This window comes from Sphaerospermopsis sp. LEGE 00249, from assembly GCF_014299995.1.
GTDB lineage: Bacteria > Cyanobacteriota > Cyanobacteriia > Cyanobacteriales > Nostocaceae > Sphaerospermopsis > Sphaerospermopsis kisseleviana.
Genome location: NZ_JACJUZ010000028.1, coordinates 1 through 57671, shown reverse-complemented (window position 1 = coordinate 57671; position 57671 = coordinate 1). Strand labels below are relative to the sequence as shown.

General features: G+C 39.7%; 46 protein-coding genes and 3 pseudogenes (1 of these 49 running past the window's edge). 18 read left to right on the top strand and 31 right to left on the bottom strand.

Features of this window, described 5'->3' with window-relative positions; genetic code table 11:
* The 3 genes from H5968_RS11785 to H5968_RS11775 all read right to left on the bottom strand — a co-directional run.
* On the bottom strand, positions 1–397 hold the 5' portion of the coding sequence (locus H5968_RS11785; protein ID WP_187040105.1) for a DUF4126 domain-containing protein. Its footprint begins 155 nt before the window's first position; only the first 397 of its 552 coding nucleotides appear in the window; it begins with the start codon at positions 395–397; its stop codon lies beyond the left edge, outside the window.
* A gap of 642 nt (positions 398–1039) precedes the next feature.
* Positions 1040–2335: an adenylosuccinate lyase gene (purB, locus tag H5968_RS11780; RefSeq protein WP_187040109.1), complete on the bottom strand. Its 1296-nt coding sequence runs from the start codon at positions 2333–2335 to the stop codon at positions 1040–1042.
* A gap of 22 nt (positions 2336–2357) precedes the next feature.
* Positions 2358–2660 carry a hypothetical protein gene (locus tag H5968_RS11775; RefSeq protein ID WP_187040104.1) on the bottom strand — a complete coding sequence of 101 codons (303 nt, stop codon included), beginning with the start codon at positions 2658–2660 and terminating at the stop codon, positions 2358–2360.
* Positions 2661–2694: 34 nt separating this feature from the next.
* Here H5968_RS11775 and rplJ point away from each other — a divergent pair, with 34 nt between their 5' ends.
* Positions 2695–3240, top strand: a complete 546-nt coding sequence (gene rplJ, locus H5968_RS11770) for a 50S ribosomal protein L10 (RefSeq protein ID WP_096566807.1) — start codon at positions 2695–2697, stop codon at positions 3238–3240.
* 98 nt (positions 3241–3338) lie between these two features.
* Positions 3339–3731 carry a 50S ribosomal protein L7/L12 gene (gene rplL / locus H5968_RS11765; protein ID WP_096566805.1) on the top strand — a complete coding sequence of 131 codons (393 nt, stop codon included), beginning with the start codon at positions 3339–3341 and terminating at the stop codon, positions 3729–3731.
* A 300-nt stretch (positions 3732–4031) separates the two neighbouring features.
* Here the strand turns inward: rplL and H5968_RS11760 are convergent, their stop codons facing one another.
* From H5968_RS11760 to H5968_RS11730, 7 genes and pseudogenes are all read right to left on the bottom strand, one after another.
* A complete protein-coding gene (locus H5968_RS11760; RefSeq protein ID WP_187040103.1) occupies positions 4032–4211 on the bottom strand; it encodes a hypothetical protein in 180 nt (59 codons plus the stop codon).
* Between the two features lie 230 nt (positions 4212–4441).
* On the bottom strand, positions 4442–6367 hold the full coding sequence (locus tag H5968_RS11755; protein ID WP_187040102.1) for a serine/threonine-protein kinase: 1926 nt from the start codon (positions 6365–6367) through the stop codon (positions 4442–4444).
* 526 nt (positions 6368–6893) lie between these two features.
* A pseudogene (locus tag H5968_RS11750) lies at positions 6894–8708 on the bottom strand (YARHG domain-containing protein); the annotation flags it as partial.
* 30 nt (positions 8709–8738) lie between these two features.
* A complete protein-coding gene (locus H5968_RS11745) occupies positions 8739–9359 on the bottom strand; it encodes a 2OG-Fe(II) oxygenase (RefSeq protein ID WP_187040100.1) in 621 nt (206 codons plus the stop codon).
* A 151-nt stretch (positions 9360–9510) separates the two neighbouring features.
* Entirely contained in the window at positions 9511–10380 is an 870-nt protein-coding gene (locus tag H5968_RS11740; protein ID WP_187040108.1) for a fructosamine kinase family protein, read from the bottom strand.
* Between the two features lie 220 nt (positions 10381–10600).
* On the bottom strand, positions 10601–11887 hold the full coding sequence (locus H5968_RS11735; protein WP_187040099.1) for a pitrilysin family protein: 1287 nt from the start codon (positions 11885–11887) through the stop codon (positions 10601–10603).
* A 123-nt stretch (positions 11888–12010) separates the two neighbouring features.
* Positions 12011–12235 (bottom strand): hypothetical protein, encoded by a 225-nt coding sequence (locus H5968_RS11730; protein WP_187040098.1) that lies wholly within the window; start codon positions 12233–12235, stop codon positions 12011–12013.
* A gap of 75 nt (positions 12236–12310) precedes the next feature.
* Between H5968_RS11730 and H5968_RS11725 the strand changes: the two genes are divergently transcribed.
* Both H5968_RS11725 and H5968_RS11720 read left to right on the top strand, forming a co-directional pair.
* A complete protein-coding gene (locus H5968_RS11725; protein WP_187040097.1) occupies positions 12311–12757 on the top strand; it encodes a DUF29 domain-containing protein in 447 nt (148 codons plus the stop codon).
* Between the two features lie 26 nt (positions 12758–12783).
* Positions 12784–13233: a DUF29 domain-containing protein gene (locus H5968_RS11720; protein ID WP_187040096.1), complete on the top strand. Its 450-nt coding sequence runs from the start codon at positions 12784–12786 to the stop codon at positions 13231–13233.
* Between the two features lie 69 nt (positions 13234–13302).
* On the opposite strand, the gene H5968_RS11715 is transcribed toward H5968_RS11720, so the two are convergent.
* Positions 13303–14022 carry a hypothetical protein gene (locus H5968_RS11715; protein ID WP_187040095.1) on the bottom strand — a complete coding sequence of 240 codons (720 nt, stop codon included), beginning with the start codon at positions 14020–14022 and terminating at the stop codon, positions 13303–13305.
* 158 nt (positions 14023–14180) lie between these two features.
* Between H5968_RS11715 and crtD the strand changes: the two genes are divergently transcribed.
* Both crtD and H5968_RS11705 read left to right on the top strand, forming a co-directional pair.
* Positions 14181–15701, top strand: coding sequence for a C-3',4' desaturase CrtD (crtD, locus tag H5968_RS11710; RefSeq protein ID WP_187040094.1), 1521 nt, complete (start codon positions 14181–14183; stop codon positions 15699–15701).
* Between the two features lie 81 nt (positions 15702–15782).
* Complete coding sequence (locus tag H5968_RS11705) at positions 15783–16418, top strand: Uma2 family endonuclease (RefSeq protein WP_187040093.1); 636 nt, start codon at positions 15783–15785, stop codon at positions 16416–16418.
* A 91-nt stretch (positions 16419–16509) separates the two neighbouring features.
* On the opposite strand, the gene H5968_RS11700 is transcribed toward H5968_RS11705, so the two are convergent.
* Complete coding sequence (locus H5968_RS11700; RefSeq protein WP_187040092.1) at positions 16510–18612, bottom strand: chromosome segregation ATPase; 2103 nt, start codon at positions 18610–18612, stop codon at positions 16510–16512.
* Positions 18613–18772: 160 nt separating this feature from the next.
* Complete coding sequence (hslO, locus tag H5968_RS11695) at positions 18773–19678, bottom strand: Hsp33 family molecular chaperone HslO (protein ID WP_096566784.1); 906 nt, start codon at positions 19676–19678, stop codon at positions 18773–18775.
* 188 nt (positions 19679–19866) lie between these two features.
* Here hslO and H5968_RS11690 point away from each other — a divergent pair, with 188 nt between their 5' ends.
* Positions 19867–20253: a hypothetical protein gene (locus H5968_RS11690; protein ID WP_137666257.1), complete on the top strand. Its 387-nt coding sequence runs from the start codon at positions 19867–19869 to the stop codon at positions 20251–20253.
* Positions 20254–20940: 687 nt separating this feature from the next.
* On the opposite strand, the gene H5968_RS11685 is transcribed toward H5968_RS11690, so the two are convergent.
* The 3 genes from H5968_RS11685 to hisD form a co-directional block, all read right to left on the bottom strand.
* The gene (locus tag H5968_RS11685) at positions 20941–21141 is read right to left on the bottom strand and encodes a hypothetical protein (RefSeq protein ID WP_222620654.1); all 201 of its coding nucleotides are present in this window, start codon (positions 21139–21141) and stop codon (positions 20941–20943) included.
* An 80-nt stretch (positions 21142–21221) separates the two neighbouring features.
* Positions 21222–21650 (bottom strand): universal stress protein, encoded by a 429-nt coding sequence (locus tag H5968_RS11680; RefSeq protein WP_137666252.1) that lies wholly within the window; start codon positions 21648–21650, stop codon positions 21222–21224.
* Positions 21651–22210: 560 nt separating this feature from the next.
* On the bottom strand, positions 22211–23512 hold the full coding sequence (gene hisD, locus H5968_RS11675) for a histidinol dehydrogenase (protein WP_187040090.1): 1302 nt from the start codon (positions 23510–23512) through the stop codon (positions 22211–22213).
* A 470-nt stretch (positions 23513–23982) separates the two neighbouring features.
* Here hisD and rpsT point away from each other — a divergent pair, with 470 nt between their 5' ends.
* The 7 genes from rpsT to H5968_RS11640 all read left to right on the top strand — a co-directional run bounded on the left by rpsT (position 23983) and on the right by H5968_RS11640 (position 36781).
* The gene (gene rpsT, locus H5968_RS11670) at positions 23983–24276 is read left to right on the top strand and encodes a 30S ribosomal protein S20 (protein WP_096566773.1); all 294 of its coding nucleotides are present in this window, start codon (positions 23983–23985) and stop codon (positions 24274–24276) included.
* A gap of 82 nt (positions 24277–24358) precedes the next feature.
* Positions 24359–25147, top strand: a complete 789-nt coding sequence (locus H5968_RS11665) for a TatD family hydrolase (protein WP_187040107.1) — start codon at positions 24359–24361, stop codon at positions 25145–25147.
* A gap of 825 nt (positions 25148–25972) precedes the next feature.
* Positions 25973–29335, top strand: coding sequence for a DNA-directed RNA polymerase subunit beta (gene rpoB / locus H5968_RS11660; protein ID WP_187040089.1), 3363 nt, complete (start codon positions 25973–25975; stop codon positions 29333–29335).
* Between the two features lie 101 nt (positions 29336–29436).
* Positions 29437–31314, top strand: coding sequence for a DNA-directed RNA polymerase subunit gamma (locus tag H5968_RS11655; protein ID WP_187040088.1), 1878 nt, complete (start codon positions 29437–29439; stop codon positions 31312–31314).
* An 82-nt stretch (positions 31315–31396) separates the two neighbouring features.
* The gene (locus H5968_RS11650; RefSeq protein ID WP_187040087.1) at positions 31397–35527 is read left to right on the top strand and encodes a DNA-directed RNA polymerase subunit beta'; all 4131 of its coding nucleotides are present in this window, start codon (positions 31397–31399) and stop codon (positions 35525–35527) included.
* A gap of 320 nt (positions 35528–35847) precedes the next feature.
* Entirely contained in the window at positions 35848–36393 is a 546-nt protein-coding gene (locus H5968_RS11645) for a GIY-YIG nuclease family protein (RefSeq protein WP_187040086.1), read from the top strand.
* A 46-nt stretch (positions 36394–36439) separates the two neighbouring features.
* Positions 36440–36781: a Dethiobiotin synthetase gene (locus tag H5968_RS11640; RefSeq protein WP_096566765.1), complete on the top strand. Its 342-nt coding sequence runs from the start codon at positions 36440–36442 to the stop codon at positions 36779–36781.
* Between the two features lie 497 nt (positions 36782–37278).
* On the opposite strand, the gene H5968_RS11635 is transcribed toward H5968_RS11640, so the two are convergent.
* From H5968_RS11635 to H5968_RS11615, 5 genes and pseudogenes are all read right to left on the bottom strand, one after another.
* Entirely contained in the window at positions 37279–37890 is a 612-nt protein-coding gene (locus H5968_RS11635) for a hypothetical protein (protein WP_187040085.1), read from the bottom strand.
* A gap of 160 nt (positions 37891–38050) precedes the next feature.
* Positions 38051–38206, bottom strand: a pseudogene (locus tag H5968_RS11630) (zinc ribbon domain-containing protein); the annotation flags it as partial.
* Between the two features lie 231 nt (positions 38207–38437).
* Positions 38438–40024, bottom strand: coding sequence for a DUF4335 domain-containing protein (locus H5968_RS11625; protein ID WP_187040084.1), 1587 nt, complete (start codon positions 40022–40024; stop codon positions 38438–38440).
* Between the two features lie 80 nt (positions 40025–40104).
* Positions 40105–40713, bottom strand: a complete 609-nt coding sequence (locus tag H5968_RS11620; protein WP_096566762.1) for a DUF3038 domain-containing protein — start codon at positions 40711–40713, stop codon at positions 40105–40107.
* 240 nt (positions 40714–40953) lie between these two features.
* Positions 40954–43407, bottom strand: a complete 2454-nt coding sequence (locus tag H5968_RS11615; protein ID WP_187040083.1) for an endonuclease MutS2 — start codon at positions 43405–43407, stop codon at positions 40954–40956.
* 537 nt (positions 43408–43944) lie between these two features.
* Here H5968_RS11615 and H5968_RS11610 point away from each other — a divergent pair.
* Positions 43945–44619 carry an OB-fold-containig protein gene (locus H5968_RS11610; protein ID WP_096566759.1) on the top strand — a complete coding sequence of 225 codons (675 nt, stop codon included), beginning with the start codon at positions 43945–43947 and terminating at the stop codon, positions 44617–44619.
* A gap of 15 nt (positions 44620–44634) precedes the next feature.
* Entirely contained in the window at positions 44635–46545 is a 1911-nt protein-coding gene (locus H5968_RS11605; RefSeq protein WP_187040082.1) for a flotillin family protein, read from the top strand.
* A 71-nt stretch (positions 46546–46616) separates the two neighbouring features.
* On the opposite strand, the gene H5968_RS11600 is transcribed toward H5968_RS11605, so the two are convergent.
* From H5968_RS11600 to H5968_RS11590, 3 genes and pseudogenes are all read right to left on the bottom strand, one after another.
* On the bottom strand, positions 46617–46913 hold the full coding sequence (locus H5968_RS11600; RefSeq protein WP_187040081.1) for a DUF2288 domain-containing protein: 297 nt from the start codon (positions 46911–46913) through the stop codon (positions 46617–46619).
* 129 nt (positions 46914–47042) lie between these two features.
* Positions 47043–47681: a 1-acyl-sn-glycerol-3-phosphate acyltransferase gene (locus H5968_RS11595; RefSeq protein ID WP_096566754.1), complete on the bottom strand. Its 639-nt coding sequence runs from the start codon at positions 47679–47681 to the stop codon at positions 47043–47045.
* Positions 47682–47841: 160 nt separating this feature from the next.
* A pseudogene (locus H5968_RS11590) lies at positions 47842–48954 on the bottom strand (IS630 family transposase).
* A gap of 221 nt (positions 48955–49175) precedes the next feature.
* Between H5968_RS11590 and H5968_RS11585 the strand changes: the two are divergent.
* A complete protein-coding gene (locus tag H5968_RS11585; RefSeq protein ID WP_096566750.1) occupies positions 49176–49367 on the top strand; it encodes a DUF2795 domain-containing protein in 192 nt (63 codons plus the stop codon).
* Positions 49368–49759: 392 nt separating this feature from the next.
* Here H5968_RS11585 and H5968_RS11580 read toward each other — a convergent pair whose 3' ends face one another.
* From H5968_RS11580 to H5968_RS11555, 6 genes are all read right to left on the bottom strand, one after another.
* Positions 49760–50152 (bottom strand): DUF5615 family PIN-like protein, encoded by a 393-nt coding sequence (locus H5968_RS11580; RefSeq protein WP_137669065.1) that lies wholly within the window; start codon positions 50150–50152, stop codon positions 49760–49762.
* Positions 50149–50523, bottom strand: a complete 375-nt coding sequence (locus tag H5968_RS11575; protein WP_187040080.1) for a DUF433 domain-containing protein — start codon at positions 50521–50523, stop codon at positions 50149–50151. Before H5968_RS11575 ends, H5968_RS11580 begins: the two co-directional genes overlap by 4 nt.
* Positions 50524–50583: 60 nt before the next feature.
* Entirely contained in the window at positions 50584–51462 is an 879-nt protein-coding gene (gene fabD / locus H5968_RS11570) for an ACP S-malonyltransferase (RefSeq protein WP_187040079.1), read from the bottom strand.
* 225 nt (positions 51463–51687) lie between these two features.
* Positions 51688–52689 carry a beta-ketoacyl-ACP synthase III gene (locus H5968_RS11565; RefSeq protein ID WP_187040106.1) on the bottom strand — a complete coding sequence of 334 codons (1002 nt, stop codon included), beginning with the start codon at positions 52687–52689 and terminating at the stop codon, positions 51688–51690.
* Between the two features lie 134 nt (positions 52690–52823).
* The gene (plsX, locus tag H5968_RS11560; protein ID WP_187040078.1) at positions 52824–53849 is read right to left on the bottom strand and encodes a phosphate acyltransferase PlsX; all 1026 of its coding nucleotides are present in this window, start codon (positions 53847–53849) and stop codon (positions 52824–52826) included.
* 545 nt (positions 53850–54394) lie between these two features.
* A complete protein-coding gene (locus H5968_RS11555) occupies positions 54395–55867 on the bottom strand; it encodes a leucyl aminopeptidase (protein WP_187040077.1) in 1473 nt (490 codons plus the stop codon).
* Between the two features lie 146 nt (positions 55868–56013).
* Here H5968_RS11555 and H5968_RS11550 point away from each other — a divergent pair, with 146 nt between their 5' ends.
* Positions 56014–56313 (top strand): hypothetical protein, encoded by a 300-nt coding sequence (locus H5968_RS11550; protein ID WP_187040076.1) that lies wholly within the window; start codon positions 56014–56016, stop codon positions 56311–56313.
* A gap of 408 nt (positions 56314–56721) precedes the next feature.
* Here the strand turns inward: H5968_RS11550 and H5968_RS11545 are convergent, their stop codons facing one another.
* Positions 56722–57531 (bottom strand): alpha/beta fold hydrolase, encoded by an 810-nt coding sequence (locus H5968_RS11545; protein WP_187040075.1) that lies wholly within the window; start codon positions 57529–57531, stop codon positions 56722–56724.
* Between the last annotated feature and the right edge of the window lie 140 nt (positions 57532–57671).

Below are 57671 nucleotides of genomic sequence, written 5' to 3'. Positions count from 1 at the left end.
AAACTGCCCACAATGGTAAACCGCGCAAACGATAAAACCAGCCTAACTGTACTAACTGAAGTACCAAAGCCAACAAACCACCTACCAAGGCAATTAACCAACTTGGTAATTCTGTAGCTGAAGCTACTGCTAACCCCATAATTGCTCCTACTATGGGGGACAAAAATAACTCCACCAGTTGTAATATTCTCTGTCCTCGTAGCTGTTTGGAAGCAAATATTTCAAATAGTGACCAACTGGTTAGTACAAAAATTAAAACATAAGGTGAAATACGTGATAAAATTGGTATCTCAGACCAGAGGTTGCTACCTTGTAACAAGCCAATAATTAACAAAGGTATAGCTAATCTTAGTCCTGCTGCTGCTCCAGCAGAGAGTGTAGCGAGGATTTCAATCATAGGAGTATACCTTCTATAAGTAGATGAGCAAAGAAGAGTTATGAATGTTTAGTTTTTTTGGGAATGGTTTTTGTGCAAAACGGACGTTAATCAGTGTATCCATAAAATATTTTACAATACTGTCTTTATGTTTTATATAGCGTTTCCCAGTCTCATGAGGTACACCCTAATTTATTTACTGTTACCAATTCCCAATTCCCAATTCCCAATTCCCAATTCCCAATTCCCAATTCCCAATTCCCAAAGATAAAAAACTCTGTACCTCACTAACTTGGTGCTATATACAAAGTTGTAATCTATAGTTCAGATGTTTGGGTAGATATATAGGAATTTAAATTGAAAATTTTTGCACATCAATTAGCAGATTCTTTACTAAATCAGTAATTTTATGGATTCAAGTTATTTTAATATACAAGTATCAGGTAAGTAGGGTTTGCTGAAAAAGTCTTTTCGTGAGGGTTAGGAGTTCAGGAGTCAATCGATTTTGGATTGACGATTTTTCCGTTATGAAGGATCAGAACCTGTACCAAATTGTCAAAAATACAGGAGTCAGAAGCAATTAAGATGTGAAAAGTTCATATTTCCACAGGTAGATCCGGGAACAGTTTCTCACTTCTAGTTTTGACTCCTGACTCCTAAATTTTAAATTCCCAGTCTTTGATAAACTTGATCTAAATGTCTCAGATGGTTTTGTGGATCAAAACAAGCATCTATTTCTGCTGCTGACAAGTTTGCAGTTACACGGGGGTCTTTACTAATCAAATTACGGAAATTACCTTCTGGTTTATTCCAAGCAGTATGGGCATTTTGCTGAACTATGCTATAAGCTTCTTCCCGGCTAAGTCCTTTATCTACTAAGGTTAAGAGAACCTTTTGACTAAAGACGACTCCACCATAGCAGTTAAGGTTGCGTTCCATGTTCTGGGGATATACCAGCAAATTTGTCACCAAGTCGGTGATCTCATGTAGCATAAAGTGTGTTAAAATGCAAGCATCTGGTAAAATTACCCGTTCGACGGAACTGTGAGAAATATCTCGTTCATGCCATAAAGCTACGTCTTCTAAAGCTGCTCCTGCATGACTTCTTACCAGTCGCGCCATTCCTGTCAGTCTTTCTGAGCGGATGGGGTTGCGTTTGTGAGGCATGGCACTAGAGCCTTTTTGACCTTTGGAGAAGTATTCTTCAACTTCTAAAACGTCGGTTTTTTGCAAGTTGCGAATTTCTACGGCAAAGCGTTCTATAGATGCCGCCAGTAAAGCTAATTGTTGCACAAAGTCGGCATGAAGATCACGGGAAATAACTTGAGTGGAAGCGGTATCGGGTTTAAGTCCAAGTTTTTGACAAGCGATCGCTTCTACACGAGGTTCAATATTGGCATAAGTTCCCACCGCCCCGGATATTTTACCGACAGCGATATTTTTTTTCAGGACTTGCAAACGTTCTTGATGTCGCAATACTTCCGCTAACCAACCAGCTAATTTAAAACCAAAGGTAATAGGTTCAGCGTGAATACCATGCGATCGCCCAATCATCACAGTATAACGGTGTTCTCTGGCCTTGTTGCGAATTGCCCCAATTAAATCTTCTAATCGTTGTAACAAGATATCCAAACTAGCAACTAATTGTAGTGCTAATGCCGTATCCAGTACATCGGAACTGGTTAAACCGAGGTGAATATAACGTCCAGCATCACCAACATATTCATTGACATTTGTCAAGAAAGCAATCACATCATGGCGAACTTCTGCCTCAATTTCTAGCACCCGCTTGGGGTCAAAATTCGCCTTGGCTTTAATTTCCGCTACCGCTTCTTTGGGAATATAACCTAGTTCTGCTTGAGCTTCACAAACAGCAATTTCTACCTGTAGCCAGGTTTGTAACTTATAGTTTTCATTCCACAAATTGCCCATTTCGGGCAAAGTATAACGCTCAATCACATTCGGGCATATAATACAACTGTCATATTTTACAAGGGAATTGGTGATTGGTGATTGGTGATTGGGGACTGGTGACTGGGGACTGGTGACTGGTGACTGGTGACTGGTGACTAGTGACTGGTGACTGGTGACTGGTGACTGGTGACTGGGGACTGGTGACTGGTGACTGGTGACTGGTGACTGGTGACTGGTGACTGGTGACTGGTGACTGGTGACTGGTGACTGGTGACTGGGGAGATAAGAAGATGAGGACATGGGGAGATGGGGAAGAAATATTGACCTTCTGACTCCTGACTCCTGACTCCTGCCTTTTGCCAATGTTCACTAATTAAGATTTTGCCCTTGGAGGTGAGATAAGCATGGGTAGAACGTTAGAAAACAAGAAAGAAATAGTAGCTGACCTGAAAGGGACTTTAAACGAGTCAACTTTAGCACTCGTAATTGACTACCAAGGTCTAACAGTTGCCGAAATTACAGACTTAAGGCGGCGTTTACGTCCTAGTGGCGCTGTTTGTAAGGTGACTAAAAACACCTTTATGGGCATTGCCATTCAGGAAGATGAGCAATGGAAACCAATGTCAGAACTGCTCAAAGGTTCTTCAGCCTTTGTGTTAGTTAAAGATGATTTATCAGCAATTAAAGCCTACCAGGAATTCCAAAAAGCCACCAAGAAGACAGAACTTCGTGGCGGTGTCATGGAAGGGCGCTTGTTGAAAGAAGCGGATGTCAAGGCCTTAGGAGACTTGCCATCTAAGGAACAACTTATGGCGCAAATTGCTGGAGCTATCAACGCTTTGGCTACCAAGGTGGCTGTGGGTATCAACGAAGTTCCAAGTTCTTTGGCTCGTGCTATTCAAGCTGTCTCTGATAAAGACAAAGACGGCGCTGAAGCTGCTGCTGAATAACAATTTTTCATTAGTTAAATGCTGTTAGTTAAAACCAGTATCTAATAACTAATGACAACTGACAAAAAACAAATCAAAATTCTTTAGGAGTTCTATCAATGTCTACTGCAACCGATCAAATTTTAGAACAGTTAAAATCTTTGACTTTATTAGAAGCTGCGGAATTAGTTAAGCAAATTGAAGAAGCTTTTGGTGTAAGTGCTGCTGCTCCTGCTGGCGGCATGATGATGATGGCTGCTCCTGGTGCTGCTGCTCCTGCTGAAGCTGTTGAAGAGAAGACCGAATTTGATGCTATTCTCGAATCTGTACCCGCTGACAAGAAAATTGCAGTTCTCAAGATTGTCCGTGAAATCACTGGTTTGGGTCTAAAAGAAGCTAAAGACTTAGTGGAAGCTGCTCCTAAACCCGTCAAAGAAGGTGTTAATAAGGAAGCTGCTGAAGACATCAAGAAACGCATTGCTGAAGCTGGTGGTACTGTAACCATCAAGTAATTTGTAATTGTAAATTATTTAGGGTGAGCTATTCTTTTAGCTTGCCCTAACAACTGGTTAAAAATTATTCTATATTTTGTCAAAATTATTAGGCTGTTATTAATGTTATTGCTTGCGTATAGTTAAGGTTTGCTGAAAAAGTTATCTGTGAAGGACCAGTGACAGGTGACAGGTGCTAGGCCACGGTGACAGTTTCAATAGTTGGATAGGAACGATTTTTTCTTGAAGTAGGAATTAAGTGCAAGGTTTTTCAGTTGCCACCTCATAAAAGCTGGCACTGGCTAACGCCACGCTACGCTATCAGCAAACCCTACATAGGGGTTGCTGAGAAAGTCTTTCCGTGAGGGCATAGGAGTCAGGAGTCAGAAGTGGTAGGGGCGAAGCATTAGGGCGACTAATTATCAATTTTTGTCCAAGCCTATTTTCCGAATGCTTCGCCCGTACAGGAGTCAGGAGGAGATTTGAAAATTTCTTTGCCATCTCTTGAAATCCCAAAAAATGTACACTTTTTCCGGTATACCCTTCAAAACCCTTGCACTAATTTCTGTGTTTATCAGCCTCTAACCTTTGATATATCAAGGTTTTAGGTTTATTCAGCAAACCCTACATAACCAACCATCATCAAGTAACATCCTGTAAATCCTCAAATCCTGGACATCCTAATTCTGGCAAAAAATTGAGAGTATTTTAGAGGTAATTGTTAAATTGGTTTAACATTGTTTAGCCGTTGCAGGATCAACAAAATCATGTAAATCTGCTTCCCAAACACTAATATAAATTGAATCGCAATTTTGCCTGATTATTTGCCCTTTAACTCCACCTTTTTTGAAGGTAAAATTGTCTGTCTGACGTTGTTGAATTTGTTGTAGTCCTTGTTGAATTTCTGCGGTTGCTTTTCCTGCTAATAAACCATTTAAAGTTGTTTGCATGATTTGATGATCTACAGTTCCCGCAAAACCGACTTCTGTTTGTCTGAGTCTACCAGTGTCACGGTCAAATAAATAACCCAGGTCTATTTTATCGGGTACTACTTCATAGATAACTGCACGGGTATTAGGCCATAATCCCCTTAAATCCCTTCTGGGTTTGCCTAATGCGGCTTCTACCGTGCTTCTGGATGTACCTGTAGTAAATGTTGGTACACTTGTCCTGATATTGGTGGCATTTAATTGGCCTGTTGACTTAGGTTTATTCTTTTCGGGCTTTTTCTGGGTATCTGAAAATACCTCTGATTTGGGCAATACTTCTGGTTGAGTAGGCGGTTGTTCTGGCTGTTTCCGAGAATCAGATAATACCTCTGCTGAGGGAACTGCTTCTGGCTGTGGTTGCTGTTGTTGTATTTCCGCTTGGGGTGTGGATGTGACTGGAGGAATGGAAGTATTTTCAATTACAGGCTTATCCGCTGGTGGTGGTGTTATTTCTGGAGAAGAATTGCTTTCTGGTATGGGATTAGAAATGATTTCAGGTTGAATAGGGGGAGTTGGTGTAATTACTGGTGTGGGTGAAACTTCCAAAACCGGGGAATTTGTAGGTAAAACAGAGGGAGTTTGTGCTTCTGTTGTTACTGTGGAGTTGGTGGACGCTGAAGTTGAAGGTTGTGGCTGACGGTTAGAAGCTGTTACTAAACCAATTACAATACCAATTGCTACACCACCAAAAATGATAGCGGGTTTCTGCCAGTTATTAGGATTGTTGACTTGTTTGATAACTGGAGTTTTTGCGGGTGAATATGTGGGTTGAGTTGGCTGGTTAAGGATTTTTGTGGCGCTGGTGGTGGGAGAATGGGAGGGTTTGTAATTCTTATAATTATTTTGACCAGATTTTAAAGCATAGAGCATTTTACTGGCTGTGGTATAGCGATCGCCAGGACGTGGTTCAATAGCTTGTGTAAGTATCTGTACCATTACTGGGGATATTCCCTCAGCGTATTTTTGCCACAATATTTGCCCTGTTTGCGGGTGAGTTTCTAATTCTTGGGGGTGTTTACCTGTGAGTAAATAAATGGCAGTTAAGCCTAAACTATAAATATCAGTAGCATAAACTGGACGACCGATCGCTTGCTCACTAGGCATATAACCAGGAGTACCGATAACTATGGATTGTACAGGATTGCTTGAAGGATTGATCACGGTACGGATAGTTTCTTTCACTGCACCGAAATCAATTAACACTGGTTTATTATCCTGGGAGCGAAGGATGATATTATCTGGTTTTATATCTCGATGAATAATACCTTTGCTGTGGACATAATCTAAAACTGACAGCAAACTGACAAGAATTTCTCTAACAACTGTTTCATTTAACTTGCCTTTTGATTGGATAATATTGCTGAGGGTTTGTCCTTCAATCCATTCTTGCACTAAGTAAAATTTGCTATTTTCGGGAAAATAGGCGTAAAGTTTGGGAATTTGATCGCTGGTTTCCCCTAGATTTTCTAATATCGCGGCTTCTCTCTCAAATCTTTGTTGAATGAGTTGAGAAGTTCCAGGATCGTGGTTAATAGGTTTTAGTTCTTTAATGACGAAGCGACGACGGGAAGGAAGGTGGATGTCTTCTGCGAGGGAAGTTTCCCCAAACCCACCAGCACCGAGTACCTGGATAACTTGATAGCGGTTGTTTAACAGTTTTGTTGTCATGAAACGTTAGACGCGAGATCCTTCCCAATGTATATCAGATACTTTGACGATATAACTATAGGATGTTTCCTGAAGTCAGGAGTCAGGAGCGAGAATTTCAAGGAGTTTAGGAATTACCCAACATTGAAATAAAAATCTGATTCTGAATTTTTAAATCTCACGCAAAGGCGCAAAGGCGCAAAGGGACAAAGTAAGATAAGAGTATAAGTCCTATTGATATTGTTAATTTTTACTGCTGTTGAATATATGCTTTAATACCATTTATTTCTAGTTTTTGTAACCTTTGTTTTGCTTCCTCTTGAGTCTTCACAGCACCCAAATAAATAAATTTTTTGTTTGTTGATAAATAAGCGTCAGGAACTATTTGACGTACAGAATTTAAAGTAGTATCACCCTGATTTTCAACCACTATATAATAGTATCCATCTGATAATGGCTGAATTTCTTTATTTACTGGATCGATAATTACAGATTCAGTTTCTAATGGTTTTCCTGTAGGATTTGGATGAGAATTAGATGTTGTTGCGAAGTATCTACGGTTATGATTTTCTTGATATTGATTAATAAATACTGCGTTTTCAATTTCTATTTTTGATAACAAATCAACAGGAAATTCTTGGGGTGAATATTGGGGATTATACCACGATTGCTGATTAAAATATGCTTGTAACTCAGGAGTATTAAACCTGCGTCCGTGAACTGCAAATATTGTGTTTCTCATAATATCTAATTCATAACCACTTTTACCAGATAAATCTGCTGCTGTCACCCGTCTTTGCGAAAGCCAAAAATAATTATTATTGATATTTGTGTTATTTACTGGTGATGTATCAGATATGGAAACCTTAAAAATTTCCTTGAAATATACACGATCAGGTGATGTATTAGCGTCTTTACTCGCAAGCACACAATAAGCATCTGAATTAACTTGTCCATAGGTTTTTAGAAAGTTGATACAATTCGTGCGATCGCTAAACCAATTTGCGTATACTTGATATAAACGCTTTCCTGATAGATTTGGATAATCTGGTATCCAAAACATTCCAGCTTGAGAATAACCTCTAACTTGTAAAGTTCTAACTTGTTGAGTAGCAGTTGGTAAATCTTTAAAGGCAGAATCAGCTACAAAATAAAATGAATTATTGACTACAGATTCATCTGCTAATGGGGGATTAACTTGAGTCTGTGTTGCGTCAGTAGATTGAGGTGAAGTATTTTTAGATGATTCTGTTTTTTGTTCTTCCTGAGTTGGTGATGAAGATTCTACTGAATTTTTATTTGAGGAAGATAGAGTTGTATTTGTGTTATTGGCAGATTCAACAGGTGGAGAAGATTTATTAATCGCCAATCCAATAATAATAGAACCACCTATCAAACTACTAGCGATAATACTAGGTAGAATCATTCCTGTTTGTTTATTATTCTGATTAACTGGTTGATTTGTATTCCCTGGACTAACTGTAACTGTATTTTGCAGTGGAGGAGCAATTATTGTTTGAGTAACTGGTGATTGACTATTAATAACTGACTTTATTTGCAAAGCATCCAACATTTCCTGAGCAGAAGTAAATCTTTCTCTGGGATGATAAGCAATAGATTTATCAATGACTTTTGCTAAATGAGGATTTATATTACTAGCAAAATTTTGCCAAATTATTTTCCCAGTTTGCGGATCTGTTTCCAAGGTTTGAGGCGGTTTACCAGTTAATAAATAAATTGCTGTTAAACCTAAACTATATAAATCACTAGAATAAACTGGTCTTCCTGCTGCTTGTTCACTGGACATAAATCCCGGTGTACCAATAATAATAGAACTGGTAGGATTTCCTTGCGAATTTAACACCGTTCCCATTGATTCACGCACTGCACCAAAATCAATTAAGACTGGTTTATTATCACTTTTACGAATAATAATATTATCCGGTTTAATATCTCTGTGAACTATTTTTTGTGAATGAATATACTTCAAAACAGGCAATATATTAACTAATAATTCCTCAATAGCATTTTCAGTAAATAATCCCTGCTTTTGCATTTTCGCTGTTAAAGTATCTCCTTCTATCCACTCCTGAACTAAGTAAAATTCACCCCCTGTAGAAAAATAAGCATATAAAGCAGGAATTTGATCAGATGCACTACCAAGGGTTTCTAAAATGGCCGCTTCTCGTTGGAATCTTTCTTGTACTATTTGGTAAATTTGTGGATTATTGTGAATCGGTTTTAATTGTTTTACCACACAGAGACGCTGTGATGGCATATTGGTATCTTGAGCGAGAAAGGTTTCACCAAAGCCACCAGATCCCAGGGTGCTAATGACTTGATAGCGGTTGTTTAGCAGCATTGTTTTTATTAATGATTAAGTACGATATCTCTAATACCCATATTTTCGTTTTTTATTTGCAGATTGACTAGCTCTTGATTCTAAGATAAATACTGGTATTTCCTCTAATTCATCCTCTGTTAAATTATACTGTTCACAAACTAAACTGAGGCGATTTCCAGGAGTTGTCACAGCGTTAACAGAATGGGTTAAATCTCCTTGAAAGTAAACCAGGGTATTAGTTTGAGGTTTAACTTGTCCCACTTGGCGTTTAGTTGATTTTAACACCAATTCTCCCCCTTCCATGTTTTCTGGTACTCGCACATAAAGAACACTAACTAGGTTTGGTGGTTCAATGGTTTTACAATAAGAACGCAAAGAACGATCTATATGTGGATCAACGCGAGAACCTTCTTTTAATAGTAAGGGATTGAGATAAAAAGCATTACAATTAGGTTGCAATGCTAAATCTAAATAAGGTTTAAAAAAGGGAAACTTTTCTATAACTTTGGGTAATCCATGACGCTGAAAAACCACAGAAAATCCTTTGGTGTTGATAAAATCACGGTTGAGATTGTTGATAGCAAAGTAAGGACTAGATTGAATTTCACCCCACAAGTCATTGAGGTAATTATTAGGTAAAACGTTGGTTTGTAGTTGATAGTATTTCATGTTTTTAGTTCATAATTTTATTTGATAAATTAACTACACAGATAACCGAATTATAAATTATTATAAATTATAAATTATAAATTATAAATTATGAGTAATTTACAAAATAAACAAGAAGTCGGGTATCTTATTTTTAATTAAAATCTAAATTTTACAAATTCTGCAAAATTCGCTCAATCATCCCGTTTGCTTGGGAAGCATAACCACCACCAAATAAATTAAAATGATTTAAAATGTGATATAAATTATAAAGGGTTTTCCGTTGTTCATAACCCTGATCTAAAGGTAATATTTCTTGATAACCTTGATAAAAAGCTGGTGGAAAACCACCAAATAATTCTGTCATGGCAATATCAACTTCGCGATCGCCAAAATAAGTTGCTGGATCAAAAATTACGGGTTCACCATCAACTGTAAATCCGGCATTTCCTCCCCATAAATCACCATGTACTAAAGCTGGTTCAACATGATGATTTGCTAATAATTCGGGAATAGCTGCTAATAATTTTTCTGCTAAAGGAAATCTTCCTCCCTTTCTTTTTGCTAGTTGAAATTGATAACCTAAACGATGTTCTGTATAAAATTCTATCCAGTCAGATTTCCAAGTGTTAATTTGGGGTGTAGAACCGATAGTATTATTCAGATCCCAACCGCAACCTTTTTTACTAATGGTTTTGTGCATTTCTGCTAGGTTTCGTCCCATTTGTTGCCAAGATTTGTTATTACCACCGTTCATTTCTAGCCATTCTAATACTATATAACTAGAATTATTTGTATTTCCCCAACATACAGGTTTAGGAACACGGATAGTTTTGGTTTCATACATTTGTTGTAAACCCAGCATTTCTGCTGCAAACATTTCTCCCTGAGTAGCTTTGTTGAGTTTCACGAAGTAGGTGATTTTATCATTACTAATGGCATAACCTTGATTAATACAACCACCGCTTACAGATGAATGTTGAGAGGTTTGAAATTTTTGTCCTGTTACTTGACTTATATGGTGATCTATTTCTTGCCAAATCATGGTTTTTTATTGGTTATAGGTTATAGGTTATTAGTTACGCAAAAGGCAACGAAAGTAGGGGTAATACCCTTCGGGAAGCAAGCTACATGAATTACCCCTACGCAAGAATAAGGTTTTTAGTCATATCTTGCGTAAGTCCTATAGGTATTGGTTATTAGTAAGAAGTAAAAGTTATAGAATGGTATATTACCAATTACCAATCACCAATTACCCATGACTAATTTGGTTTGATGACAACTACACCATAAGCTTCGGGTGATAAATATTGTTGTGCAGCTTGTATTAAATGATTTTCGTCTTGGTTTTGGATATATTGGGGATAATTAAATGCTGGTTCTAACTCACCTATTAAAGATTGATAATAACCATATAAACCAGAGCGATCGCTTGGTGTTTCATTGCCAAATATAAACCTATTTGCTACTCGTCTTTGCACACGAGCAATTTCTGATTCTTTAACTAATTCTGTGTGTAGTTTTTCCAAATGTTCAATGATTGCTGTTTCTACTGCTGGTAAATTTTCTACATCACATTTAGCAGAAATAGTAAATAATCCTTGGAGTTTATAATTACTATTACTCACAGCAATTGCAGAAACTATTCCTTTTTCTTCCCGTAAATCATGGACTAATCTAGATGTACGCCCATGTCCTAAAATTCCTGCTATCACATCTAAAGCATAAGTGTCATTTAAATCAATTAATCCAGGTACTCGCCATAATATTATTAACCGGGCTTGTTGCAGACTTTCATCAACAAATTCTCGGCGCACAATTTCTGTAAATGCTGGTTCTTGACTAACGGTTAAATGTTGATTTTTAGATGTGAAGCTTTGTGATTTTTGACTGTTTTTTTCAAATCCCTCAGCGACAATTTCTATTAATTCTTCCACTGGTAAATTACCCACAGCAACCGCAGTTATGGAAGATGGTTGATACCAAGTTTGATGAAATTCTCGCATTTGTTGGGGTGTAACTTGGGAAATTACGGTTTCTGGTCCAAGTACCGGACGACGATAGGGTAAAACATCAAAAGCGGTTTCCATTGTGTGCCGATAAATGCGCCTTCTGGGATTATCTTCCGAACGTCTAATTTCTTCTAAAACTACTAATCTTTCTCTTTCAAAAGCTTCTTGAGGAATGGTAGGATTACACACTACATCTATTTGCAGTGGTGCTAATTCTGCAAAATCTTTAGGGGCAGTAGTGATATAAAAATGTGTATAATCTTGGCTAGTGGCTGCATTTGTTACTGCACCTCTTTCTTCAATGCGACGCTCAAACTCACCACTGCCTAATTTTTCTGTACCTTTAAATACAATGTGTTCTAAAAAGTGAGCCATGCCATTGATAGCATCTGACTCCACAGCAGAGCCAACTTTTACCCATACATTCAGGTTCACTGCTTCTACTGGCATTTGCTCGGCAATAATGGTTAAACCGTTAGGTAGAGGATGCACCTTGGGAGCGTGAAGACGAGGAGATTTTAACAGAGTTGATGTCATTGGTGGTGAGGGCTATGTTACTGCTTATATCTTACAATGCCTTTGATGGTGTTAGCAGTGGTCTGGGTTGGGGGAGTTGTGGGGGATGTTTTTATCTAAATATTCCTATTGATTGTAAACTTGTTAATATAATAATTGAGCAATACCTTGTGCTGCTATTCCAACACCAGTAGCGAAAGCATCTGCAATCTCAATAATCTTTAGTAAATCAAAAGACTTATCTTTTGCATCTTCTAAATCATCTTTTCCTGTTTGGATTTCAATTTTAATTTCATTAACATAAATAAATGAGCGATCGCTTGCCAGGAAAAGGTTACAAAATTTAGAAATGGCAAATGTTTTCGGCAAGTGACAGAAGAGGGATATTTAATTTTCTATATTATTGTATAATAGATTTATATTCGTTTTTAAGAGGATTTGTCTATGAAAACAGAATCTAAGTTAACTCTTTATGAAACTGATTATCAAGAATGGATAGAAACCACATTACAGCATTTACGCGAACAAAATTTTCATCAATTAGATTTAGAACATCTCATTGAAGAAATTGAAGCAATGGGTAAAAGTGATAAACGAGAATTACAAAATAGATTAATCATTTTATTAATGCACTTATTAAAATGGAAATATCAACCAGCAAATCAATCTAGTAGTTGGTTAGCGACTATTGATGAACAACGTCGTCAAATCTTATTTATTTTTGAAGATAGTCCTAGTTTAGAGAAAAATTTTCTAGCTACAATTTCTGATAAATGTTATCAAATGGCTAGAAAATCCGCAAGTAAGGAAACTAAATTACCTCTTGGTGTTTTTCCAGAATCCTGTCCTTTTTGTCACGCTGAAATTTTCGATTTAGATTTTTATCCCTAATTTTTATTTCTTGGAGTATTTACATTATGTTAACTGTAAAAACCCTGCATGAAACTGACTTTAATCTCTGGTTAGAACAAACTGCTATTTTCTTAAAAGAAGGTAAATTAGAACAATTAGATATTGAAAATTTAATTGAAGAAATTGAAGGAATGAGTCGCAAAGAAAAAGATGCTTTAGAAAGTAATCTAATTCGCATATTACAACATTTACTCAGGTGGAAGTATCAACCAGAAAAACGCTCTCCTAGTTGGTCTTATACTATTATTGAACACTCTCGCCGATTAAACAAAGCTTTTAAAAATAGTCCTAGTCTCAAACGTCACTTCGATGCTGTATTTGATGAATGTTACCAAGAAGCTTGTAAAGCTGCTGCTGTGGAAACTCAACTATCTTTGACTACTTTTCCTGAATCATGTCCTTTTACTAAATCGGATGTTTTGGATGTTAATGTTGATGGTTATTTGATTGAATAAACTATCAGAGAATGACTATAATTAGGGCTGGCAAGATGCCCACCCCACAGTAACTAGACTAATACATTATCAATTTTTCGCCATTGGTGGAAAAACAGAAATGTTTTTTGGAGCTTCAGAAGAAGTTAAAAAATTCTCTACTAATAATTTTTGGAAAGTACCTACTGACACTTGCCAGTTAGTAATTATTTGCTGCAAATCTTGAAGTTTATCCGCTGCTGTATTTCCTGATAAAGAATAGTTGAAATTACCAGAAAATAAAATTGCTGCTGCTACTTTATCAGGAAACTGTACATTTGCTTGGTTAATACTTAAATTTAGTATTCCCCGTTTCAAAGGATAACTTAACTGCAAGGCAGCATTCACTTTTGCACCTTCAAATTCTTGCCATGAACCAGGTACTAAAAGTTTACCATTAATGTATTGATATGCTTCTGCATCAGAGTTAAAAACTACGAATCCTCTGGGGTTAATTCCTACTCTTTGATACTCAACTTGGGAGAGTTTTTCTACTAACTGATGAGTAATTTTGGGTATTTGAATTTCTGCCTGTTGTTTTGCACCTATGGACTCAACTACTGTAACATTATTTGGCTGGGCTACAATTCCTACACCACTTTTGTAGAAAATCTGCACGACAACATTGTTAAAAACTGGCTCTGTCGCTAATTCCCAATCTGTGGGAACAATTCCAGTATATTTCAAAAAATCAGGGGTTATGACTGTGGGATTCAAATTTTTAGCAGTGATAGCGATCGCTAATTCTTGAATTTCAAAATTTTTACTCATGTTTAATTTTGTCTATTATTATCGCAGCAGAAATACTGTATCACAAAGTCATAGGTGATAGGTGACAGGTGACAGAAATATATTCCACATCGCCCGATTTAATTACAAATTATGTAAAATTATGAGTAGTAATATTAAGAATTGTAAAATAAGTATTCATGCCTAGTCTATCCCTGAACAAAAATCAATCCCGTGCGATCGTTGTCGGTGCGGGTATAGGTGGACTAACCACCGCAGCATTATTAGCACATAGAGGTTATAGCGTTTTAACCTTAGATCAAGCTTTAGTTCCCGGTGGTTGTGCTTCCACCTTTAAACGTCAGGGTTTTACTTTTGATGTCGGTGCAACTCAAGTTGCAGGGTTAGAACCTGGGGGTATACATCACCGCATTTTCTCAGAATTGAATATAGAATTACCTGAAGCAACTCCTTGTGATCCTGCTTGTGCGGTATTTTTACCAGGAGAAAATACACCTATTAATGTTTGGCGTGATCCTGAAAAATGGCAGGAAGAAAGACAAAAACAGTTTCCTGGAAGTGAAGGTTTCTGGCAATTATTAGCGACTTTATTTAATGCAAGTTGGGAATTTCAAGGACGAGATCCGGTATTACCACCCCGAAGTTTCTGGGATCTTTTACAGTTAACAAAAGCTGTTCGTCCGAGTACATTGATTACTGCACCTTTTACCTTATTTACTGTTGGGGATGCTTTAAGATTATATGGTTTAGGAAATGATAAAAGACTGCGGACATTTTTAGATTTACAACTAAAATTATATTCCCAAGTGAATGCCGAAGAAACCGCTTTACTTTATGCAGCTACAGCATTGAGTGTATCCCAATCTCCCCAAGGATTGTATCATTTACAAGGAAGTATGCAAATATTGAGCGATCGCCTAGTTGAATCTTTAGAAAGAGACAATGGTAAATTATTAATGCGTCACACCGTAGAAAAAATAAATGTAGAAAATGGCAAAGCTAACGGTGTAGTAATTAGAAATCAAAAAACCGGAGAAGTTTTCACAGAAAAAGCAGATCATGTAATTGCTAACGTCACTGTACAAGACTTAGTAAGATTATTAGGAGAAAAAGCACCATCGGGATATAAACATAGAGTAGAAAAATTACCACCTGCTTCCGGTGCTTTTGTCGTTTATATCGGTGTTGATCAAAGTGCCATTCCTGATGATTGTCCGCCCCATTTACAATTTATGTATGATATTAATGGACCAATTGGGGAAAATAACTCCTTATTTGTATCTGTCAGTCATGAAGGAGATGGACGCGCACCAACAGGAAAAGCGACAATTATTGCATCTTCTTTTGTTGATTTTACCCAATGGTGGAACACAGAAAACTATCAAGAATTAAAAGCAAAATTTACCCAAGATGCAATTTCCAAACTTGCTCAATATTTCTATTTAAAACCAGAAACCATCATTTATGTAGAAGCTGCCACACCTAAAACCTTTGCCCATTATACAGGTAGAGAAAAGGGAATTGTGGGCGGAATTGGGCAAAGAATACCGACATTTGGACCCTTTGGTTTTGCCAATCGTACATCTATTAATAATTTGTGGTTAGTGGGTGACTCAACCCATCCAGGAGAAGGTACAGCAGGGGTAAGTTATTCAGCATTGACAGTAGTTAGGCAAATTCAAGCCCAAGAAAAGCGTTAGAGGCTAAATGAAGATAACAAAATTAAAGTAAACAGAAAATTTTGTTATATTCAAATCTATCACCTGTGAGAAAAAGAAACTATGGTAACAACAGCAACACCCGCAGAAACCAGAGTTTTACTAGAAAACATCTCCTGGCAGACATTTAAAACCATGCTAGTGGAAATGGGTTCAGAACGCGCAAATAGAATTTCTTACCATCAGGGAAATATAGAAATTATGACTCCACAAAAACCTCATGAAAACGCAAATCGGTTAATTGAGGTTTTTGTCGGGGTATTGTGTGAAGAATTTGGTTTAGAAGTTGATCGCGTTGGTTCACTCACATTAACTAGAGATGATTTAGAATATGGTGCAGAACCAGACAGTGGTTATTATATCCAGAATGAATTATTAGTCAGAGGAAAAGAGAATATTGATTTAGCCTTTGATCCACCACCAGACTTAGTGCTAGAAGTGGAATATTCACGACCTAAAATAGATAAATTGAAGCTTTATGCTGCAATGGGAATCTCTGAATTTTGGCGTTACAACGGAACTTCATTAAGAATCTACATTCTGACAAATGGGCAATATTCAGAAACTCAAATCAGCCCCACTTTTGCACCTATCCAAATCACAGAAATTCCTCGATTTATTGCGGAAAGTAAAAAAATTGGACAAATGTCCGCAACTCGCGCTTTTCGTAATTGGGTGAAACTGGCACTAAATGATTGACACTCTCCTGCCTAAAGGCGTTCGCACTGTCAACTTCACCAATCACCCATTACCCATTACCCATTACCCATTACCCATTACCCATTACCCATTACAAACCATTACCAGTTGATGATGGAGATGGTTCAGCTTCAGGTGATGGAGTAGGTAATGACTCCAGCGATGATGTAGGTAATGTTGTAGGTGATGTCCGAGGAATGAGGAATTGTCTCCAAGTTCTAATTTGTAGTTGGGCATCTCTGTAAGCAGAACTACCACGAGGAATCAATCTAGCAGTTTCAATACTTCTAGGAATATCAAACTCGCTTTGAGAACGTGCCATTTGTAATATTTGCTGACTCCATTGATCAATAGCCACGTTAACATCCATGCGTAAAATGTTACGGTTGGAAACTCGATCAGCTATGCGGATGGCCTCAGCTAAAGCTTCTGGTGTGCCAGCAATAGCCACTTCTCTGGCTTTTTTCCAGTTTTCTCTCGCCCTAATTTGTTCTTGCCAAGTATCCACTGATGCTTGTGCTTCACTAGCCAGCGCCCTTCCTGATGAAGCGATTTTTTGAGCTTCCCTAATCGCAGTAGTTAAATCACCGCTTTCAGCAATAATTCGTGCTTGATCTAAATAAGGTTGGTCTTGAATACGCTGAATTTTAGCCGTCCAATTGCGGATTTTTTGCCGAGATTCTGGATATAATGCACGACCAGAGCGAATTTGACTAGCTTCTGCGATCGCAGTTTGCAAGGAGTTAATATCCTCTAACAGAGCTATTTGATCAGCACGGTCTAAATAAGGTCTGTCTTCAATAGTTTCTACTTGGGATTGCCAACGATTCATCTCCTGTCTAGCTTCTGAAGCGCGGGGGTTGCTATTGGGAATCATCTGAGCTTCAGAAATGGCTGCTGTTAAATCATTGATCGTCCCTTGACTAGCTAGGGTTCGCGCCTTTTCTAAACGAGTCACATCTTCTATTTCCAATTGCCAACGAGCAATTAATTCTTGTGCTTTAATATACACTTCCCTAGAAGCATCAATTTGTTGAGCTTGGGAAATGGCGCTCTCTAAACCAGCAACCGTACCTATCCAAGCACTTCTTTGGGCTTCACCCAAAACAATAAAATCATCAATTTCTGATTGTAATGAAGCTATTGGCGGAATTTTTCTAGCAATTTCTAATGCTGTATCCGCATCTTGCCTATCCATGCGAGATTGTGCCAATTGCAGTATCTTGCGCCCAAATTCAGGAATTAATTCCTGAGCTTTTTGATATACGTAACTCTCCGACTTAATCGACTCTACCAGCTTGATAGCTGCTAGAATATCATCCACTGAGGCACGTCTTGCTAAACCTTCAGCTTTGTCAAGTTTATCACCATCTTCCCTTGCTGTGACAATGATGCGATTTAGTTCATCGTACTTGGTAGTTGACCAATATTGATTGTTGATGCGGAGCAGTTTAGATGACAGCATAAAAGCTGATTGCCAGCGTCTTTCTCCCAGTTCTTTTAATGTTTCGTCATAGATTTCTTCTGCCTTAGACCAGGTAGACTGCCATTTAGTAATTTGCTCTTCTACAATATTACGAGCTTCTAAGTCTTCAGGAATTTGTCGAGCCGTGGCGATCGCTTCTTCTAAATTCCCGGATTGGAAACTTTCCTCAGCCAGCTTTAAAATATCCCTTGACCATTCCTCCAACAAACCATTAATCTGTCCCCTGAGTGGGTGATTTTCTGGTAAGTCTCTCACCAGTGCGATCGCTTGCAGTAAGTCGTTCACATTCTGCTTAGAAGCAGCCAGGGAAGCACAGTGTAAACGTACAGACGCACTAGCTAAAGGCCAAAAGATTTTTGGGCAATTTGGCGCTGATGGCAATTTTAGCAGCATCGACATTGATATAAACCCGATACTGCTAGGAATCAATGTTAATAAAATTGACCACATCACCCAGCTTTTCATCCAGCTTGGCAATTTTACCCATTTTTTATTAGTATCAAAAGATTCCTCTGAATAGTTTTCTATAGGTAATCCTTCTGAATTGTTATCTTGTTGCTGCGTCACTGATTTAAAGTTAGAACCAGTAGGAGGGACACCAGATGATTGAGTTGTCCCGACTTCTGGAGTTCGGGACAATCTTGTATTAGGATCTGGTTTTCTGGCTCTGGTTGGAGAACAACTGTCTGAAATATCCCGATCTGTCATCTCTCACACCAAAGTAATTGAATAGCAGTTCTGATGAAACTGATTATTCCATTTTTGCCATAGTAACTTTCTTTCTCATCATTAAAAAGCTATTTTTTTCATTTTTTATCTTCCTCCACAAATACCATTTATATGTTTGGGCTTTAGTAGTATTTCACACTTATTCTGAAACAGAAGTTTCCCTTTGTAAATCAACTATTAATTGTGCTAGATTATCACCATTTGCTTGATAAACATTGCCACAAAAATCACAAGTAGCTTCCGCACCATCGTCTTTGAGAATCATATCTTGCAGTTCTGCTGCTCCTAGCATTTTCAAAGCTCCCAACACCCGATCAAAAGAGCAACCACAGTGGAAGCGCAACATTTGACTTTCTGGAAAAATCTTCAGATCCATATCTCCCAGCAAATCATGAAAAATCTCTGTTAACGTCTTCCCAGCTTGCATCAACGGTGTAAACCCTGATAAAGCAGATACTCGTGATTCCAGGGTTGTGACTAAAGCTTCATCTCTAGCGGCTTTAGGCAAAACTTGGATTAATATCCCTCCTGCCGCAGTCACTCCTTCTGCTCCTACAAACACACCCACAACCAAAGCCGAAGGAGTTTGTTCTGAATTTACCAGGTAATGAGCCACATCATCACCAATTTCTCCCGAAACAAGTTCTACTGTACTAGAGTAAGGATATCCATAGCCGATATCTCGAACTACATAGAGATAACCACTACCTACAGCACCCCCCACATCTAACTTACCTTTAGCATTGGGAGGCAATTCTACAGATGGATTTCCTACATAGCCCCTGACTGTCCCATCTAACCCGGCATCTACCAATATACCACCCAAAGGACCATCACCCCTGACCCGGACATTGACCCTAGAGCCTGGACGCTTCATACTAGAAGCCATCAGTAAACCTGCTGACATTGTTCTTCCCAGTGCTGCTGTAGCTACATAGGAAAGCTTATGGCGTACTCGTGCCTCCTCTGTTAAGCGTGTGGTAATCACTCCCACCGCTCGAATACCCCCATCCGCTGCTGTAGCCCGTATTAATTTATCTGCCATGAAAACTTTTACAATTTTTAACAAGATGACTTTATATATTGTAAGTTTTTCAGGGAACAGGGAACAGGGAACAGGTGACAGGTGACAGTAAGAAGGCAAGAGGCAAAAGGCAAAAGGCAAAAGGCAAAAGGCAACAGTTTATTTTTTCTTCCCAATTACCAATTACCAATTACCAATTACCAATCACCATGCTAGGCACTTTTCAACAAAGCCAACTGCGAATTGAAATCGAAGCATCCGCTGATGCTATTCACGATAGTCTATTAATTCCTGCACAACTGGAAAAATGGCTACCAGGACAAAGTTTTTCTCCAGGAATGCCAGAAAAGTTAACTTCGGGTTTTGATTTTACTACTTCCACTGGACCTGTGAAAATTCATCATCATGTAGATGTAGCGAAAAATAATTGTTTGCGCTTGTTACTGAGTGGGGGTATTGATGGTTTTCATGAGTGGTACTGGGGGGAAGGTTGGGTCCAGTCTCGTTTGGAAGGTGTGTCAATTTTACCTTTGAATTTGGGTCAGACTGTATCTTTACTGAGTTTACGGGAGTTTTTGCGGGGTAAAAAGGGGTAATTCTCACGCAAAGGCGCAAAGGCGCAAAGAGTTAAAGGAGAAGTTTTTTGTGCGGTGAGTCAAACGCTATCTGACTCACTCCGTTAGCAATTACAATTTTGATTATCGGATATAATTAAAAGCGAATAATTTCTTTTTGATGAACTTATTCAAAATACATATCTATTCCATGCGATGCGATCGCTCTTGGTTTTTAGATAAGTTTCAGTTATTTAAAACTAAAAATAGTTTAGTATTTTATAACTTTCAAAATTTCTTCCTTTATATTTTTTTAATAATTAATTGAGAATTATTTTTATTTACTAACGGTATTGCAATACTTTTAGCGATCTGCTATGATTTAGGAGAATTTGTAATTTGCTTTATTGTAACTATTTTTAATACGGCGTTTACAGCAGCAGATTGAAAGTCTTTACCCAGTAACTATTTCAGAACTCTCATAACTGAACATCTGAAAAAAATCTGAGCAAATCATCAAGGTTTCCTGACAAGAGAATTGAGAATTTTTGATGTTGTTATTTGCTGGTTATAATTTTGGGTATTGACAAAAAAAATATTTTGTGATATCTGAGCTGTTTAAGGAGGATGAAAAGATTTATTTTATGTAGCTTGAATATCATCTACTTGATATCATTTTAATTATTTATTAGCCCAGAGGCTAATTTCTGGGCTAGTGAAATTCATATTTTATTCAAGTAAAGCCTTTCTTTGAGTATATTCTTCCTCATTAATTAAACCACGTTCCAGAGCAATTTTGAGACTATACAATTTCTCAAAATTATTGACTCTTTTATTTAATTTCACTTGAGCAATTTCAAATTCCTCTTCATCCATAACTTTTAGGAGTATACCCCTGAAAAATCCTGCACTGATTTCCTGATTTTCCACCTGAAACCCTTGATTTATCAAGGTTTTGAGTTTATTCAGCAAGCCCTAATTATGAATTATGAATTATGAATAACTACAAATTACTTCCCCGGTTTCACCACCAACACTGAACAATGCGCTTCTTCCATTACCTGAGTGCTAACAGAACCCTGAACAATTCTATTCATCCCCGTTAACCCGCGACTACCAATAACCACCAGATCAGCTTTGTAAATATTGGCCAGTCTAATAATTTCCTCCGCAGGTTCACCAGTTACTAATTCTAACTCGCTTTGAACTGGTAATTTTTCCTGGTAGGATTGCAACTGCTTTTCTATCTGGAAATAAGACAACTTTGGTGAGTCTGGATGAGGACGATCAGCGGGTAATTCTATTTCTGCCTCTGGTGCGGGAAATACATGACAAAGAACAACTTTGGTGTTTGCGGACAGCACCAAATCACCTAAAGTTTCAATTACTCGTTCCGCAATTTCCGAACCATCCAGAGCTACTAAAATAGTTTTTAACACCGCTTTTGTCTCCTCAAAAGTAGACCCCTTAAATTATCACATTAAGAATTTTCTTGGTTTGAACACCAACAATTTTCTTAATTTGACACTCTGCGGTCTAAAGACACGCAGATTCTTTAAGACTTGCTCAAAAGGGATAGTCAATTATCCCCCTACGCGCTCAAAACAACTACCAGTACGACAGGTATTGCAATTGCGCTTACTTTTATGTTTTTTTGCTTTCCGAGTCCATCAAATTTTGGCGGTATTACACTCCATATTTGCCTTTGCTTGTTTACCCAGGCTGCGGTCAAATGCCGAGACGAGATAAATCAGGGGTTTCTCCTGATCAAAATACTTCTTCGTGTAGATGGTTGTTCCTACTCGCAGTCCAATCGTATCATATTCGCGGCGAATAAATTCGCCGTTGGCACTTCCTCCACTGTAAGACAGCCAAGTGGCTTCCGTGCCTTTGAGCGATTTTCTTGTGAACTTTAGTTTGCTAAAATTACAAACTTTCTATTTTTAATTATGGAGTAGCTGCTGTCAACCGCACTCAGTAAAAAAATAAGCGTTCTCAATTACTCTTCTTCCTGTACTCGCCTTCGTACTGAATCAGCATGGGAAGGCAAACCTTCCGCTTTCGCTAAAGTCTCAATTGCGCCGGCGACTTTCTCTAGTGCGGTTGGTGAGTATTGGATAATACTAGAGTGTTTAAGAAAAGTTTCTACACCCAAGGCAGAAGCATAACGAGCAGCACCGGAAGTAGGTAAGGTATGGTTTGGACCTGCTAAATAGTCACCTACAGCTTCTGGCGTGGAATTACCCAGGAAAATAGCCCCGGCATGACGAATGTGAGAAATTAAAGTCCAAGGATCTTCAACTTCCAATTCTAGATGTTCAGGTGCAAATTCATTGGAAAATTCTGCCGCTGCTTCTAAAGATTCGACAACAACAATTAACCCATAGTGAGCGATCGCTTTTTCTGTGTCTATTCTTCTGGGATGATCTACCAGTTGTCTATCTACTGCTGCCTGGACTTTTTTCGCTAAACCCACATCTGTGGTTAACAAAATCGCCGCCGCCATTGGATCATGTTCTGCCTGAGCTAACATATCCGCAGCAACATGGGCAGGATTAGCTGTTTCATCGGCAATAATTAGCACTTCGCTCGGTCCTGCTAAGGAATCAATGCCTACAGTGCCGTAAACTAGCTTTTTAGCCAAGGTGACATAAATGTTACCTGGTCCGCTAATGACATTCACTTTAGGAATTGTTTCCGTACCGTAGGCTAAAGCAGCGATCGCTTGAGCGCCACCAATCCGATAAATTTCTTCTACTCCAGCTTCTTGGGCAGCCACCAAGACTGCTGGATTGATTGCTTTACCTGCTCCTGGTGGTGTTACCATCACTATACGCGGTACACCTGCTACTTTAGCTGGTATCGCATTCATTAGCACCGTACTGGGGTAAGAAGCCCTACCTCCAGGGACGTATAAACCTGCCCGATCTACAGGAGTATAGCGTTTACCCAGTACCACTTCATCATCGCCAAAGTGTACCCAGCTTTTTGGTACTCGCTGACGGTGAAACACTTCAATTTGGCGACAAGCCCGCTGAATCGCTGCCAACAAATCCTTTGATACCTGTTGGTAAGCTGCATCCAGTTCTGAACCTGTCACCCTCAGTTCTTCTGGTTGCAAGGTTTGATGGTCAAATTCGGCAGTGTAGTGCAGTACAGCTTTGTCGCCTTGGCGCTTGACTGCTTGCAACACTTCACGTACCGTTGCTTCTTTGTGAAGCACCTGTTCATCGTGAGTACGATCGCAGATACGTTGTAGTTCGGATATAACGTCTGCCTGCTGAGTAATAATTCGCAGCATGGAGTAGTAAGGACAATGCCAAAATTAGAATTTTCCTGTTTGATCATTAGTCTGGCTTTTTACCCTGAGGATATCAAGCTTTTCCTAACTCTCTTCTCTAGCTTAACCTGCATTCTTTTGATACTCCCAGGATGGCTACAGATATTTTACTTGCATAATAAGAATTTAATGATTTTATACTCACTAAAAAGCAGGTTAGATGCTGGGAGTAGTTGCGTTGGCAATTTAATTTATTTATAGGTAACTTATTCTAACCTATTTCCCCGTCCTGAATATACATCCAGGTCTATTATTTTCCTACTCACCAGTCAGGAGTCAGGAGGCAGGAGGCAGGAGGCAGGAGGCAGGCCTGCCCTAACATCCCACCGGAAAATTTTTCTGTGAAATTATAACATTGGCAAATTTTGTGCTATATTAGTAAATCTAGTAGTGTGTGTACATATTAATTAATAGTTTTTTTGGAACTGACTGTGGCGAATACAAAATCAGCACTTAAACGCGCCCAAATCGCAGAACGCAACCGACTGCGTAATAAAGCATATAAATCAGCAGTAAAGACGCTGATGAAGAAATATTTGGCTGCGGTGGAAGCCTATGCAGCTAATCCTACTCCTGAATCAAAACAGGTAGTAGATACTCGGATGTCAGAGGCTTACAGCAAAATTGACAAAGCTGTCAAGCGTGGTGTGCTGCATCCCAACAACGGAGCTAGAAAAAAATCAAGGTTAGCACAAAAACTCAAACCACTGACACAAACAGCATAGAAGTCATCAGTCATTAGTCATTAGTCATGAACTAAGAGATTAATGACTTAACCAAACCCCATCAATGGTTTCTGACTCCATCATGCAATTAATAGACACCCACGTACATCTGAACTTTGACCTTTTTCAACCAGATTTAGCAGCAGTGCGATCGCGTTGGCAACAAGCCGGAGTAGTGCATTTAGTCCATTCCTGTGTTCACCCAGAAGAGTTTGCCAGCATTCAAGCATTGGCACAGGAATTTCCTGAAATCAGCTTTGCAGTGGGTTTACATCCTTTAGATGCACATAAATGGCAGGATCAGACAGCAGAGAAAATCAAAACTCTAGCCAGTGCTGATCCTCAAGTAGTAGCGATTGGGGAAATGGGGCTGGATTTTTACAAGGCCAATAACCAGGAACAACAGTATAAGGTATTTGAGGCACAATTAGCGATCGCCGCAGAACTGAACTTACCAGTGATCATCCATTGTCGGGATGCCGCACCACAGGTCAGAGAAATATTGCAAAAATGGCGGGAAACACAAGGGGAAAAAGTACGGGGAGTAATGCACTGTTGGGGAGGAACACCAGAAGAAACTCAATGGTTTCTGGATTTGGGCTTTTACATCAGTTTCAGTGGCACTGTTACCTTTAAAAGCGCGAAAACAATCCAAGCATCAGCGGCCATGGTGAGTAGCGATCGCCTACTCATAGAAACAGACTGTCCATTTCTAGCACCGACACCCAAAAGAGGCGAAAAACGCAACGAACCAGCTTATGTAGGTTATGTAGCCGAACAAATAGCCAAAATTAGGGGAGAAACAGTAGAGGCGATCGCCCATCAAACCACTGAAAATGCTTGTAGGTTATTCGGACTGTCAATAACATAAAATTAGCTATCAGTCAGTCGCCAAAATTCAGAAAAACTGAAACCTGATAAAAAAACCAAAATTCAGACTTTCGGAGGACAAAACTGTGCTAATATTATTCCCTCAAAAACATTTTACTTGCGTCATAATGATAAAGGAAGGGAATTTTTAACTAGGTGCGAAAATTACTGTTAAATGCTAGGTATAAAATATATCTAGTTAATTGTATAGCAGTGAATGTTGATCAACACAAAATTCAAGGACATCTAAAAATATCTCTACAATGCAGATGCTCTCAATAAATAACAAACCCTGGAAGCCTAGTTTGATATGGAATTTTACACAGCAGCGGATTTTTGTGTATTGAAATATAGAAAATTATTAAATTTTTAGACTTAAAAGCCTTGTGACAAAAAAACAGCAAAAGAAATCCATCCTGATTCCCAGCCAACACTCGCGGATTCTTCATTGTTTTTGGGTTCTTACTGTGAGTATAGATGAGGTCCCTAAAAGATACAACAGTATGGATGCGGAATTAATGAACAGGCTGTGTGAAAGAACTGGAGAGAGAAAAACCAAGAAAAATCAGCAAGATTATAGACCATCTAATCTTGTTTCAAGATTTAGCACACAGACTTTTTCCATCTTTACTGATACTCAGAAGCGCTTAACCACTTGTCAAAAACACCAATTACAGATTTAATGACTGCAAAACAGTAAAGAGTTGGCAGCGTCAGGAGAAGTTACTCAACAACTTGCTCCCCACAAAGTGAGAGTCGGAACACCACAGCAGGTTTCCCTGCTCGATCCAAGCGAAAGTTTAACCAGGTTGACAAAGGTAGAGGCATGACAAACGAAACATACATGGAACCAGCCTTTCTGTTGCCAGACTTGATTGAAATCCAGCGTTCAAGCTTTCGCTGGTTTTTAGAAGAAGGGCTAATAGAAGAGTTGAACTCATTTAGTCCGATTACAGACTACACAGGAAAACTAGAACTGCACTTTATCGGACAGAACTATAAACTCAAAGAGCCTAAGTATAGCGTTGAAGAATCCAAACGTCGGGACAGCACCTATGCAGTACAAATGTATGTCCCTACCAGACTGTTAAACAAAGAAACAGGTGATATTAAAGAACAAGAAGTATTTATAGGTGATTTGCCCTTAATGACAGATCGGGGAACGTTTATTATTAACGGAGCCGAACGGGTTATAGTCAACCAAATCGTGCGATCGCCAGGAGTTTATTACAAATCAGAAATTGACAAAAACGGGAGAAGAACCTATTCTGCCAGTTTAATCCCCAACCGGGGGGCATGGCTAAAATTTGAAACAGACCGTAACGATTTAGTGTGGGTACGCATCGACAAAACCCGCAAACTATCAGCACAGGTACTGCTCAAAGCATTAGGATTATCAGACAACGAAATCTTTGATGCCCTACGCCACCCAGAATACTTCCAAAAAACCATAGAAAAAGAAGGGCAGTTTTCCGAAGAAGAAGCCCTGATGGAGTTATACCGCAAACTACGTCCTGGTGAACCACCAACAGTCTTAGGAGGACAACAACTCTTAGACTCCCGCTTCTTCGACCCCAAACGTTACGACTTAGGCAGAGTTGGTAGATACAAACTCAACAAAAAACTTCGCCTTTCCGTACCCGACACCATGCGCGTCCTCACCCCTGGGGATATCCTAGCCGCAGTCGATTACCTGATCAACCTAGAATACGACATCGGTAGTATTGACGACATTGATCACCTCGGAAATCGCCGAGTGAGAAGCGTAGGTGAACTCCTGCAAAACCAAGTCAGAGTAGGATTGAACCGTTTAGAACGCATCATTCGGGAACGGATGACCGTATCAGATGCCGAAGTTTTAACACCAGCATCTCTAGTTAACCCCAAACCCTTAGTAGCAGCAATCAAAGAATTTTTTGGTTCTAGCCAACTGAGTCAGTTCATGGATCAAACCAACCCCCTAGCGGAACTGACCCATAAACGCCGACTCAGTGCTTTAGGTCCTGGTGGTTTAACCAGAGAAAGAGCCGGCTTTGCTGTACGGGATATTCACCCTAGCCACTATGGACGTATCTGCCCCATCGAAACCCCAGAAGGACCAAACGCAGGATTAATTGGTTCATTGGCTACCCATGCCCGTGTTAACCAATATGGATTTTTAGAAACACCATTTAGACCTGTAGAGAATGGACGAGTGTGCTATGAAAAAGCCGCCGTCTACATGACAGCAGACGAAGAAGACGATCTACGGGTAGCGCCAGGAGACATTCCCGTTGATGAAAACGGACACATTATTGGACCCCAAGTACCAGTACGCTATCGCCAAGAATTTTCCACCACCACACCAGAACAGGTAGACTACGTAGCCGTTTCCCCAGTGCAGATTGTTTCCGTAGCAACCAGCATGATTCCTTTCTTGGAACACGACGACGCGAACCGGGCATTGATGGGTTCTAATATGCAACGGCAAGCAGTACCTTTACTGAAACCAGAGCGTCCTTTGGTGGGAACAGGTTTAGAAGCTCAAGCTGCTAGAGACTCTGGAATGGTAATTGTTTCTCGCACCGATGGCGATGTAGTGTATGCAGATGCTAACGAAATTCGCGTCAGAGTCCGAGAGAGAACAGGTGACAGGTTACAGGTAACAGGTGACAGCGAAGAAACTTCTTCTTCCCCAGTTTCTAAACCCCAGGAAATTAAATATGTCCTGTCTAAATATCAACGTTCTAACCAAGATACCTGTTTAAACCAAAAACCCCTGGTTCGTATAGGGGAAAAGGTGGTAGCTGGTCAGGTATTGGCTGATGGTTCTTCTACAGAAGGGGGAGAACTGGCACTAGGACAAAACATTGTTGTTGCTTATATGCCTTGGGAGGGCTATAACTACGAAGACGCAATTTTGATTTCTGAACGGTTGGTACAGGATGATGTTTACACCTCTATTCACATTGAAAAATATGAAATTGAGGCCAGACAAACTAAACTTGGACCAGAGGAAATTACTAGAGAAATTCCCAACGTGGGGGAAGATGCCCTCAGGCAATTAGATGAACAGGGAATTATTAGAATTGGCGCTTGGGTAGAATCTGGTGACATTCTAGTGGGAAAAGTGACTCCTAAAGGTGAATCGGACCAACCACCAGAAGAAAAACTGCTGCGGGCGATATTTGGTGAAAAAGCCCGTGATGTGCGGGATAACTCCCTGAGAGTTCCCAATGGAGAAAAGGGGCGGGTGGTAGATGTGCGTTTATTCACCAGAGAACAGGGTGATGAGTTGCCACCAGGGGCAAATATGGTAGTGCGGGTGTATGTGGCACAAAAACGCAAAATCCAAGTTGGCGACAAAATGGCAGGAAGACATGGGAATAAGGGGATTATTTCCCGCATCCTGCCAGCAGAAGATATGCCTTACTTGCCCGATGGTTCACCAGTGGATATTGTGCTAAACCCTTTGGGTGTTCCCAGCCGGATGAATGTGGGGCAGGTGTTTGAATGTTTGTTAGGTTGGGCTGGTCAAAATTTGGGAGTGCGGTTTAAGATTACTCCTTTTGATGAAATGTATGGGGAAGAGTCTTCCCGCCGCATTGTGCATGGCAAGTTGCAAGAAGCCAGAGATGAAACAGGGAAAACTTGGGTATATAACCCTGATGACTCTGGGAAAATTATGGTTTATGACGGACGCACTGGCGAACCTTTTGACCGTCCTGTAACCGTCGGTGTGGCTTATATGCTGAAATTGGTGCATTTGGTAGATGATAAAATTCACGCCCGGTCTACTGGTCCTTATTCTCTCGTTACTCAACAGCCTTTGGGTGGAAAAGCTCAACAAGGTGGGCAAAGATTTGGAGAAATGGAGGTATGGGCTTTGGAGGCATTTGGCGCTGCTTATACTTTGCAGGAATTGTTAACAGTGAAATCTGATGATATGCAAGGTAGAAATGAAGCACTTAACGCCATTGTTAAGGGTAAAGCTATTCCTCGTCCAGGTACTCCTGAATCTTTCAAAGTGTTAATGCGAGAATTGCAATCTTTGGGTTTGGATATTGCTGTGCATAAGGTAGAAACCCAAGCTGATGGTAGTTCTTTGGATGTGGAAGTTGATTTAATGGCGGATCAAGGTTCTCGCCGTACTCCTCCCCGTCCTACCTATGAGTCACTTTCCCGTGAGTCCTTGGAAGAAGACGAGTAACAATTGACACTCATCAAGTGTTGGCGATGAATTGGATAATTAACAATTGAAATTTATCAGTTGTTAATTATCAATTATCAATTATCAATTATCAATTAATTATGAGATCGATTCAATCTAATCAATTTGACTACGTAAAAATCGGTATAGCTTCACCAGAACGTATCCGTATTTGGGGTGAACGCACTTTACCTAATGGTCAGGTAGTGGGTGAGGTAACAAAACCAGAAACTATTAATTACCGGACTCTGAAGCCGGAAATGGATGGTTTGTTTTGTGAACGAATTTTTGGACCAGCAAAAGACTGGGAATGTCATTGTGGTAAATATAAACGAGTGCGTCACAGAGGAATTGTTTGTGAACGCTGTGGCGTGGAGGTAACAGAATCACGGGTGCGACGGCACAGAATGGGTTTTATTAAACTAGCCGCCCCCGTTGCCCATGTGTGGTATCTCAAAGGTATTCCTAGTTATATCGCCATTTTACTGGATATGCCATTGCGGGATGTAGAGCAAATTGTTTATTTCAATTCTTATGTGGTGTTAGCTCCTGGTAATGCAGATACTCTCACCTACAAACAATTGTTGACCGAAGATCAGTGGCTGGAAATTGAAGATGCAATTTATAGCGAAGATTCCCAACTAGTAGGGGTAGAAGTAGGTATTGGAGCAGAAGCACTGCTGCGATTGTTGGCTGATATTAACTTAGAACAGGAAGCAGAAAATCTGCGAGAAGAAATTAATAACGCTAAGGGGCAAAAGCGGGCGAAATTAATTAAACGATTGCGGGTAATTGATAATTTTATTGCCACTGGTTCTAAACCAGAATGGATGGTAATGTCAGCTATTCCCGTCATTCCCCCAGATTTGCGCCCAATGGTACAATTGGATGGAGGAAGATTTGCAACCAGTGATTTAAACGATTTATATCGGCGAGTGATTAATCGGAATAATCGCTTGGCGAGGTTACAGGAAATTCTGGCACCGGAGATTATTGTCCGTAATGAAAAACGGATGTTGCAAGAAGCAGTAGACGCATTAATTGATAATGGTCGCCGGGGGCGGACAGTAGTAGGAGCAAATAACCGTCCCCTCAAATCTTTATCCGACATCATCGAAGGTAAACAAGGACGCTTCCGGCAAAACTTGTTAGGTAAACGAGTAGACTATTCTGGACGTTCTGTAATTGTAGTAGGTCCCAAATTGCAGATTCACCAGTGTGGACTACCCAGAGAAATGGCCATTGAACTGTTCCAGCCCTTTGTGATTAATCGGTTGATTCGTTCAGGGATGGTCAACAACATCAAAGCAGCGAAAAAGCTGATTTCTCGCAATGACCCCAGTGTGTGGGATGTATTAGAAGAGGTGATTGAAGGGCATCCGGTTATGTTAAACCGAGCGCCCACACTGCACAGATTAGGGATTCAAGCTTTTGAACCAATTTTAGTAGAAGGTAGAGCCATTCAACTCCACCCCTTAGTATGTCCAGCATTTAACGCCGACTTTGATGGCGACCAAATGGCGGTTCACGTGCCTTTGTCCTTAGAAAGTCAAGCAGAAGCCCGGTTATTAATGTTGGCATCCAATAACATTCTTTCCCCAGCAACCGGTAAACCTATAGTCACCCCTAGTCAAGATATGGTGTTAGGAGCATATTACCTGACAGCAGAAAATCCCAACGCTACCAAAGGTAAAAACAGCTTCTTTGCTTCCTTAGATGATGTGATTATGGCCTATCAGCAGGATCAGGTAGACCTACATTCCTATATTTACGTGCGGTTTGATGGAGAGATGGAAACTGGACAGCCGGATCATGAACCGCAGGAAGTTGTAGAAAATGAAGATGGCAGCCGGACTTTGTTGTATAAGTTCCGTCGTGTGCGTGAGGATGCCGAAGGAAATTTAATTTCTCAATATATTTACACTACTCCTGGGAGGGTGATTTATAACAAAGCGATTCAGGAAGCGTTAGCAAGCTAATCAATTAACAATTGACAATTGATAATTGTCAACTGTCAACTGTCAACTGTCCACTGTCAACTGTCAATTATCAATTATTAAGATGACTGAAAAAATGATTTTTCGTAACCTTGTTGTTAATAAAGGTCAACTGAGAAACTTAATTGCATGGTCATTTACCCATTACGGGACGGCTCGGACTGCGGTAATGGCAGATAAACTTAAAGACCTGGGCTTTCGTTATGCTACCAAAGCTGGAGTTTCCATTAGTGTTGATGATTTGATGGTTCCCCCTTCTAAAAAATCCCTCCTGGAAGCAGCAGAAGCGGAAATTCTCAGCACCGAAGAACGGTTTAAACGAGGAGAAATTACAGAAGTTGAACGTTTCCAAAAAGTGATTGATACCTGGAATGGAACCTCCGAAAGTCTCAAAGATGAAGTAGTGACACACTTCAAAAAAACCAACCCCCTCAACTCCGTATATATGATGGCATTCTCAGGAGCCAGAGGGAATATCTCTCAAGTACGGCAATTAGTAGGAATGCGGGGACTAATGGCTGACCCCCAAGGGGAAATTATTGATTTACCCATTAAAACCAACTTCCGAGAAGGATTAACTGTTACAGAATATATTATTTCTAGTTATGGAGCCAGAAAAGGATTAGTTGATACAGCATTAAGAACCGCCGACTCTGGATATCTCACCCGGCGTTTAGTGGATGTTTCCCAGGATGTGATTATTCGAGAATTTGACTGTGGCACTACCAGGGGTATTCCTTTGCGGGATATGACAGAAGGAGCTAAAGTATTAATTCCCATTGGTACAAGATTAATGGGGCGGGTAGTGGCTCAAGATGTGGTTCATCCGACTACGGGAGAAATACTGGCACCCCGGAATACTCCGATTTCTGATGACTTAGCAGCAGAGATCCAAAAAGCAGGAGTGAAAGAGGTCATAGTGCGATCGCCCCTCACCTGTGAAGCCGCTCGTTCCGTGTGTCAACATTGTTATGGTTGGAGTTTGGCACACGCCAAGATGGTGGACTTAGGGGAAGCGGTGGGAATTATCGCGGCTCAAAGTATTGGTGAACCAGGTACGCAATTAACCATGCGGACTTTCCACACTGGGGGAGTATTTACCGGAGAAGTTGCCCAACAAGTGCGAGCGAAAGTTGAAGGTACAGTAAAATTTTCTCGTAAATTAAAAACTCGCCCCTATCGTACCCGTCACGGAGAAGATGCCCTATATGCGGAAACCAATGGCACTATGGTTTTAGAAGCCAAGGGAGATGGGGAAAGTCAAGAAATTTCCATTACCCAAGGTTCGACTTTATATATTAATCCTGGACAACAGGTAAAAGTTGCCCAACTAATTGCCGAAGTAGCTTTAGGCGGTAAAACCACCAGAGCAAACACAGAAAAAGCCGTTAAAGACGTAGCAACCGACCTAGCCGGAGAAGTACAATTTGCCGATGTAGTAGCAGAACAAAAAACCGACCGACAAGGTAACACTACCACCACAGCAGCTAGAGGTGGTTTGATTTGGATTTTATCTGGAGAAGTGTATAATTTACCGCCAGGTGCAGAATTAGTAGTAAAAAATGGAGATGCGATCGCCTCTAATGGAGTTTTAGCAGAAACTAAATTAACCACCGTACATGGTGGAGTAGTGCGGTTGCCAGAAGCTATCCCCGGAAAAGCTACCAGGGAAATTGAAATTATTACCGCTTCCGTGATATTGGATCAGGCGACGGTAACGGTTCACAGTTCCCAAGGGAAAAATAATTACTTAATTCATACAGGTGACAGGTTACAGGTGCTACGCCACGGTGACAGTGAAGAATCACCAGTCACCAAGTCTCAAACTTTTAACCTCCGTGCTACCCCCGGAACAAAAGTCCAAAATGGTCAAGTAGTAGCAGAATTAATTGATGACCGTTATCGCACCACCACAGGCGGCTTTTTGAAGTTTGCGGGCATTGAAGTTCAGAAAAAAGGTAAAGCCAAATTAGGCTATGAAGTGGTAACAGGAGGAACGCTGTTATGGATACCAGAAGAAAGCCATGAAGTAAACAAAGATATTTCTTTGTTGTTAGTGGAGGATGGGCAATTTGTAGAAGCTGGTACAGAAGTAGTCAAAGACATTTTCTGTCAAACCAGTGGCGTGATTGAAGTTACCCAGAAAAACGACATTTTGCGGGAAGTGGTGATAAAACCTGGTGAACTGTTGATGGTGGATGATCCAGAAGCGGTGATCGGTAGGGATAATACCTTTGTGCAGCCGGGTGAAGAGTTTCTGGGAACAGTGGCCACAGAACTGCGGTATATTCAGTACGTGGAATCGCCCGAAGGACCAGCGTTGTTAAGTCGTCCAGTGGTAGAGTTTGATGTACCGGCTCGTCCTGATGTACCTTCTACAACTTCCGTCAGTCAACAAACAGGCAGATCCATTCAACTACGGGCATTACAGCGTTTACCCTACAAAGATGGGGAACGAGTGAAATCCGTGGAAGGGGTGGAATTGTTGCGGACTCAGTTGGTATTGGAAATTGAACAAGAGGGAGAACAGGATCATGCTTCGCCTTTAGCAGCGGACATTGAATTGGTAGCAGATGGTGAAAATGCTGAGATTCAAAGATTGCAGTTAGTAATTTTGGAATCTTTGGTGATTCGGCGAGACATTGCCGCAGATGCCACCCAAGGCAGTACCCATACTACCCTAGAAGTGGAAGATGGCATGACCATTGCACCGGGGGCAGTGGTAGCAAGAACACAGATTTTGTGTAAAGAAGGGGGAACAGTTCGCGGTGTCAGGAGAGACGCAGAAGCCGTGCGTCGTTGTTTAGTCCTGCGAGAAACTGACATGATCACCGTAGAAACTACCACAGCGCCTGTCCTGAGCGGTGTCGAAGGGCCAAAAGTGAAAAAAGGTGATTTGTTAGTAGAAGGAACAGAAATTGCCCCAGGGGTACTAGCACCAGAATCAGGACAAGTAATTTCAATCAAAGCAGGTGACAGTAAAGGTGACAGTTCCCAATCACCCATCACCCATTCCCAATCACCATACTCCATTACCATTCGCGTTGGTCGTCCTTACCGAGTCAGTCCTGGAGCAGTGTTGCAGATAGAAGACGGGGGACTGGTGCAACGGGGTGATAATTTGGTGTTGTTGGTGTTTGAGAGGGCGAAAACTGGGGATATTATCCAAGGTTTGCCAAGAATTGAAGAATTGTTAGAAGCTCGGAAACCCAAAGAAGCTTGTATTTTATGCCGTCGTCCTGGTGAGGTGAAGGTGGTTTATGGAGATGGAGATGAAGCTTTAGGAAGGGAAGCTTATGCTATTAAAGTTTTAGAAGCTGGTGGTAGCGTTACCGATTATCCCCTTGGACCAGGGCAAAACCTGATAGTTCCTGATGGTGTTCATGTAGAAGCTGGACAACCCTTAACTGATGGACCTTCTAACCCTCATGAGATCTTAGAAATTTTCTTTAGTTTGGGTTCAGAAGAAGGAATCTATGCCTGTGCGAGTCATGCCTTGCAAAAAGTACAAAGCTTTTTGGTGAATGAAGTGCAAATGGTGTACCAGTCCCAAGGCATTGATATTGCAGATAAGCACATTGAAGTAATTGTCCGGCAAATGACGAACAAAGTCCGCATTGATGATGGTGGAGACACCACCATGTTGCCGGGTGAGTTGGTGGAATTGCGGCAGGTGGAGCAGGTGAACGAAGCAATGTCCATTACTGGTGGGGCGAGGGCGCAGTATACCCCAGTGTTGTTGGGGATTACGAAGGCATCTTTGAATACCGACAGTTTTATTTCGGCGGCTTCGTTCCAAGAAACTACCAGAGTGTTAACAGAAGCAGCGATTGAGGGTAAATCTGACTGGTTACGGGGTTTGAAAGAAAATGTGATTATTGGGCGGTTGATTCCTGCTGGCACTGGTTACAACACCTATGAAGAAACTACCACCATTGAAGACTATGGTACTGATTTGGGTACTGGGGTTTTGGATGAGGTAGATGATTCACTGGATATGGTTTTAGATGACCGCACTGCTAAATTATACAGCTTAGATTCTTCTGATTTGGGTGATGGTAGTTACGGTGGTAGACGGGGTGACAGGTCTATTTATGATGATGAAGATTTGATTGCTGATGAAGTGATTGCAGGTGTTGAGGAAGAAGAGGAAGATGAATACGAGGAAGAGGACGATGATTATGATGAAGAATAAAACCGAAAGGTAATTTTTGGAAAAAGCAAATGTAGGGGTTTAGCAATGCTAAACCCTTTCTTTATTTCCAGGACTTACGCAAAATATCTCTCAAACCTTCTTTCCTTAAACCCTAATTACTGATAAGCTGTTACACAGCTAAATTGTATAATCCTAATGTTCTGAACTCTTGTTTAACAGGCAAGATGCCTGTTCCACTTATACAAATTAAATGCACAACAGCTTATAAAAGTCCATAGGAAGTTTTACCTCTACCCTGATGCTTGACTGTTTGCACACTTGCTGCTTTAGTAAATTAGTAAATCATACATTTAATAAAGATGACTACGGAAATTGATATTCCTGCTTTAGATACTTTAGAATATGTCACTTACATTGACGAAAATGGAGAATTACCAGCACATTTTCAGGGGAAAATAGGAGCCTATGCTATTTTTGACAAAGATAAAATTCTGCAATTCGTTGGTTATTCCCGTGATGTTTATCTTAGTTGCAAGCAGCATTTAGTCCGTCAACCAGAAAAATGTTATTGGTTAAAAGTTCACACAATTGAACGCCCTAACCGCACGATTTTAGAAAAGATTGAAAATACTTGGATTGTTGAAAATGGTAGCGTTCCCTTAGGGAATGGAGAAAACAAAGAAAAATGGACTAATCCTATTAATACTCAAGCATTAATGACAGATGAAGAAAAAGCTAATTATCAAAATCCACTAATTGATGAATCGTCGAAAAGTAAAATCATCAAAAATGTAGCTCGGCGAGTTGAATCAGAAATTTTGGCAGTTTTAGAATCAAGAGGATTAAAAACTCAAATGCGTTTTCATCCTAAATTAAAAGAAGAAGGTTTACTAGATTTAAAATAATTGATAATTATCAATTATCAATTATCAATTATCAATTATTTCCTGTATGAACTACGAAATAGCGCGAAAGTTACTTATAGACCAAACAGCAAATGAAGAAAACCCAGATGCTTTGTTAAATCGTCTCAAACAAGGAAAACCACCAGTACCAGGTCAAATTACCTCTGTTTTATTAGCCTTAAAAATTGTGTTTGAAGCTCTAAAAGATGCTCATAGCTTAGATAAAGAACTAGCTTTAGCTTTATATAAATTAGGTATTAGAGCTTTGCAGTTATTTGCTACAGGATCTAAATCTGGAGTTGAATGGCCGCCACTGCTAAAAGAAGATTTACAACGCATTTCCCGATCCGCTGAAAGTATCTTTTCCGGTAAATGGGAAACTATTTAGGGTTTGCTGAAAAAGTCCCTTCGTTGAGGCAGGGAATAGGGAATAGGGAATAGTTTTAGCTATCTGTTATCCCCAGATTTTCTAATTTATCAGACCCAAAATGCACAGTTTTTAAGGTATACCCTTCAAAAATCTTGCACTTTCTTTCCTCCTGATCAGCGTCAAACCTTTGATTTACGAGTATTTTGGGTTTATTCAGCAAGCCCTATTTAAGGTTTGCTGAAAAAGTTATCTGTGAAAGACCAGTAACAGGTGACAGGTGCTACGCCACGGTGACAGTTTCAAGAGTTGGATAGAAACGATTTTTTCTTTAGGTAAGCTGTTATGCAGCTAAACTGTATAATCTTAATATTCTTAAGTCTTGTGGAACAGGCATCTTGCCTGTTAACCTTATAGGAATTAAGTGCAAGGTTTTTCAGTTGCCACCTCATAAAAGCTGGCACTTTTTGAAAGCACTTCGGCTTACTTCAACACCGCCCTTCGACACGCTGCTGTAACTAACGTGTTCTCAGTTCTGCTTCTAATTTATCGAGGTCAGATTTCCGAAAGACTGTCATTTGACCACTCAAAGCTTTTCCTTCCTTGGGTTGAGCTATTTCTACCCAATAAGCATAGCGATCGCCCACCCTTAACTCTCCTTGTAAAGCCTCCCGAATCGGTGTTTTTGTTAAACGTGCTTGATTTATTGCACTTTGATTAGGATACTCATAAACCACCTGAGCGCGATTATAGTCTTGATAAATATCTATTCCATAAATTACCCGCAAAGATTCCTCAAGACGCTGAATTGTCACGCCATTTACACCATCATACATAGTCATCCGTTCAGTACGAATTGTACTGCGATCTTTAGTAAATGTTACCTTACCTGGTGGTAATACCGAAGCTTGAAAAGTGAATCTTTGGGCTGCTGTATCACTTTTACTCACAAACAATCGTTCCCCACTTCTGGGGCGAAGAGTCGGATGGGCTTGAATCCAAGTGATTACTTCTTCTGTGCTTTGTCCTGGTAATGCTTGGGCTGAAGAATTCGCAAGTGCTAAATCGGCTATAAAAGGTATAGAAGAACAACACAAAATTAAAAACTTACGCAAATATTTTTCTAGCATTTTCCTATTCAGGAATAACATTGCCATTGAAACATAAATCCCCGTTACCAAAACGGCATCCTGTTTTGTTACATCAAACTGCTATATAAAACCTAGACAAAACTAGAGTTTACTTTCTACTTCAACGGGAGCATGGGAGCAGTTATCCCTCAGTAGACTTTCACGCCTTAGCCAGACGCGATAACATGATTGCTGCATTTAGATCCCTATCTATTTCCAAACCACAGTTCTCGCAGCAATAAATTCTTTGGGACAAGGAAAGACGATCTTTTTTATGCCCACATAGAGAACAGGTTTTACTTGATGGATAAAATCTATGGTTCTTCAGTACATAGTATGCAAAATCAATCTCAAAAAACTGCGGAAGGCTTAATATACATAAGACATCAGCTACAGATATTGGATATTATTACAAAAATTGCCTCTTTACCCTGTTGCCTGTTCCCTCTTAACCAATTAGTAATTTAGCATAACAAGTACCGAAGAATCGAAATTTTCCAACCTCCTCCTGACTCCTGACTCCTGACTCCTGAATTCTTACACATAATCAAGGGTTTTCTGGGAACGTCTGCACCTTACCATCGGGACTAAAGACAACTCTGAGTCTGAGGTTTTGTCCAGCTTGATTAGTAGAAACAAAGGGTTTACCAATTTCTGGTATACCAGTGTCATTAATATATTCTCTAGCGGCTCGGTTCAAGGGTAAAATGCGTTCAATAGTACCGTCAACACCCAAAATCAGACTATATTCTAGTGTCTGGGAAAATCCCGTAGGTGGCCGCCAATTCTTTTGTAAATAAGCTCTAGCTTCTGCTGCTTGAGGTACATCAAATAATTTGTTTTCCTCAGCAGCAACCTGTGTTGGGAATGGTCTTTGTCTTGCTGATCGCAATTTTTCTATTAAATCATTATCGGGAGATTTGGTTGCAGAAGCAGCTTGATCTAATTGCTGTGAATTTGGTGTAGAGGATTGTTGTCCAGAAATCTGACTCTGCACATCATTAGGTAAGGTAGCAATAGATCCAGATATAGAAGAGATACTACTTGTATTTCCAGAAGGCAAATTTTGACCAGTGACAGGAGGAATACCACCTTGGTTAATCACTCCTGTAGAGTTTTGTTGGGAACTGGGTATTGGTGCTGTTCCTGGAATTTGTAGACTGCTAGGAGGGACTGGCTGTGTCTGTGGAGGTATTGTCAGTCCATTATTTGGCAATGTTCTAGCTGTGGGTGGCACGGTAGCATCAGGAAGAGTCAGAGGTTTTGGATCTAGAGTAGAATCAGCGGGTATCACGGGAGTCTCTAAATCAGGCGGCTTTATAGTATCACCACTACTAGGGGGAGATGGTAAACCAGTAAAGGGAGTCAATTCTCCTTGAGAAGTGGTTAAGTTAGGAGATGGTGCAGTTGCAGTAGTTGCTGGTTGTGTGTCAGAAGTAGTCTTTTTAGCTGTCTGCTGATTTTGCCTCATGCTGCTGGCATATTGCCAGGTTAAGGGAGCTAAACCCAAAGCTAGTGCTATTACTGCGGCTATAGGTGTCCAAGTAGGCAAACTGGGAATTATTGATTTCTCACTGTTGAGATTTGGTAATATTATGACATCAGTGGAATATTCTTCTAAGGCCGTGGCCAGATCAAATAGTTGTAATAGAGTAAGTTGAATTATCGGTCCTGACGTTTGATTAGCAAGGGAACCGAGATATAGTTTATGAGTTAAATTGTCACTAGATTCTAAATAAATTGTTGCCTCTAAAATTCCCATACTAGAGGGATTTGGGGTTTTAGGTGACGATGATGATGATGGGGTAACATCTTGTACTTCTGGTTGATCAGATGTTTTGCTTGATGGTTGGGATTCTAAGGAAGTGAGACAAAAGTTATCTGCTGATTTTTGTAGAAGTGCCTGAACGTAGTTAGTAACAGCATTACACAAGGCTTCTAGTTGATCGCGATCGCCCTGAATAGGTACTCTCAGTTCTTCTGGTAGTGTTGGATCATCAAAGTGCAGTTGAAAACGAAGTTGATTCAGGACTGTTTGCCCTATCCAACGAGATAAAGGTGAGCTTTGCGCCAAGATTTCCAGTGTACAAGTGGGGGGAGTGTAGCGACGAATGACAGAATTTGATCCAGGCATAGCAAGAATGGCAAGGGGGACAAAAGAGAATTTTCGATTTTGGATCAGTGATTTAAAATCTAAAATCTAAAATCTAAAATCTAAAATTGTTTTGTGGATCGATCCAACAATGTTAACCACAGGCGGCGGTGTCCAGTAGGGGCGCTATAAAATAGTAAATCTACCAGCAGTTTTATTGCTAAGTTGGTTAGCAAATCTGTGGAGATTTGTTCATCTTCTTCCATCCGTTCTTGGTAGGTGTTACAGAAAGCATCTATATAATCTCCAAGTAAAGCATTTTGATGAGGTTCTTGATTTTTGGCAGCTATTGTTTCTAATAACCCAACAGCACGCCGGATTAATTCTTGGTGTTGTTTGGCAAGATAGCAGGTAATCAGAACCAGCGATCGCGCTTCATCTACATCTAGTTTTTTCCGTCCTCCTTGACCTTTGCGTATGGGGTTAGATTGGCGCAGTCGCCACAAGGCCACCCTATCTGGTACTTTTGACTCTAACTGGAGATTAATCGCCGCAGATAGCATAGCATCAGAACCAATGCCAGTTAAAGTTTCTAGTGCTAATAACACCAAATCTAACTGGGTTTTAATATTTTCCCATTGAACGGTATTGGAGGTCGGAAACTGGCTTAAATCCTCCCACTGGGAATTAGATGTAGCTGAATTGGCGGCCGATTGCATAACTTTTAGCATAGTTGATCAGGCGAATAAAGGCTGTTGCTGTTACCCTTTTTGAAACAGACCATCAAGTATGAAAATTGGTTTCTCGTCATCTAGCTGTAAATAAGTTTAGTAAACAGCTGTTGTTTTGGTTTTACTTTAGATGAAAATTTCTTGTTTAAATATGAGAAATTCATGATGCTTTGGTTAAGATTGGTGATTGGTAATTGGTAATTGGTAATTGGGTAATAGTTTTTCCCAATGCCCAATGCCCTAATCTACATGAGCAATAGTGACACCAGTACCACCATCTGCTTGTTCTGCTGGTTCATAATGGCTGACTCTGGGGTGTTGCTGCAAGAATGCGTGAACTCCTTGCTTTAATTTACCAGTTCCGTGTCCGTGAATAATCCATATTTGTCCAACAGCTTCAGAAATTGCTTTATCTAATATATATTCGGCATCTGCTACCCGTTTTCCGCGCAAATCAACAGTATTTTTTGATGTGCGAATGGCTACGGTTGGTGTTGGTGACGGGGTAACGGTTGGTGCTGGTTTGGGTTTGACTATGGGTTCTGGTTTTTGACCATCTAAAGATTCTACGTCTTGTAATTTCACTGTCATTTTCATGATCCCAAAGCGCACACTTAACTCCCCATCTGCATCCGGGGCGGTTATGACTTCGGCGGTTTGCCCTAGTTTGGGTATACGAATGCGATCGCCTATTTTGGGCATAAAACCGGGTTTGGGTTTGGGTGCTGGTGCTGGTTGATATTTTTCTGAAATATCACTTAACGCTTTTGTTGCTTTTTGTGCATCCTGAGCCGTTGGTTTACCCTGTTGTAACCGACGAATAACTTGGGCAATTTCTCCTTTCGCTTCTTGAATTGCTTTTTGTACGGCTATTTCTTGGGAGGCTCGCAAGTCTTTTTCTCTTTCCTGTAAAGCTGCGGCTCTTTGGGAAACTTCTTTGTATAATTTCTCCGCTTGCTTTAATATTTTTTGTGCTTCTGCTGCTTTGGTTTCTTGACTGCGCCTTTGAGCTTCTAACCCGGCTATTACTTGGTTAACTTCGTCCGTTGTTTCTCCCACTTGACTTTTTGCAGCTTCTATGACTTCTGGTTTTAAGCCTAAGCGTAAGGCAATGGTTAAGGCGTTGGAACGTCCAGGAATACCCCACAATAACCGATAGGTAGGTGAAAGGGTGGCTTCGTTAAATTCGACTGATGCGTTTTCAAACCGAACATCGTCATATTTTAAAGCTTTTAATTCTCCAAAGTGAGTAGTAGCAATGGTTAACTGAGCATGATCCGCCAGATATTTGAGGAGAGCGATCGCTAATGCACTACCTTCCACCGGATCTGTACCTGCGCCCACTTCATCCAGTAAAACTAGGGATTGGTGACTGGTGACTGGTGATTGGTGATTGGTGATTGGGGAAAAGTCTTCTCCTCTGCACCCTGCACCCTGCTCCCCTGCCTCTTGAATCCCCAAGGCATTCAAAATTCGACTAATGCGGCGAATATGCCCGGAAAATGTCGATAAGCTTTGTTGTAATGATTGTTCATCCCCAATATCGGCTAAAATCTGACTAAACCAAGGAATTTCTACTGGTTCACGAGCGGGAACAAATAAACCCACCTTGGCCATTAAAGCCGCTAACCCCAACGTTTTTAAAGTTACTGTTTTACCACCCGTATTTGGTCCAGTAATTGTGACTACTTTAATATGAGGACTAATCAACAAATCAACGGGAATTACAGGATGTCCTTGTTCATGTTGTTGTTGCCAAATTAACAAAGGATGCCGTAATTGTCGCAGAGTAATTATTTCTTGCTCTTGGGGATTAATAAAGCGGGGCGGATTTGCACCTAACCAGAAACTATACCTGGCTTTGGCTGTAGCTAAATCCAGAGTTGTAACAATGGCTAATAACTTTTCTAAGTCGGTTTTAACTTCTGCTACTTGTGTAGTTAAATTCCTGCGTATGGCTTCTTCTTCTACCTGTTCTCTTTTCACAGCTTGGCGTAATTGGTTGCCCATTTGCACAATGCTGTTAGGCTCAATATATAAAGTTGCTCCGCTGGTAGATGTGTCGTGAACAATACCAGGAATTGCGTCTTTTTGTGGAGCTTTTACAGGGAGAACATAGCGATCGCCTCTTTGAGTAATAATCAACTCTTGCAGGGCATTAGATTTAACTTGGATGATATTTTGCAGTTTTTGGGTAATTTGACTGCGTAACCTGCGTAAATCTTCCCGAATTTCTCCTAATTTCTGACTAGCGCGATCTGTCACTTGCGCTCGTTCATCAATACAACGGTGAATTTCTTGCTCTAATTCTGGGTAAGTCCGTAATTCGGCGACTAACTCAGTTAAAATGGGTACATCTTCCTGGTTATCAATTAACCGCCGTAAATTTCTCGCACCAGCAAGGGTGGTAGCGATCGCTAACAGTTCCTCACCTGATAAAATTCCTTGTAATTCCGCACGTTCTAAGGAGTCACCAATATCTTGAATGCCCTCAAAGGATAACCCTGGTGTCAGTCGGCTTTCCAATTGATAGACTTCTTTGGTTTGTGCCAACAACTCTTTACTTTCCTCCAGAGTTGATGGAATTGGCAAGGCACGGGCAACTATCGCCCCTAACTTAGTTGCCGCAAAGGTGGAAAGGTGCTGGCAGAGGCGATGCCATTCTAGTAGTTCTAAGGTTTCAGACTGAATCAAGGCTTCAATATCTAATCTGAAACTATGGTAACAATTCTGGTAACAAGAAAGCTAAGTCTTTCAGGATGAAATTTTCTCCACCACCACCTACTCCCACCAATATACATCCAGGTTTTAATACTTGTTAGCTGCTTTACTCATGCTTAGTTGAATAGTTACATTACATTATATGATGTAACCCACAAGCTAAACAATTGTTAGCTGAATTTGAATCTAGGTTTGATTGGGTTTGATCACTGGGAAAAATCTGTATCAGGATTTGCCTAAATTGCTATAAAAAATAATTTTAAGTGATTCATTCATTGCCGCCACCCTAAGTTATCAAGGTATTCACACTAAAAATATCTAATTTGTTAATATTATTAATAATAAATGTCTAATTTGTTAATATTATTAATAATAAATCATCTATTTTGTTAAATATCTCAATAAATAATCAAAAAATAAATTTTAATCTTGACATTGAATAGAAGAAGAGAATAAGATGGATTCAAACGAAAATATAAAAAACCTGCTGAATATTTTGCAGGAGCAAATATGCTGTTTAGTCCAGCAAACTTACCTTATTGGATTTTCCTGATTACAGGAATACTGCTTTTCCTGTTTATGATTATGCTAGGAGGAGAATCGGAATTAGATGCTGATGCAGATTTAGATATAGATATAGAAACCAACATTGATTTAAGCTTTGGACGATTTCTGGAATGGGCTGGTATTGGTAAAGTTCCATTAATATTGATGTTGGCAACAGATTTGAGTCTGTGGGGTGTCATTGGTTGGATGTTAAATGTGTGGCTGGGAGGTATTAATCAAAATCAACAACTGCCTTTAATGGGGATAATTATCTTGTTAATTTCCCTAATTATTAGTTTATTCATTGGCAGATTGATAGCTGAACCCATTAGTAAAATGTTTGCGGAATTTAGTGAAGATGCAAGTGGCGATCGCCTAGTTGGTTGTATTGGTACTGTAACTTCTGTTTATATTCCTGCTGAAAACATCAACAAAATTGGCCAGGTAGATATTTTCGATCCAAAAGGTAACTTTTTAACTATTAATGCTGTGATCCCAGATTGGGCAACTATCGCACCACAAAGAGGGGAAAAAGTGATAGTAATTGAACTTAAACAGCAAATCTATTTAGTAATTGCCAAAGACAGTGTAGACGAAGAAAATTGGTTAAATAGTTCCGACTCTAAAAATCAGAATTAGTGAAAGGACAAGAAAATGCTTTTTTGGTTAACATTTATTCAGGCTCTACCAAGTGTTAATGTATCGGAGTTATTAACATTTCAACTGCAATCAAAACAGGAATATAGAATATCAAATTCTCCCACATTTCCGCTGACAACTCAGCCAACTTTAGCTCAAATTAATGGGGGAATAGTATTTCCTGGTTTGATTGTAACTTTAGTTATATTACTTTTATTAAGCTTGTTTGCTTATACCAGGGTTTATGTTGTCACACCCAACAACGAAGCTTTTGTGAGAACGGGGGGATTATTTACTAAAAAGAAATCAGTAATTCTTTATGGTGGTTGCATTGTTTTACCAGGATTTCATCAATTAACCCGTGTACCTTTGCGAGAAATGTCTATTGATGTAGAAAGAACTGGAAAACTGGCAGTAAGAACAAAAGATTACCTGAGAGCAGATATTAGAGTCACATTTTATGTATGTATTAATGCTTCCGAAGAAGATGTTTTAACGGCAGCAGCAAGACTATCTCAAAATGGCAGTAGAATTACTCCTGAAGACATCAAAGAAGCTTTAGAAAAAAGGGCTGATGATGCTATTAGGGCGGCAGCTAAAACTAAAGATTTAGCAGAAATTGATTCTGATAAATTGGGTTTTGCTCAGGAAGTTTTGAATTTAGTAGGTACAGATTTGAAAAAGGTGGGATTAACTTTAAATAACATTGCCATTTCGGAAATATTAGAAAGTGTTACTTATGATCCTGATAACTTCTTTGATGCTCAAGGTGTGCGGTTGCGGACGGAAATTATTCAACGTTCAATTCAACAAAAACGGGAAGTTGAGTTAGCAACCCAAGTCGCTATTGAACAAAAAGAACTAGATGCACAAAAGCGATCACTACAAATTGCCCAAGAGCAAGAAAGTGCTAAACTAGCTCAAAAATTGCAAGTTGAAGCACTGAAAGCACAGAGAGAAAGGGAAATTCAAGAAGCAAAAGATAGAGAAGCTGCAATGGTAAGACGTACCAAAATTTTGCAGGAAAAATCAGTGGAAGAGGAAGAAATTCGTAAAAAATTAGCTTTACAAGAAAGTCAAATTGAAGCTGATATTGCTTTAGAAGAACGGAATAAACAACTAAAAGTAGCACAAGCATTGCAAAAACAAGAAGCGGAAATTGCTGATATTTCTCGCCAACAAAGTGTAGAATCAGGAAAGTTGCAAGCGCAAGTAAAGATAGTTGAATCAGAAAGATTAGCAAAACTAGCGCAGGAAGATGTCGCAATAGCAATTGCTAATAAAAAACGTGAAAGTTTTGTTGCACAAGCAGAACAAGCGAAAGCAGAAGAAGCGGTAAAAACTGCCAGTGAAATTGAAAAAGCGGAACGCCAAAAACGTTTATCTATAATCATCGCAGAAAGGGAAGCACAAGAAAGGAGTATTAGCGATCGCAACGTTGTAGAAATTGATGCTTTCCGTCGTCGTCGTCAAGCGGAAATTGCCCAAGAAGCAGCAGAATTAGAAGCAGAAGCCATTCGTACTCTTGCAGATGCTAACCGTGATAAAGCTTTAGCTGAAGCTGAAGGTATTCAAGCCAAAATTACAGCAGAAAATACCATTAGCAATGCTAATTTAAGTGCGAAAATTCTCACAACTATCTGGCCAGAATTAGCGGATAAACTACCAGAAATTGTTACTGCTTTAGCACCACAACCAGGAGTTTTAGGAGACACTCGCATTTATTCCTTCCCTGGTGCAAATGGTAGTAATGGCAGTCAAGATATTAACAAGTTACTATTATCTACTAGCGGACTTTCCTTAATAAATACCTTGTTAGATGAAGGTAAATTAGGTGATTTAATTGGGCAAGTTAGCCAAATAGTAAGTAGTAACAACTCTGTGAAACTACCAAGCTTGAATCACCAAGAAAAAGAAAGTAATTAATAATTTGCAATTCATAATTCATAATTTTTTCAATTATCAATAATGAATTATGAATTATGAATTATGAGTTGTTAAACAACAGCTTTTTCTTGCACTAAAACGTAAGGTTCAACAATTAAAGCGTTAAACCTCTTAGTCCGATCGCCATTCCAATTTCCTAATTGTTCTGGTGAAGGTTTGGCCAGCAATTGTTCATCAATCCAATTTTGCACAGAGGGAATATTATCAGTTGCGATCGCTTCTCCCACATCCAGCAAATCTAACCCATCAGCTACTACAATAATCACATCTCTTTGAGCATGGGGAATTAGCCAATCCCACTCCGCTTCATCCAGATTTTCTTTTAATTGTTCTCTTAAATCTGACATAATTTTTCACAGTTTTGTTAGGATCTCAATTGTACATAATTTGCAATTCATTAGTCATTAGTCACTAGTCATTAGTCATTAGTTAAATTTCACCCAATCACCAATCACCAATCACCTATCACCTATCACCTATCTTCCTAAATCGTGCATTTCATTAATTACATCTGCACATTTACGAGTTATAGCTTCTAATTCTTCCTTATTTGTAGAAGTTGGCGCATCAATCAATTTACCAATTCTAATAGTCATCGGAACTTTACGAGGAATAGGTGTACCTTTTTGGACAACGTTTTCACTCCCCCACAAACTCACCGGTAATAAAGGCGCTTTGGCTTTTGCAGCTAACAGTGCTGCACCTCTTTTGGGGTCATGAATACGACCATCTGGGGTGCGAGTTCCTTCTAAAAACACACCTACAGCCCAACCATTCTCTAAATATTCTAAAGCCGCACGAATAGCCGCACGATCAGCAGTACCCCTACTGACGGGATAAGCACCGTATAATTTAATAGCTTGGGCTAAAACAGGAACTTTAAATAATTCTTCCTTGGCCATGTATGCAACTGGCCGACATACACAGTTAGAAACTATTGGAGGATCAAAATAACTTGCATGGTTGCTAACTACCACCAATGGTCCAGTTTTGGGAACATTTTCCACCCCATAAATTTTACCCCCGAAGTAAGCGTGTAGCATGGGGCTAACCACTGACCACTTGAAAGCGTGGTAAAGTGCCAAACTAATAAAAGGTTCGCGTTCTCTGGTCACGGAAGATATTTTAAATAAGACTATTATTTAGAATAAGCTATGGCGATCGCTTTTCGTCAATGAACAAAGGTAGATTTAGCATATTTACAGATGAAAGCGTTTTCAAGGGTGCATTTTATATCCGGCTAATTACTTTTAATTGTTTTAAGCTGTTGTGCAGCTAAACCGAATAAACAGCATTACCTTTATTTTTGACTTTGCGTTCCCATTTAATAATAAGACCTCCTTCATTTAGCAATTTATTTAATAATTCTTCTAACTGTTCTACTGATTCAAATAATCTGTGAGCTATATATTCTTTCGCTGAATGCCATACCAGTTCAATTAAATTATAATCTGGACTATAAGGTGGTAAGAATTCCAGAATAATATTTGGCATTTCTGCTTCAATACGAGCCAAAATATCTTTTCTTTTATGGTAACTAGCATTATCAAGAATAATCACTATTTTAGCTGAATTATTATTAAAGTCTTCAGGCTTATTTCCTGCTTCTATCCATTCCTGTTTTCAAAAATGGTTGAGGGATTTCAACTGTTCATAAAACACATCTGCATTTCCCTGTTTAATCACAAAATTTATTCTTTTCTTGTCATGATAACGCAATCCTCCCATAATATTCACTCTTCCCCTTCTTCTTTGTCCTGTTACCTCTTTTCTCTTGCCTTTCTTTCCCCATGTTTTTCTTCTTATCACTCTTAAACTAAATCCACTCTCGTCCCAAAACCATACCTGTAAACGCTCTGGGGATGATTTCGTTATTTTTAAATATTCAGCTAATTTTTCTTTAAATAACTTACGCTTCTCTGGACTTTGTTTATCCTCTAGGCTATACTTTGCCCAAAGGTAAACGTACTTTTTTCTCTCTAAAATTCTCCTTACTTGTGAACTACTTAACTTTATTCCTGTCTCTATTTCTAGATATGTTGCTAATCTTGCTGATGTCCATCTGCCAAATTCATATCCACATTCATCAGGGTTCTTTTCAATTACTTCTAACAACAAATTCTCATATTCTTTTGTTACTTTACGGAAGTTACCTTCTCTTCTTCCATCTAAAAAACTGTCTATGTTATCCGGATCTCCATGCACTGCCCAATATGCTACTGTTGTATATGCTATGTTTAAAAAATCACTTATTTCTTGGTAAGTTTTCCCATCATTCATCAACAATAATATCAGTATTTTCTCTCTTACATAAGGATTATCTTGCTCTTTTAAGTGTTTTAAGAGATTTTCTCTCTGTTCTTGAGATAGATGGTTTTTGGCTGGCATAATTCAGAAGCGATAGCTTAGTTACCTAATTCTCTATTATACAATCTAGCTGCACAACAGCTTATCTTCCCTATTCCCTATTACCTATTCCCTATCCTCAAAGATATGCTCAATATTCAACATAAACATCAAAATAAGATGCAACCGCAGGTAGAGAATATATAGAGAGAACACTAATAGCCTAGATATTAAACGACCAATTATTATATAGAGGTTAGGTTATGGCAGTATCAGCAATTGATATTTCCAGAAGTCTTAGTGGCATAGATTTTCCTGCAAATAAAGAAGATTTGGTTAACCATGCCAGACAGAAAAATGCAAGTCAGGAAGTAATTGACGTTCTCCGACAAATGCCAGAGCGTGAATATGAAAACATGGCAGACGTGGAACACGAATTTGGTCAAGTTAGATAATTTTTGAATAAGTTTCTGTTCTTGTCTGTCTAGTTCATGTCTAGTTCATTAGCTACTTTTTGGCATTTGATATATAGTGGGATTTAGGCAAAAAATACTAATAATTTATGTTTAAATCCCACTATTCATTACTATTTCTTCAGCTAAGAATAGCAGCGGTACTCTTATAATATCTACAGGGTTTGCTTAATAAACCTAAAACCTTGATATATCAAAGGTTAGGGGCTGATAAACACAGAAATTAGTGCAAGGGTTGTGAAGGGTATACCGGAAAAAGTGTGCATTTTTTGGGATTTCAAGAGATGGCAAAGAAATTTTCAAATCTCCTCCTGACTCCTGACTCCTATGCCCTCACGGAAAGACTTTCTCAGCAACCCCTACAATAAAAAGCTTCAAGGAATAAAAATTCTACCTGCTCCCATATAATTTTCAATATCTAATATAATCTCCACTAGGCGAGCAGCACATTTTTCTCGATAAATGCGCTCATCAAATCGATCAGGATTTCCAATAGTAATAATTGGTAGTGAAGTATCTGTATTCTCCTCTCGAATTGTTTGCTCTAATGAATCAGTTCCTTTCATATTTCTATTAGCTGTGATCAGAATCATTTGGTTTGCTTGAGCAAATTGCCATACAATTTTGTCACTGCTATCTGTCTCTAATCCAGCTTGTTTAAAGGTAAAAAAACGAATTGATAACAGATCAATCCAACCTTCAGCCGCAAGTGTTCCCCAAAATAAAACCGAGTCCCCTGTTAAGTTATAATCAATGAGAAAATTCATAATGGGGATGTGATGCGTTCTTGCCAAGATTGCAGTTTTGCGCGTAAATCTTCCTGGCCAACTTTAGCAGGTTGAGTTGCTATTTTGGCAAATCGTTCACGGTTTTTTTCTTGCCAATATTGGCGAATTTCTGCTGATTTTTGCAGAAACTCTTGATATTCAGCTTCTATTTCCACAGCATGATTTTCTATGTAGTCTAAAGCCACATTCACCTGTGCATCACTTAGTCCCAGTTTTTCACGAATTAACTTAGGTGGATACTGAGCTTTTACATAGTCCATCACATCACACAAAGTAATCCGAGTTCCGGCTATAATTAGTCCCCGTTCTGTGCGAATGATACCTGATTGTCCATTATATACAGTTTTCATATCCATCAACTCCTAAAGGTTGTATCTGCTCAACCTAATTTAATTGTGAATTAATTTCCCCTAACTTGGCAACTCCCCAGTATTACGAATATTCTTCAATTCCATACCTTCAACAGTCCGCTTAATCAAACCAGTTAAAACATTACCTGGTCCAATTTCTACTACTTTGGTAATCCCATTTTTTGGTAATTGTAATGCAATTTCTCGCCACCGTACTGAACCAGTCATTTGTTGAGTTAAACGTTGTTTTAAAATTTCTGCATCAGTTGTAGGAACTGGATCAACATTAGAAGCAACGGGAACTTCTGCTGTTTGAAAAACTATACTATCTAATATTTCTTGAAATTCCTGTGATGCTGCTGCCATTAAATGGGAATGAAATGCACCGGAAACTTTTAAAGGTAATGCCCGTTTTGCTTTGACATTAGACATTACAATTTGTACAGCTTCGGGAGTTCCTGAAATTACGACTTGTGCGGGACTATTATCATTTGCTAACACTACATCCGGGGTTTCTGCAATTACTTTTTCTAATTGTTCGCGATCAAAATTAAGTAATGCTGCCATCATTCCCCCAGCAGTATTATCCATAATTTCTGCACGACGTTTAACTAATTGTAAACCAGTTGACCAGTCAAAAACACCAGCAACATAAAGAGCTATATATTCTCCTAAACTGTGACCGGCAACTAAATCTGGTTTTTCTCCTTTTTCTCGTAATAAGTCCGCCAGAATACTTTCGATCACATATAAACAAGGTTGGGTGTAAAGTGTGCGTGATAGTTTTTCTTCGTCTGCACAAATTTCACTCACAGACCAACCTAAAATTGCTTCAGCTTCCTCAAATTTTGCTTTGGCAGATGGTATATCTAGTAGATCCATTCCCATGTTTAAGGCTTGCGAACCTTGTCCGGGAAATACATAAGCAGTTTTTGTCATTTGATAATTGATAATTGGGAATTGATAATTGGGAATTGGGAATTGGGAATTGGGAATTGGGAATTGGTAATTGGGAATTGGGAATTGGGAAAGAAGGGAACAGGGAAAAGGGAACAGGGAAAAGAAAGAAGGCAAGAGGCAAGAGGCAAAAGTTAATATTCTCCCCCTGCTTCCCCTGCTTCCCCTGCTTCCCCTGCCTTTTCGCTGTCACCAGTCACCTGTCACCTACCTTCCCCATTGAAAAATAGCTGCACCCCAGGTTAAACCAGCACCAAAACCAGAGGTAGCAATGATATCATTTGGTTTAATTTTTCCTTCCCTTACTGCTTCATCTAATGCGAGGGGAATAGAAGCAGCAGAGGTGTTACCATAATGGGCAACGTTACTGATTACTTTATGTTCAGGAATATTTAACCGATCAGCTACAGAGTTAATAATCCGCTGATTTGCTTGATGTAAAATCAGCCAATCTATTTGATCTACGCTGAGATGAGCTTCAAATAAAGCTTTATCTATGACTTCTGGAACTTTCTGAACAGCAAAACGATATACTTCTTTACCGTTCATGGTGATGGGGTGATAAGTGCCTGTAGGTACATGAATATCTGGACTAACCTGTTTTGTAGTGCCTTGATAACCCAGGTTGAGATAGTGATTTTGACTACCATCGCTTTTCAGGGAAAATCCTAATAGGCGATCGCTCTTATTTGCTTGCAATACCACCGCCCCAGCACCGTCGCCAAACAGCACACAAGTGCGCCGATCTTGCCAATCTACCCAACGAGAGAGGATATCTCCGCCTATCAACAGTACATTTTGATAAACTCCTGTTCTAATATATTGGGCTGCTGTCACCAGTCCAAACACAAACCCCGAACAGGCTGCGGTTAAATCAAAGGCTACTGCTTTAATTGCTCCTAATTCAGCTTGAATGCGACAAGCATTGCCAAACAAATCATCTGGGGTAGAAGTTGCCAGCAAAATTAAATCAATATCTTCTGGTTTAATTCCCGCGGATGTGATCGCCTGTTTACTGGCATCGGTAGCTAGTGTAGTCAATGATTCTGGCGGTAATGCTAACTGCCGTTGACTAATTCCTGTTCTTGTGGTAATCCACTCATCAGAAGTTTCCACCAGTTGAGTTAGTAACTGGTTGTCTAACCTAGTTGCTGGTACTGCCGAGCCACTACCTGTAATTGCTATACCATGTAGGAATAAATTCTGCACTCCTAAATCTCCCCAGTTGTCAATTGTCAATTGTCAGTTGTCAAGAAGCAGTCAGAAGTCAGCAGTCAACAGTCAGCAAACCCCATTCATGATTGACTAATGACAAATGACTATGGATTCTCGCTCACAGAAGGCTAATCACTCTCGCTCTGTAGAATTTGATATTGTGACTGTAGTCTTTGCAATACCTGATTGTCTACAGCTTCTTTAGCCATGCGAATAGCACTAAAAATAGAAGGTGCTTCAGAACTACCATGACCGATGAAACAAATTCCATTTACGCCTAATAGTAATGCACCACCATGTTCTGCGTGATCCATGCGCTGTTTAACGCGTTTGAGGTTGGGTTTTAAAATTGCTGTGCCAATTTGGCCTCGAATCCCCTGGGGTAGTTCTTCCCGCAGAATTTGTAAAATTACACCCCCTACTGCTTCAGCAAATTTTAATAACACATTACCGACAAAGCCATCACAGACAATAACATCAAATTCACCTGATAATACATCACGTCCTTCCGCATTACCACTAAAATTTATTTGGGTATTTTCCCGTAATAATTGATGGGCGCGAAGGGCTGCTTCGTTACCTTTGGTGTCTTCTTCACCGATATTTAATAATCCTATTTTGGGTTCAGGCATTCCCAAAACATACTGACTATAAATTGAACCCATGACTGCAAACTGCTCTAAAAATTTAGGGCGACAGTCTACATTTGCACCAACATCCAGTATTAATACTGGCTTACCTGCTTTAATGGTGGGAAATACTGTGCCTATGGCTGGACGATCAATTCCTGGTAATCTGCCTAAACGTAGTAAAGCTGAGGCCATTGCTGCCCCAGAGTGACCAGCAGAAAATACTGCATCTGCTTGTTTGTTTTTAACCAAGTCCATTGCTACGTTGATGGAAGCCTTACGCTTTTTTCTAACTGCGTTCAAAGGCTCATCATCCATTGCGATCGCTTCCTGTGCCGGAACAATCTCTAATCCTACCATATTGGTTTTTGGCGGTATGACAGCTTCAATTTGTTGCTGATCACCAACCAACAAGATTTTCACACCCAATTCTTCTTTCGCTCGTAATGCGCCAGCGACGATTTCAGCGGGTGCGTAATCCCCTCCCATAGCGTCAATTGCGATGCTTACACCAGTCGATCCCATTGCTCCTAGCTCAAAGAAACCTTACAAATTTTATCAGATCGCAACACTCAACAATTAAAAATTCCCAAAAAAGACATGAAAAACTATAGCAGGAGGCAGAAGGCAGAAGGCAGGAGGTAAATATTTTTCCCCAGTCACCTGTCACCTGTTACCTGTCATCACGACAAGACTTTTATGCCTAACGGCACGCTATGCGAACAGCAACCCCTAAATAAATTTTAATTTCAAGGTATTAAAAATCTCTTATTTCTCATCTGCGTTCATTGATCATTTGCGTTTATCTGCGTTTAATATTCTGAGCATATAAAAAGGCTCTACCTTGGATCACACCCAAAGCAGAACCTTTAATAATTTACAGCAGATTACAGATCAATCTGGTACAGATTCTTACTTGAAACCTAGACAGAAAGAGAGTTTTACTCCTGACTCCTGACTCCTGTACGGGCGAAGCATTCGGGCGATAAATTATCAATTTTGATCCAAGGTTGTTTTCCGAATGCTTCGCCCCTACGACTCCTGACTCCTGCTGTATCAAACCGAAAAAACTAACTCAAAACCCAACTAACCAAAGTTCTCACCCCGAAACCGGTAGCACCAGCACCGTTATAGCCATTTTCCTTATCAGCCCAAACAGGACCGGCAATATCCAGGTGCGCCCAAGGAGTATCCTTAACAAACTGCTTTAAAAACAAAGCCGCAGTAATAGAACCACCGTAGCGAGGTCCGGTATTTTTCATGTCTGCAATACCCGATTTTAACCCTTCAAAATACTTTTCTTCCATCGGCATCCGCCAAATTTTCTCACCTGCTGCTTCTGAAGCGGTTTGTAGTTGGGAAGCTACTGTATCATCAGGTGTAAATAAACCAGCGATATCATCACCTAAAGCCACTACACAAGCACCTGTGAGGGTCGCCAAATCAACGATCGCATCTAAACCCAATTTATCCGCATAAACCAAAGCATCAGCCAAGGTTAAACGCCCTTCAGCGTCGGTATTGTTGACTTCGATTGTTTTGCCATTTGATGCGGTTAAGATATCTCCTGGGTGCATTGCCTTACCGCTAATCATGTTTTCGGTGACGGCTGAGATAAAGTGAACTTCCACATCTGGCTTTAGCTGCCCGATCACTTTAGCAGCGCCTAAAGTTGCCGCAGCGCCACCCATGTCAATTTTCATGGTTTCAATGCCGCTACCAGCGCCTTTAATGTTTAAACCACCGGAGTCGAAAGTTAAACCTTTACCAATAATCGCTAATTTGCGTCTGGGTGTAGTAGCTGGTTTGTAAGTGAGGTGAATAAATTTAGGTGGTAATTCAGAAGCTTGGGCTACTCCTAAATATGCCCCCATACCTAATTTTTCACAATCTTCTTTTTCCAAAATTTGTAATTCTAAACCGTGTTCCTGAGCTATTGCTTGGGCGGTTTCTGCCATTGTAATGGGAGTAACAGCGTTAGCTGGGGCGGCTACTAACTGCCTTGCTAAAATTACCCCAGAAACAATTTGTTCTGCACGGGTAATAGCCGCTTCTTGTCCAGCTAAACCCAATAAATCAATAGTTTCAATGTTGGGATTTTTATCTTCTGGTTCAGATTTAAAGCGAGTATCTTGATAAAGTGCCAGTTGTGCGCCTTCTGCGATCGCTTGGGCTGTGGCTGCTGGATCGTTGTTGTAAACTGGTAAACTAACTGCCAGAGTTTTGGTTTTTTGCTTTTTGGCAGTGCGAGCGACAGCAGCAGCAACACGACGTAAAGTTTCTAATTTCAAAGCATCCGGTTTTCCCAAACCTACCAAAATCACCTTCCGCACGGGATGACTAGCACCTAAGCGAATAACGACAGTGCTATGAGGTTTACCTGTAAATTCTTCTTCGGCAATGATTTCTTTGACAATTCCGGCGCATTTCTCGTCTAGAGTCGCTAAATCGCCTGTTAACTCTACTGCGTCTTCAAATAAGCCAACTGCTAAGGTATCACCAGTCCAATCTAATAAAGCTGTATTTGTAGGTTGAATCATCATTTTTGTAATGTTCTGTAAACCTTCCTTACTTGTACCAGTATTGCTCAAAATTTCCAGCGTGTGGGAACTCCTGTTAAGATAATCCCTATTAGGGATTGAAACTAAGCCATCTTGTCAAAGTTCCCCGCTTGGGGATGAAAAAAACTATGTTAAATATCATAAACACCAGGTTGAGCTTTATTGCTAATAACTCTCTTGATGAAAATCAAGCTATAAGAGAAATTGCTTACAGCATGGATTTATTAATTCCTGGCTTATACTTATGGCTACCGGGAATAAATATTCGCCTTGGTGGCGCTGTTCCTGATGATCAACCCTACAGATATCCAGGTAAGATTCACAGTTATGCCGGCATAGCTTTAGTATTACCAGGTTACAAGATTTTTACAACTTATCAGGGTACTTATGATTCATTGGAAGATGAGGTTGAGAAAAGGATAGGTTAGTAACGTAAAAGATTGAATTGGATTAAATCCAATATGAGTTATTGGTTTACAAGTTATGAAAAAAATAGGGTAGTAAGATACAAAATATTCATAATTTACCAGGCTACCCATGACCCTAAACAAGCATAAAATCCAGGGACTACCACAGTTCAAATGTCAAACATTAAGCGCAACTCAATTTGAGAAATTAATGATTGATGCTGGTTACTCAATATCAGGTACTGCGCCAGCCCAAGGTAATAGAATTAAAGTTTGGTGGATTCATGATCAATATCCAAGGGTAGAATCTATTTATAGTCCTGACAAGAAAATAGTGATTACTGCGTATCATGTATAAGCTACGCTGCTGAAGGTTTAATTTTACGTAGATTTTACTTTTAGTTACATATTTCGATTTTTTCTGTTTACCTACTTAGTAGCATGACTGTATTTTACAGTTTCTAGAAATTCATTATTTTTAAGAATCTCATACAGATTTACATCTTCCTCTAATAAACAAGCATGACCACTATCAGGTAAGATTAGTTTCTTAGGATTAGGTAAAATCTGATCTAACCGTTCCACTTCACTGACAGAAGGTAACAAGCGATCGCTCCCTCCAGCTATTAATAATACCTCTTGCTTTAATTTTTGCAATCTTTCCTCTTCAACTTGAAACTCCCGCAACAATGACAACCGCCAATTTACCGTTTCTGCGGGTAAAGAACGCATGGTTCTCAGCAGTTCATGGCGAATACTACTAGACATCCGTGATAAAGATGCTAAAAATGGTAGTAATCCTAATGCACCAATATCATAAAACCAAGATGGCACAAAGTCAGTCAGTTGAGATAAAGAATTGAGCCAAGGACGTAATTGAAAGGCTGAAGCAGGATTAATTAAAATAATACGTTTGAATAATTGTGGTGATTGGGTAGCGACTTTCATAGCTAAACAACCCCCAAAAGACTCACCACACAGGTAAACAGGACGGTGACAACTTCTTTCTAATTCTGCGTGAATTAAGTCTAAAACATTATTGGTTAACACCTCCCAGGTGGTGAGGTCTTGTCTGGGGATCGCTAAACAACGGACATCAAAACCCAATTCTAAGCCAGCAGTTTGCGATCGCAACATTTGACCAGTTCCATCCATTCCTGGTAAATAGACAAACAGGGGATACTCTAGTTGTACTCTTTTGGGAGTCAGGAAACAAGGTTTAAGTTCAATGTTTGTCATTTTGCCCGTGTGTCTCTATCTATTTGACCTTGTTTAACTGTACCGTTTCACTGCGAATTATGGGGACTGGGGACTGGTGACTGGGGACTGGGGACTGGTGACTGGGGACTGGGGACTGGTGACTACTGCCTAATGACTAA

What these genes read in the sequence shown, in the direction of transcription:
- rplJ (WP_096566807.1), top strand. Translation starts at nt 2,695, where the DNA reads ATGGGTAGAACGTTAGAAAACAAGAAAGAAATAGTAGCTGACCTGAAA.
- rplL (WP_096566805.1), top strand. Translation starts at nt 3,339, where the DNA reads ATGTCTACTGCAACCGATCAAATTTTAGAACAGTTAAAATCTTTGACT.
- H5968_RS11760 (WP_187040103.1), bottom strand. Translation starts at nt 4,211, where the DNA reads ATGGCAAAGAAATTTTCAAATCTCCTCCTGACTCCTGTACGGGCGAAG.
- H5968_RS11755 (WP_187040102.1), bottom strand. Translation starts at nt 6,367, where the DNA reads ATGACAACAAAACTGTTAAACAACCGCTATCAAGTTATCCAGGTACTC.
- H5968_RS11745 (WP_187040100.1), bottom strand. Translation starts at nt 9,359, where the DNA reads ATGAAATACTATCAACTACAAACCAACGTTTTACCTAATAATTACCTC.
- H5968_RS11735 (WP_187040099.1), bottom strand. Translation starts at nt 11,887, where the DNA reads ATGACATCAACTCTGTTAAAATCTCCTCGTCTTCACGCTCCCAAGGTG.
- H5968_RS11725 (WP_187040097.1), top strand. Translation starts at nt 12,311, where the DNA reads ATGAAAACAGAATCTAAGTTAACTCTTTATGAAACTGATTATCAAGAA.
- H5968_RS11720 (WP_187040096.1), top strand. Translation starts at nt 12,784, where the DNA reads ATGTTAACTGTAAAAACCCTGCATGAAACTGACTTTAATCTCTGGTTA.
- H5968_RS11715 (WP_187040095.1), bottom strand. Translation starts at nt 14,022, where the DNA reads ATGAGTAAAAATTTTGAAATTCAAGAATTAGCGATCGCTATCACTGCT.
- crtD (WP_187040094.1), top strand. Translation starts at nt 14,181, where the DNA reads ATGCCTAGTCTATCCCTGAACAAAAATCAATCCCGTGCGATCGTTGTC.
- H5968_RS11705 (WP_187040093.1), top strand. Translation starts at nt 15,783, where the DNA reads ATGGTAACAACAGCAACACCCGCAGAAACCAGAGTTTTACTAGAAAAC.
- H5968_RS11700 (WP_187040092.1), bottom strand. Translation starts at nt 18,612, where the DNA reads ATGACAGATCGGGATATTTCAGACAGTTGTTCTCCAACCAGAGCCAGA.
- hslO (WP_096566784.1), bottom strand. Translation starts at nt 19,678, where the DNA reads ATGGCAGATAAATTAATACGGGCTACAGCAGCGGATGGGGGTATTCGA.
- H5968_RS11690 (WP_137666257.1), top strand. Translation starts at nt 19,867, where the DNA reads ATGCTAGGCACTTTTCAACAAAGCCAACTGCGAATTGAAATCGAAGCA.
- hisD (WP_187040090.1), bottom strand. Translation starts at nt 23,512, where the DNA reads ATGCTGCGAATTATTACTCAGCAGGCAGACGTTATATCCGAACTACAA.
- H5968_RS11665 (WP_187040107.1), top strand. Translation starts at nt 24,359, where the DNA reads ATGCAATTAATAGACACCCACGTACATCTGAACTTTGACCTTTTTCAA.
- rpoB (WP_187040089.1), top strand. Translation starts at nt 25,973, where the DNA reads ATGACAAACGAAACATACATGGAACCAGCCTTTCTGTTGCCAGACTTG.
- H5968_RS11655 (WP_187040088.1), top strand. Translation starts at nt 29,437, where the DNA reads ATGAGATCGATTCAATCTAATCAATTTGACTACGTAAAAATCGGTATA.
- H5968_RS11650 (WP_187040087.1), top strand. Translation starts at nt 31,397, where the DNA reads ATGACTGAAAAAATGATTTTTCGTAACCTTGTTGTTAATAAAGGTCAA.
- H5968_RS11645 (WP_187040086.1), top strand. Translation starts at nt 35,848, where the DNA reads ATGACTACGGAAATTGATATTCCTGCTTTAGATACTTTAGAATATGTC.
- H5968_RS11640 (WP_096566765.1), top strand. Translation starts at nt 36,440, where the DNA reads ATGAACTACGAAATAGCGCGAAAGTTACTTATAGACCAAACAGCAAAT.
- H5968_RS11635 (WP_187040085.1), bottom strand. Translation starts at nt 37,890, where the DNA reads ATGCTAGAAAAATATTTGCGTAAGTTTTTAATTTTGTGTTGTTCTTCT.
- H5968_RS11625 (WP_187040084.1), bottom strand. Translation starts at nt 40,024, where the DNA reads ATGCCTGGATCAAATTCTGTCATTCGTCGCTACACTCCCCCCACTTGT.
- H5968_RS11620 (WP_096566762.1), bottom strand. Translation starts at nt 40,713, where the DNA reads ATGCTAAAAGTTATGCAATCGGCCGCCAATTCAGCTACATCTAATTCC.
- H5968_RS11610 (WP_096566759.1), top strand. Translation starts at nt 43,945, where the DNA reads ATGCTGTTTAGTCCAGCAAACTTACCTTATTGGATTTTCCTGATTACA.
- H5968_RS11605 (WP_187040082.1), top strand. Translation starts at nt 44,635, where the DNA reads ATGCTTTTTTGGTTAACATTTATTCAGGCTCTACCAAGTGTTAATGTA.
- H5968_RS11600 (WP_187040081.1), bottom strand. Translation starts at nt 46,913, where the DNA reads ATGTCAGATTTAAGAGAACAATTAAAAGAAAATCTGGATGAAGCGGAG.
- H5968_RS11585 (WP_096566750.1), top strand. Translation starts at nt 49,176, where the DNA reads ATGGCAGTATCAGCAATTGATATTTCCAGAAGTCTTAGTGGCATAGAT.
- H5968_RS11580 (WP_137669065.1), bottom strand. Translation starts at nt 50,152, where the DNA reads ATGAATTTTCTCATTGATTATAACTTAACAGGGGACTCGGTTTTATTT.
- H5968_RS11575 (WP_187040080.1), bottom strand. Translation starts at nt 50,523, where the DNA reads ATGAAAACTGTATATAATGGACAATCAGGTATCATTCGCACAGAACGG.
- fabD (WP_187040079.1), bottom strand. Translation starts at nt 51,462, where the DNA reads ATGACAAAAACTGCTTATGTATTTCCCGGACAAGGTTCGCAAGCCTTA.
- plsX (WP_187040078.1), bottom strand. Translation starts at nt 53,849, where the DNA reads ATGGGATCGACTGGTGTAAGCATCGCAATTGACGCTATGGGAGGGGAT.
- H5968_RS11555 (WP_187040077.1), bottom strand. Translation starts at nt 55,867, where the DNA reads ATGATGATTCAACCTACAAATACAGCTTTATTAGATTGGACTGGTGAT.
- H5968_RS11550 (WP_187040076.1), top strand. Translation starts at nt 56,014, where the DNA reads ATGTTAAATATCATAAACACCAGGTTGAGCTTTATTGCTAATAACTCT.
- H5968_RS11545 (WP_187040075.1), bottom strand. Translation starts at nt 57,531, where the DNA reads ATGACAAACATTGAACTTAAACCTTGTTTCCTGACTCCCAAAAGAGTA.